At 34.9% G+C, this 57,671-nt stretch carries 50 protein-coding genes, 8 tRNA genes and 1 other RNA gene (1 of these 59 only partly in view); 37 read left to right on the forward strand and 22 right to left on the reverse strand.

Annotation, left to right across the window (positions count from 1 at the left end; translation table 11 throughout):
- Window positions 1-123: 123 nt before the first annotated feature.
- From AC4FQ5_RS13155 to AC4FQ5_RS13170, 4 genes are all read right to left on the reverse strand, one after another.
- Window positions 124-558 (reverse strand): ankyrin repeat domain-containing protein, encoded by a 435-nt coding sequence (locus tag AC4FQ5_RS13155; RefSeq protein ID WP_491143974.1) that lies wholly within the window; start codon window positions 556-558, stop codon window positions 124-126.
- Between the two features lie 138 nt (window positions 559-696).
- Window positions 697-1,122 carry an ankyrin repeat domain-containing protein gene (locus AC4FQ5_RS13160; protein WP_491143975.1) on the reverse strand — a complete coding sequence of 142 codons (426 nt, stop codon included), beginning with the start codon at window positions 1,120-1,122 and terminating at the stop codon, window positions 697-699.
- A gap of 15 nt (window positions 1,123-1,137) precedes the next feature.
- Window positions 1,138-1,341: a helix-turn-helix domain-containing protein gene (locus AC4FQ5_RS13165; RefSeq protein ID WP_491143977.1), complete on the reverse strand. Its 204-nt coding sequence runs from the start codon at window positions 1,339-1,341 to the stop codon at window positions 1,138-1,140.
- A gap of 3 nt (window positions 1,342-1,344) precedes the next feature.
- Window positions 1,345-1,908, reverse strand: coding sequence for a DUF2975 domain-containing protein (locus AC4FQ5_RS13170; RefSeq protein ID WP_491143980.1), 564 nt, complete (start codon window positions 1,906-1,908; stop codon window positions 1,345-1,347).
- Window positions 1,909-2,034: 126 nt separating this feature from the next.
- Here AC4FQ5_RS13170 and AC4FQ5_RS13175 point away from each other — a divergent pair, with 126 nt between their 5' ends.
- Both AC4FQ5_RS13175 and AC4FQ5_RS13180 read left to right on the forward strand, forming a co-directional pair.
- Window positions 2,035-3,429, forward strand: coding sequence for an MATE family efflux transporter (locus AC4FQ5_RS13175; protein WP_491143981.1), 1,395 nt, complete (start codon window positions 2,035-2,037; stop codon window positions 3,427-3,429).
- A gap of 82 nt (window positions 3,430-3,511) precedes the next feature.
- Window positions 3,512-3,628: a 30S ribosomal protein THX gene (locus AC4FQ5_RS13180; RefSeq protein ID WP_491143983.1), complete on the forward strand. Its 117-nt coding sequence runs from the start codon at window positions 3,512-3,514 to the stop codon at window positions 3,626-3,628.
- A gap of 53 nt (window positions 3,629-3,681) precedes the next feature.
- On the opposite strand, the gene AC4FQ5_RS13185 is transcribed toward AC4FQ5_RS13180, so the two are convergent.
- Window positions 3,682-4,338 carry a DUF937 domain-containing protein gene (locus AC4FQ5_RS13185; protein ID WP_491143985.1) on the reverse strand — a complete coding sequence of 219 codons (657 nt, stop codon included), beginning with the start codon at window positions 4,336-4,338 and terminating at the stop codon, window positions 3,682-3,684.
- A 121-nt stretch (window positions 4,339-4,459) separates the two neighbouring features.
- Complete coding sequence (locus AC4FQ5_RS13190; protein ID WP_491143987.1) at window positions 4,460-4,969, reverse strand: DUF2480 family protein; 510 nt, start codon at window positions 4,967-4,969, stop codon at window positions 4,460-4,462.
- Between the two features lie 109 nt (window positions 4,970-5,078).
- Between AC4FQ5_RS13190 and lpxB the strand changes: the two genes are divergently transcribed.
- From lpxB to AC4FQ5_RS13240, 10 genes are all read left to right on the forward strand, one after another.
- Window positions 5,079-6,185 carry a lipid-A-disaccharide synthase gene (gene lpxB / locus AC4FQ5_RS13195; protein ID WP_491143989.1) on the forward strand — a complete coding sequence of 369 codons (1,107 nt, stop codon included), beginning with the start codon at window positions 5,079-5,081 and terminating at the stop codon, window positions 6,183-6,185.
- A gap of 58 nt (window positions 6,186-6,243) precedes the next feature.
- Complete coding sequence (locus tag AC4FQ5_RS13200; protein WP_491143991.1) at window positions 6,244-8,013, forward strand: ComEC/Rec2 family competence protein; 1,770 nt, start codon at window positions 6,244-6,246, stop codon at window positions 8,011-8,013.
- Between the two features lie 144 nt (window positions 8,014-8,157).
- Window positions 8,158-8,820: a succinate dehydrogenase cytochrome b subunit gene (locus AC4FQ5_RS13205; RefSeq protein WP_491143993.1), complete on the forward strand. Its 663-nt coding sequence runs from the start codon at window positions 8,158-8,160 to the stop codon at window positions 8,818-8,820.
- Between the two features lie 15 nt (window positions 8,821-8,835).
- Window positions 8,836-10,848: a fumarate reductase/succinate dehydrogenase flavoprotein subunit gene (locus AC4FQ5_RS13210; RefSeq protein WP_491143994.1), complete on the forward strand. Its 2,013-nt coding sequence runs from the start codon at window positions 8,836-8,838 to the stop codon at window positions 10,846-10,848.
- Between the two features lie 24 nt (window positions 10,849-10,872).
- Window positions 10,873-11,640 carry a succinate dehydrogenase/fumarate reductase iron-sulfur subunit gene (locus AC4FQ5_RS13215; protein ID WP_491143995.1) on the forward strand — a complete coding sequence of 256 codons (768 nt, stop codon included), beginning with the start codon at window positions 10,873-10,875 and terminating at the stop codon, window positions 11,638-11,640.
- Window positions 11,641-11,824: 184 nt separating this feature from the next.
- Entirely contained in the window at window positions 11,825-13,354 is a 1,530-nt protein-coding gene (locus AC4FQ5_RS13220) for a TlpA family protein disulfide reductase (RefSeq protein ID WP_491143997.1), read from the forward strand.
- A gap of 156 nt (window positions 13,355-13,510) precedes the next feature.
- Entirely contained in the window at window positions 13,511-14,917 is a 1,407-nt protein-coding gene (gene rlmD, locus AC4FQ5_RS13225) for a 23S rRNA (uracil(1939)-C(5))-methyltransferase RlmD (RefSeq protein ID WP_491143999.1), read from the forward strand.
- 38 nt (window positions 14,918-14,955) lie between these two features.
- On the forward strand, window positions 14,956-17,430 hold the full coding sequence (locus AC4FQ5_RS13230) for a zinc-dependent metalloprotease (RefSeq protein WP_491144001.1): 2,475 nt from the start codon (window positions 14,956-14,958) through the stop codon (window positions 17,428-17,430).
- Between the two features lie 7 nt (window positions 17,431-17,437).
- The gene (locus AC4FQ5_RS13235) at window positions 17,438-17,902 is read left to right on the forward strand and encodes a DUF6452 family protein (protein WP_491144003.1); all 465 of its coding nucleotides are present in this window, start codon (window positions 17,438-17,440) and stop codon (window positions 17,900-17,902) included.
- Window positions 17,868-18,527, forward strand: a complete 660-nt coding sequence (locus AC4FQ5_RS13240; protein ID WP_491144005.1) for a DUF6048 family protein — start codon at window positions 17,868-17,870, stop codon at window positions 18,525-18,527. The genes AC4FQ5_RS13235 and AC4FQ5_RS13240 overlap by 35 nt, the downstream gene beginning before the upstream one ends.
- Window positions 18,528-18,545: 18 nt before the next feature.
- Here AC4FQ5_RS13240 and AC4FQ5_RS13245 read toward each other — a convergent pair whose 3' ends face one another.
- On the reverse strand, window positions 18,546-18,953 hold the full coding sequence (locus AC4FQ5_RS13245) for a hypothetical protein (RefSeq protein ID WP_491144007.1): 408 nt from the start codon (window positions 18,951-18,953) through the stop codon (window positions 18,546-18,548).
- A gap of 140 nt (window positions 18,954-19,093) precedes the next feature.
- Between AC4FQ5_RS13245 and AC4FQ5_RS13250 the strand changes: the two genes are divergently transcribed.
- Window positions 19,094-21,112: a M43 family zinc metalloprotease gene (locus AC4FQ5_RS13250; RefSeq protein WP_491144009.1), complete on the forward strand. Its 2,019-nt coding sequence runs from the start codon at window positions 19,094-19,096 to the stop codon at window positions 21,110-21,112.
- Between the two features lie 318 nt (window positions 21,113-21,430).
- Window positions 21,431-25,876 (forward strand): GEVED domain-containing protein, encoded by a 4,446-nt coding sequence (locus AC4FQ5_RS13255; protein ID WP_491144011.1) that lies wholly within the window; start codon window positions 21,431-21,433, stop codon window positions 25,874-25,876.
- 119 nt (window positions 25,877-25,995) lie between these two features.
- Here the strand turns inward: AC4FQ5_RS13255 and coaE are convergent, their stop codons facing one another.
- From coaE to ruvB, 4 genes are read right to left on the reverse strand one after another with little or no spacing between them, the layout of a single operon-like run.
- Window positions 25,996-26,625: a dephospho-CoA kinase gene (gene coaE / locus AC4FQ5_RS13260; RefSeq protein ID WP_491144013.1), complete on the reverse strand. Its 630-nt coding sequence runs from the start codon at window positions 26,623-26,625 to the stop codon at window positions 25,996-25,998.
- A gap of 2 nt (window positions 26,626-26,627) precedes the next feature.
- The gene (locus AC4FQ5_RS13265; protein ID WP_491144015.1) at window positions 26,628-27,494 is read right to left on the reverse strand and encodes an MBL fold metallo-hydrolase; all 867 of its coding nucleotides are present in this window, start codon (window positions 27,492-27,494) and stop codon (window positions 26,628-26,630) included.
- A gap of 10 nt (window positions 27,495-27,504) precedes the next feature.
- On the reverse strand, window positions 27,505-28,122 hold the full coding sequence (locus tag AC4FQ5_RS13270) for an FMN-binding negative transcriptional regulator (protein WP_491144017.1): 618 nt from the start codon (window positions 28,120-28,122) through the stop codon (window positions 27,505-27,507).
- A gap of 3 nt (window positions 28,123-28,125) precedes the next feature.
- A complete protein-coding gene (ruvB, locus tag AC4FQ5_RS13275; protein WP_300352178.1) occupies window positions 28,126-29,148 on the reverse strand; it encodes a Holliday junction branch migration DNA helicase RuvB in 1,023 nt (340 codons plus the stop codon).
- Between the two features lie 291 nt (window positions 29,149-29,439).
- Here ruvB and hutI point away from each other — a divergent pair, with 291 nt between their 5' ends.
- From hutI to AC4FQ5_RS13295, 4 genes are all read left to right on the forward strand, one after another.
- Window positions 29,440-30,666, forward strand: coding sequence for an imidazolonepropionase (hutI, locus tag AC4FQ5_RS13280; protein ID WP_491144019.1), 1,227 nt, complete (start codon window positions 29,440-29,442; stop codon window positions 30,664-30,666).
- 1 nt (window position 30,667) lies between these two features.
- Window positions 30,668-31,768: a DUF695 domain-containing protein gene (locus tag AC4FQ5_RS13285; RefSeq protein ID WP_491144021.1), complete on the forward strand. Its 1,101-nt coding sequence runs from the start codon at window positions 30,668-30,670 to the stop codon at window positions 31,766-31,768.
- 14 nt (window positions 31,769-31,782) lie between these two features.
- Window positions 31,783-32,697: a formimidoylglutamase gene (gene hutG, locus AC4FQ5_RS13290; RefSeq protein WP_491144023.1), complete on the forward strand. Its 915-nt coding sequence runs from the start codon at window positions 31,783-31,785 to the stop codon at window positions 32,695-32,697.
- Between the two features lie 126 nt (window positions 32,698-32,823).
- On the forward strand, window positions 32,824-34,116 hold the full coding sequence (locus tag AC4FQ5_RS13295) for an aldehyde dehydrogenase family protein (protein WP_491144025.1): 1,293 nt from the start codon (window positions 32,824-32,826) through the stop codon (window positions 34,114-34,116).
- Window positions 34,117-34,171: 55 nt separating this feature from the next.
- On the opposite strand, the gene pyk is transcribed toward AC4FQ5_RS13295, so the two are convergent.
- From pyk to AC4FQ5_RS13330, 7 genes are all read right to left on the reverse strand, one after another.
- Window positions 34,172-35,617 carry a pyruvate kinase gene (gene pyk / locus AC4FQ5_RS13300; RefSeq protein WP_491144027.1) on the reverse strand — a complete coding sequence of 482 codons (1,446 nt, stop codon included), beginning with the start codon at window positions 35,615-35,617 and terminating at the stop codon, window positions 34,172-34,174.
- Window positions 35,610-36,083, reverse strand: coding sequence for an IPExxxVDY family protein (locus tag AC4FQ5_RS13305; protein ID WP_300352168.1), 474 nt, complete (start codon window positions 36,081-36,083; stop codon window positions 35,610-35,612). Before AC4FQ5_RS13305 ends, pyk begins: the two co-directional genes overlap by 8 nt.
- Window positions 36,061-36,825, reverse strand: a complete 765-nt coding sequence (rnc, locus tag AC4FQ5_RS13310; RefSeq protein WP_491144029.1) for a ribonuclease III — start codon at window positions 36,823-36,825, stop codon at window positions 36,061-36,063. The genes AC4FQ5_RS13305 and rnc overlap by 23 nt, the downstream gene beginning before the upstream one ends.
- 11 nt (window positions 36,826-36,836) lie before the next feature.
- Window positions 36,837-38,081, reverse strand: a complete 1,245-nt coding sequence (gene fabF / locus AC4FQ5_RS13315) for a beta-ketoacyl-ACP synthase II (RefSeq protein ID WP_300352164.1) — start codon at window positions 38,079-38,081, stop codon at window positions 36,837-36,839.
- 32 nt (window positions 38,082-38,113) lie between these two features.
- Window positions 38,114-38,353 (reverse strand): acyl carrier protein, encoded by a 240-nt coding sequence (locus tag AC4FQ5_RS13320; protein ID WP_002976354.1) that lies wholly within the window; start codon window positions 38,351-38,353, stop codon window positions 38,114-38,116.
- A gap of 328 nt (window positions 38,354-38,681) precedes the next feature.
- A complete protein-coding gene (locus AC4FQ5_RS13325) occupies window positions 38,682-40,463 on the reverse strand; it encodes an alkaline phosphatase (protein ID WP_491144042.1) in 1,782 nt (593 codons plus the stop codon).
- A 24-nt stretch (window positions 40,464-40,487) separates the two neighbouring features.
- Complete coding sequence (locus AC4FQ5_RS13330) at window positions 40,488-41,615, reverse strand: alkaline phosphatase (RefSeq protein ID WP_491144044.1); 1,128 nt, start codon at window positions 41,613-41,615, stop codon at window positions 40,488-40,490.
- A gap of 275 nt (window positions 41,616-41,890) precedes the next feature.
- Here AC4FQ5_RS13330 and AC4FQ5_RS13335 point away from each other — a divergent pair, with 275 nt between their 5' ends.
- Both AC4FQ5_RS13335 and AC4FQ5_RS13340 read left to right on the forward strand, forming a co-directional pair.
- The gene (locus AC4FQ5_RS13335) at window positions 41,891-44,656 is read left to right on the forward strand and encodes a SusC/RagA family TonB-linked outer membrane protein (protein ID WP_491144046.1); all 2,766 of its coding nucleotides are present in this window, start codon (window positions 41,891-41,893) and stop codon (window positions 44,654-44,656) included.
- A 23-nt stretch (window positions 44,657-44,679) separates the two neighbouring features.
- Window positions 44,680-46,416, forward strand: a complete 1,737-nt coding sequence (locus AC4FQ5_RS13340; protein WP_491144048.1) for a RagB/SusD family nutrient uptake outer membrane protein — start codon at window positions 44,680-44,682, stop codon at window positions 46,414-46,416.
- A gap of 87 nt (window positions 46,417-46,503) precedes the next feature.
- On the opposite strand, the gene AC4FQ5_RS13345 is transcribed toward AC4FQ5_RS13340, so the two are convergent.
- Both AC4FQ5_RS13345 and ssrA read right to left on the reverse strand, forming a co-directional pair.
- Window positions 46,504-46,674, reverse strand: a complete 171-nt coding sequence (locus AC4FQ5_RS13345; protein WP_117584646.1) for a lmo0937 family membrane protein — start codon at window positions 46,672-46,674, stop codon at window positions 46,504-46,506.
- 129 nt (window positions 46,675-46,803) lie between these two features.
- Window positions 46,804-47,203, reverse strand: a transfer-messenger RNA (tmRNA) gene (ssrA, locus tag AC4FQ5_RS13350).
- Window positions 47,204-47,361: 158 nt separating this feature from the next.
- Here ssrA and rpsU point away from each other — a divergent pair.
- The 11 genes from rpsU (at window position 47,362) to AC4FQ5_RS13405 (ending at window position 50,055) form a co-directional block, all read left to right on the forward strand.
- Complete coding sequence (gene rpsU / locus AC4FQ5_RS13355; RefSeq protein ID WP_034702010.1) at window positions 47,362-47,559, forward strand: 30S ribosomal protein S21; 198 nt, start codon at window positions 47,362-47,364, stop codon at window positions 47,557-47,559.
- Between the two features lie 78 nt (window positions 47,560-47,637).
- Window positions 47,638-48,525, forward strand: coding sequence for a tyrosine-type recombinase/integrase (locus tag AC4FQ5_RS13360; protein ID WP_491144050.1), 888 nt, complete (start codon window positions 47,638-47,640; stop codon window positions 48,523-48,525).
- Entirely contained in the window at window positions 48,522-48,812 is a 291-nt protein-coding gene (locus tag AC4FQ5_RS13365; protein WP_300352116.1) for an HPF/RaiA family ribosome-associated protein, read from the forward strand. Before AC4FQ5_RS13360 ends, AC4FQ5_RS13365 begins: the two co-directional genes overlap by 4 nt.
- Window positions 48,813-48,919: 107 nt before the next feature.
- Window positions 48,920-48,993: transfer RNA gene (locus AC4FQ5_RS13370), tRNA-Thr, on the forward strand.
- Between the two features lie 20 nt (window positions 48,994-49,013).
- A tRNA-Tyr gene (locus AC4FQ5_RS13375) sits at window positions 49,014-49,094 on the forward strand.
- Window positions 49,095-49,176: 82 nt separating this feature from the next.
- A tRNA-Gly gene (locus tag AC4FQ5_RS13380) sits at window positions 49,177-49,249 on the forward strand.
- 87 nt (window positions 49,250-49,336) lie between these two features.
- Window positions 49,337-49,410 (forward strand) — tRNA-Thr (locus AC4FQ5_RS13385).
- A gap of 20 nt (window positions 49,411-49,430) precedes the next feature.
- Window positions 49,431-49,511, forward strand: a tRNA-Tyr gene (locus AC4FQ5_RS13390).
- A gap of 82 nt (window positions 49,512-49,593) precedes the next feature.
- Window positions 49,594-49,666, forward strand: a tRNA-Gly gene (locus AC4FQ5_RS13395).
- 42 nt (window positions 49,667-49,708) lie between these two features.
- Window positions 49,709-49,780 (forward strand) — tRNA-Thr (locus AC4FQ5_RS13400).
- Between the two features lie 187 nt (window positions 49,781-49,967).
- Window positions 49,968-50,055 (forward strand) — tRNA-Ser (locus tag AC4FQ5_RS13405).
- A gap of 149 nt (window positions 50,056-50,204) precedes the next feature.
- Here the strand turns inward: AC4FQ5_RS13405 and bamG are convergent.
- Together bamG and AC4FQ5_RS13415 are read right to left on the reverse strand one after the other, a co-directional pair.
- A complete protein-coding gene (bamG, locus tag AC4FQ5_RS13410) occupies window positions 50,205-51,437 on the reverse strand; it encodes a BamG family beta-barrel-assembly machinery protein (RefSeq protein WP_491144052.1) in 1,233 nt (410 codons plus the stop codon).
- 9 nt (window positions 51,438-51,446) lie between these two features.
- On the reverse strand, window positions 51,447-52,790 hold the full coding sequence (locus AC4FQ5_RS13415; RefSeq protein ID WP_491144054.1) for a DUF4270 family protein: 1,344 nt from the start codon (window positions 52,788-52,790) through the stop codon (window positions 51,447-51,449).
- A 227-nt stretch (window positions 52,791-53,017) separates the two neighbouring features.
- Here AC4FQ5_RS13415 and AC4FQ5_RS13420 point away from each other — a divergent pair, with 227 nt between their 5' ends.
- The 6 genes from AC4FQ5_RS13420 to AC4FQ5_RS13445 form a co-directional block, all read left to right on the forward strand.
- Complete coding sequence (locus AC4FQ5_RS13420) at window positions 53,018-54,001, forward strand: Kelch repeat-containing protein (RefSeq protein WP_491144055.1); 984 nt, start codon at window positions 53,018-53,020, stop codon at window positions 53,999-54,001.
- A complete protein-coding gene (locus AC4FQ5_RS13425; RefSeq protein ID WP_491144056.1) occupies window positions 53,994-54,296 on the forward strand; it encodes a DUF4907 domain-containing protein in 303 nt (100 codons plus the stop codon). Before AC4FQ5_RS13420 ends, AC4FQ5_RS13425 begins: the two co-directional genes overlap by 8 nt.
- Window positions 54,297-54,373: 77 nt before the next feature.
- Window positions 54,374-55,417 carry a sensor histidine kinase gene (locus AC4FQ5_RS13430; protein ID WP_491144058.1) on the forward strand — a complete coding sequence of 348 codons (1,044 nt, stop codon included), beginning with the start codon at window positions 54,374-54,376 and terminating at the stop codon, window positions 55,415-55,417.
- A 2-nt stretch (window positions 55,418-55,419) separates the two neighbouring features.
- Window positions 55,420-56,130, forward strand: coding sequence for a LytR/AlgR family response regulator transcription factor (locus AC4FQ5_RS13435; protein WP_491144060.1), 711 nt, complete (start codon window positions 55,420-55,422; stop codon window positions 56,128-56,130).
- A gap of 206 nt (window positions 56,131-56,336) precedes the next feature.
- Window positions 56,337-57,017, forward strand: coding sequence for a response regulator transcription factor (locus tag AC4FQ5_RS13440; protein ID WP_491144062.1), 681 nt, complete (start codon window positions 56,337-56,339; stop codon window positions 57,015-57,017).
- Window positions 57,018-57,671, forward strand: partial view of an ATP-binding protein gene (locus tag AC4FQ5_RS13445; RefSeq protein ID WP_491144064.1) — the 5' portion only. Its footprint extends 711 nt past the window's final position; 654 of the gene's 1,365 nt are visible here — the first part of the coding sequence; the start codon lies at window positions 57,018-57,020; its stop codon lies beyond the right edge, outside the window.

The following is a 57,671-nucleotide window of genomic DNA, read 5'->3' on the forward strand; positions in this document are numbered from 1 at the left end:
GATACTAGACGTACAAGCGCCTAATTTTCGTTGGCAAAGATAAGATTTTTGCAGGGTTTATAAATAAAAAACTTCCTTAGCAATTGCCAAAGAAGTTTTTATTATTTTAAAACTTTGTAAATTTTATTTTAGAATGTTTGTAAGATCTGCTTTTTCATATTTTACGGCAAAGTCTTTAGCTGTTTCTCCGTTTGCATTTTTCAAATTCTTATCTGCGCCTTTTTTTAGTAAAGATTGAGCCATATCTGCTTTTCCGTATCTTGCCGCTACCATTAACGGTGATTGGTTATTACATATTCTATTAACATCGGTTGTATTATTCAGCAAGAAATTGAAAATATTCTTTTTTTCGTACTTCACACTTAATGCAAGAAGATCATAAGAGTTTTCCTTAATGGCAAAACATTTATTAAAATCATCTTTCTTAAAAACTTTTTTAAAATCCTGAAGATTATCTGTCTGGAATATTTTCATTTGCTCTTTAGAGACCTGTGCGGACAATCCGTTTGCAAAAATAGATACTGCAAGAAATAAAGTAGCCGATATAATATTTTTCATAAAATTTATTTTTTCAAATTAATATACAAATCTAAATATTTTTTTTGATATTTTAACCTAAGTACTAATTCTTTCAAATAATTGCACAAAACAAATATAAAAGGATTATCTCACCTGGTTTTTTTGAAACTCACCACTTTATTCTAAAAGTTTAATGATATCCGGTTTTTCATATTTTTTAGCATAGTCTAAAGCATTATAGCCTTTGTCGGTTTTGGTTTCTTTTTTAGCGCCATTTTCCAGAAGTTTTTTTGCAAATTCTGTGTTTCCATATTTGGCGGCAAACATTAACGGTGTTTTTCCGTCGCACACCTTTTCTAAATTGGCTTTTTCATCAATAAGCTTTTGGAAAATCTTTTTGCTATTCAATTTAATTGATAGTGCTAATAATGAATAAGAATTTTTCTCAATCTGAAAGCACTCATCTATGTTTTCTTTGTTTACCAATGTCGAAAAGCTGTCTGCATCATCATAAGTCAGCATTTGTTTGTGTTGGCTGGTCAATTCTTGAGCAGTGAACAAACTGAATGCAAAAATGGAAGCTGTCAAAAATAATTTTTTCATTTTATATTGTTTTAATTAAGGTTTAAATTCTAAAATATCTCCTGGTTGACAATCTAATGCTTTGCAGATTGCCTCAAGGGTAGAAAGTTTTACGGCTTTCGCTTTTCCGGTTTTTAAAATGGATAGATTTGCCTGTGTAATTCCGATTTTCTCTGCAAGTTCCTGAGACCGCATTTTTCTTTTCGCCAACATGACGTCTACGTTGATTATTATCGGCATAATTTATATTGTTAAATCATTTTCTTCCTGCATTTTTGTCCTCTTTGCAAAAATTTCTTTTAAAAAAATAAATATAAGTCCGGTAATAATAAATAGAAATGGAGGAGTTAAATCGAAGCTGGACGAGGATGTTAATAAATCAATTATTAAATGAATAATTCCGAAAAATAATAATCCAAAACCTAAAATTTTGAAATTTTGAACAGCTTTGTGAGTGAAAAAATTGTCTTGTGAAAGTTCAATAATAATTTTTAAAACAATTATTAATATAAAAGATAATGAGAATAATCCCAAAAAAGCCAACAAAATACCTTCTGTAGAATTCTCTGTTGCCAAGACCATTTTTGAAAATGGGTAATGAAACTGAACTATTTCTGAACTTTTCTGATCATTACTATTTTCACTTTCCCAATGATCAATTGACACAAATTGATTTGTTGTATCGGTTACCATATAAGCCCCCATTAAAATTAATATCCAAATAGAGATCAGAGTAAATCCTACAGCATATATTCCAAAAGGGTATTTTAGCCAATAGAGTAAAGAGTTTTTTCCTACTAGTTTCATTTGTTTTAGTATTTTATTATTGCAAATATATAAATATTTATTGTTTTACGATAATTAAATATTAAAATTATTTTATTTGAAATTAAATTTTGCTAAATCGTATTTTTAACACCGATTAATTTTAAAATGAAAAAATATCTAAATTTTCTAAAAAAGGCATTCAGTGAGGAAGAAACTGATTATACAAAAATCAGTATCCGAAGTGCTGTTCTTCTTTTGGCAATTCCGATGATGTTGGAAATGGCTATGGAATCAGTCTTTGCTTTGGTTGATCTTTATTTTGTCGGTCATCTCAAAGAAAGTGGTTTCGCCATTCAAACTGTTGGTCTTACTGAATCTGTACTCACGATTATTTATTCGATAGCAATAGGGATGAGTATGGCTGCAACCGCAGTCGTGGCAAGAAGGATCGGGGAGAAAAATCCTGAACAGGCTTCCAGAAGTGCAGCACAGGTAATTTCAGTTTCTTTTGTTATTACTTCTATTTTAAGTTTATTAGGAGTAATCTATGCAGAAGATATTTTGATTCTGATGGGTTCAAAACCGGATGCTGCAGCATATGGTAAAGATTTTACAAGAATTATGATGGGAAGCAGTGTGATCATTATGCTCCTGTTTTTAATCAACGGAATTTTCAGAGGTGCAGGAAATGCTGCAATCGCCATGAAGAGTTTATGGATTGCGAATATAGCCAACATTATTCTTTGTCCGGTTTTGATAAGAGGTCTCGGACCGATTCCTGCGATGGGCTTAACGGGAGCTGCAGTTGCAACAACCATCGGAAGAAGTACAGGAGTTCTTTATCAGTTGTATCATATTTTTATTGCTGATTCTTTGGTAAGAATTAAAACAATTTACTTTAAACCTGATTTTAAATTAATCACGTCTATCGTAAAAATTGCCATACCCGGGATATTTCAGTTTGTTATTGCTTCCTGTAGTTGGATTTTCCTTGCGCAATTGGTTGCAACAACTGGTGGTGAAGATGCTTCGGCAGGTTACCAGACAGCACTTCGTCTTATGATGTTTTTTATGCTTCCGGCTTGGGGGCTGAGTAATGCGGCATCTACTTTGGTCGGGCAAAATATGGGCGCCGGTGAAATGTTGCGCGCAGAACAATCTGTGATGAAAACTGTAAAGTACAACGTAATTTTTATGCTTTCTGTAAGTCTTATATTTTTTCTTCTGGGAGATTTCCTTGTTGGATTTTTTACGGAACAAATTGAAATAAAAAATTATGCTAAAAATGCACTGCATATTATGAGTGTCGGTTTTGTTTTTTACGGAATAGGAATGGTGACCATTAATGCTTTCAACGGAGCTGGAGATACATGGACACCCACCTGGCTTAATTTTTTCGGATTCTGGATGTTTCAGATTCCTTTGGCTTATGTTCTTTCAAAATATTTGGAGTTGGGACCGGAAGGTGTTTTTATTTCAATTCCGGTTGCAGAAATGTTTATTACCATAGTAGCATTCATTTTATTCAGAAAAGGAAAATGGAAGCGGATAAAAGTATAATATTATAAAATTTTAACAACTTAAATATTTGATTTTAATATAGTTATTTTTAATTTCGTACATAATCAAAAATGTATTCGCTATGGGAAAAGGAGACAAAAAATCAAAAAGAGGGAAGATCAATTCAGGAAGTTACGGTAAAAGAAGACCGAGAAAATCTTCAAAATCAACCCAGTCTGCTGAAAAAGCCAAGAGCTAAAATAAAAAAGACCGGAGATGAGTTCTCCGGTCTTTTTATGATTTAAATTTAAATTATTTTCCTCCGAAAAGTCCTCCGAGCAGATCTCCTAATCCACCTTGTTGTTGCTTTTGCTGTTGTCCGCCACCAAGTACACTTCCTAAAATGTCATTCAAAGGATTTCCGGAAGACTGTGATTGTCCGCCTCCTAAAACGCTTCCCAAAATATCATTCAAAGGACTTGACTGCTGCTGTTGAGCCTGGTTTTGAGCACCGCCCAAAATTCCGCCTAAAAGATCGCCAAGACCTCCTGCTCCAACGTTGTTTTGCTGCTTTTCTTTACCAATATACCCCATGATTACCGGAGCAAGCATGGCTAAGATAGGACCGATTTTATCAATAGAAATTCCTGTATTTTGTGACAATTGATTTTCTACCGTGTTTTTTTGATTTCCGAAAACATGAGAAAGGATTGAGCCACCTTCGTCTTGTCTGTTGTCAAGCTGAGATGTGTCATCCAAAATACTTCCGTCGTGATCTTTATCCAATGCGTTATTCAAAGCTTCGGCTTCTTTTGCATCCTGAGATTTGTTTCGAAGATAAGAAATGATAAGCGGAGTAGCCACTGCCAAAAGTGCAATAATTTGATTTTTGCTGATTCCGAACTTGTTTTCTGCCTGTTCAGCTACCTGGTTTCCTGTGTTTCCTGTCAAAAGGTCAATTAAACTCATTGTTTGTGTTTATTTTATTTGTTAAGATATCAAAGTTATCAAAAAAAAATATACCACAAATTATTATGATATATTTTTTACTTATTTCTAAAATTATTATACAACTATTTGATTTTTAATGCTAATTTTTAAAAATAGGAACGTTAGAACAGGCTTCACCAAACATCAGTGATTTTACGATTGGCTTCAATTGTTCTACCAATTCTATATAGGCGTTCTCAGGGATTTCTTTATCAGAACAGCCTTTTACCAAGACTCTTTTATCTTTCAATTCATCAAAATCATGTGTCTGAATTGCGTTGTGCATTAAAATGATTTCAAGATCTTCTCTGCTTCCAAAAATAACTTTTTTTGTAACATCGGTTATCCTAGCTGTGATTAAGAAATATGCCCACAGCGGAACGATTGCATCCGCAGAATTGTAGATGTACACATAACTGTCTTTGTAATCCTCAGGATTGATTGCTGCTACTTTTTCACGAAAATCTTTTTCTTTAAGAATCATTTCCATGAAAAGAAAATCTTTCAGATCGATTCCTTTTCTGATGCCTTTCGGGACCAAATCGGTAAGGTCAAAATTGACCAATCCGCTGGATGCAACTTTATTTTTTATTTCAAATTCGTCTGACATTTTTTATCGTTATCTTTGAAGCAAATTTACTTAATTATAATTTGAATTTTGATGTTTGAAACTGTCATTTTAATAGATAAAATCATTCATCGTATATCAATTATCATTTATGAAATATTATATCATTGCAGGTGAAGCTTCCGGAGATTTACACGGTAGTAATTTGATGAAATCTTTGAAGCAGAAAGATCCCAACGCAGAATTCAGATTTTGGGGTGGTGATCTGATGGAAAAACAAGGCGGAACTTTGGTGAAGCATTACCGTGATCTTGCTTTCATGGGTTTTCTTGAGGTCGCAATGAATTTAAAGACGATTTTAAATAACATTAAATTCTGTAAAGCTGATATCAGAAACAACAGACCAGATGTTTTGATTTTGGTAGATTATCCGGGCTTTAACTTAAGAATTGCAAAATTTGCTAAAGAGCTCGGAATTAAAGTTGTGTATTATATTTCGCCGCAACTTTGGGCATGGAAAGAAGGGAGAGTTGAAATTATTAAAAAATATGTGGATGAAATGATGGTGATTCTTCCCTTTGAAGAAGATTTCTATCAAAAACATCATGTAAAATCTCACTTCGTTGGTCATCCATTGCTTGATGCGATTTCTGCTCTTCAAGATGTTGACATTGAGGTTTTTAAGAATGAAAATAACCTAAACGGAAAAGAGATTATAGCACTTCTTCCAGGCTCCAGAAAACAGGAAGTTGAAAAGATGCTGAAAATTATGCTTTCGGTAAGACCTTATTTTAAAGATTATCAATTCGTTATCGCAGGAGCTCCAAGTCTGGATAAAGATTTCTATCAGAAATATGTAGATGATAATGTACATTTTGTTTCTAATAAAACTTACGATTTATTAAGATGTTCGAAAGCTGCTTTGGTGACTTCAGGAACGGCAACTCTTGAAACAGCTCTGTTAAATGTTCCGGAAGTAGTCTGTTACCGTGGAAGCAAAGTTTCTTATGCCATTGCTAAAAGATTGGTGAAGCATATTAAATATATTTCGCTTGTTAATTTGATTATGGATAAGGAAGTAGTTAAAGAGTTGATTCAAAGTGAATTAAATACAAATAATCTTATCGAACAATTGAAATTTATTCTTGAAGGTGAAAAAAGAAATCTGATGCTTGAAGAATATGAAATTTTGAGAAGTAAACTTGGTGGAAAAGGAGCAAGTGATAACGCTGCAGATATTATTTTGAAAATTAAATAAAAAATTTAAGAATTATTTTCATTTTTTTGTTATTTTAGTAGCACAAAATGATGAAAAATTGAGTCGACAGCCACTTCTGATTTTAGTTTGCTGCTTTATCCTTGGAATTTTATTTCAGGATTATTTTTCTTTTAAGCAGAATTTTATTTTTGCTGTTGCAATTGGTTGTATTCTGATTACGATATCGACTTTTTTCAAATCATTTTTCATAACAAAAATCTATTCGATATTACTTGCAGTTCTATTTTTTGGAATTGGGGTTTGTCTGCACTATTTCAATCTTCCACAGGGATCATCAGTCTCTATCAAACCAAATGAAACTGTAATTTTCAAAATTTCAAAGAAACTAAATTCGACCGAGAAAAATAAAAAATATGAGGCAATTGTTGAGGTTGGAAAAGACAATTTTAATTCTATAATATTAGTTCCAAAAGACAGTGAAGAGCTTGATTTTGAGCATTATTACAAAGCTAAAGCTTTCGTAAGCAAACCAGAGTCTCCGAGGTATGACTTTCAATTTGATTATTCTCAATATCTTCATCGGAAAAATATTTTTTATCAATGTTATATTAATGATGAAATAAGTTCTGCAGTAAGGAATGATCTTTCTTTTGGCGAGAAAATCCGTCAGAAAAGATTGGAGATTTTACAGAAAATCAATCAGTCTGAGATGTCACCGAAGAGTCAGGAGTTTTTAAAAGGAATTATATTGGCAGACCGTACAGAAATTGATTCTGAAACTTTACAAGATTTCAACAGGTCAGGATTGGTGCATTTTCTTGCAATTTCGGGAACGCACATTGTTGTTGTTTTCGGAATGCTTTATTTTATTTTAATGAAAGTTTTACCATTAAGGCTTAGGAAATTCGTTATTGTTTTGAGTCTGATTTTTATCTGGTTTTTTGCATTATTTATAGGGTTTGGGAGTTCTGTAGTTCGCTCTTGTTTAATGCTTACCGTATATTTTATCTACGTTTTGCTGCAACGGAAACCTGATCTTCTGCATTCTTTGGCACTTTCTGCGTTTATAATTCTGATTATTGATACGCAACAGTTTTTTGATGTAGGATTTCAGTTGAGCTTTTTGGCGGTTTTGGGAATTTACTGGCTGAATCAACCTATTCTGAAACATTTGCCAAAACAGGATAATTATATTAAAAAGATAATTTACAATACGGTTTCTATTTCAGTTTCAGCTCAGGTAACGACGCTTCCTTTAGTTTTATGTTATTTTCATCAGTTTTCTTTTATTTCAGTTATTGCCAATTTTTTTATTGTTCCTTTTTCGGAGGTGATCATTATTTTTTCATTTTTAATGACAGGCTTGATTGCTTTAGGTTTAGATTTTGGTGTTGTTAATATAATTTATGACTTCATTATTGAAGCTTTATTGAAAGTTATTCATTGGTTTGCTGATTTCGATTCTCTGTTTTTTGAGAATATTCCAATGAATTGGTGGGAAGTATGGATGTTATTTGTTGTGATTTATCTTTTGAGATTTGTTTTTATTAAATATAATTTTAAAAATATCTCTCGATTTTCTTTAGCGGTTTTAATATTTTTCATCTTGAGAGTTTCCTTTTCAATTTTCGAAAGCAGTCGTGAAGAGGTTTTGATTCATCAATATAAAAAAGATACGGTGTTTTCGATAAAAAAAGGAAACGTTGTCTGCTTCTGGATTAAAAATTTTGATGATCGGAATAAAATTCAGCGATATATTATTAACCCTTACAGTTCATCCCGTAGAATAAAGAATGTTATCATTAAAAAACTTCCGGCTTCATCTGAAAAGGTTGTGTTCAATAATAAAATTTACGATCTGAAATAATATTTGAATTTTTAAATTTTCCCCAATTTATCTATGTTTTCATTGTTATTTAGAAAGATTACAAACTGTCTAATAGTGAGATTTCTCACTTTTTAGTTTTCTTAACATTCCTTAATTTTGTGGAAAATCAAATTTAAACTCAATATGGCAGGTTTAACAAGTTCTTCGATAGGTAGAAAATATGCTATGGCACTTTCAGCGATGTTTTTGCTGATCTTTTTGTTGATGCATTTATCTACCAATATGACATCTGTTTTTAGTGAAGATGTTTTCAATTCGGCTTCTCATTTTATGGGCTACAATCCGGCGGTTCAGTTCCTGATGCAACCTATTTTAATGTTTGCTGTGATATTCCATTTTGTGATGGGATTCATTCTTGAAATAAGAAACAACAAGGCGCGTCCTATAAAATACGCTGATAATAAGGGTTCTGCTAATTCTACCTGGATGTCTAGAAATATGATTATTTCCGGTGCTGTTATTTTAGCTTTCCTTGCTTTACATTTCTATGACTTTTGGTTTCCTGAAATGAACTTCAAGTACATCGAAGCAAACACGCCGGACGAAACGAGATATTGGGCTGAGCTTCATCACAAATTTCATGATCTTTGGAGAGTGGTATTGTATGTAGTTGCTTTCGGGTTGCTTGGTTTGCACTTATCTCATGGTTTCCAGTCTTCATTCCAGTCAATTGGAGCAAGACATCCAAAATATACTCCGGTTATCAAGGCTTTCGGAAATTGGTATTCAATCCTTATTCCGCTTGGTTTTATTTTTATTGCAATTTTTCATTACGTAACTCAATAATATCAATATACTAATATGAGTAAATTAGATTCTAGAATTCCAGCAGGTCCTCTTAAGGATAAATGGAAAAATCATAAAGACCATATGAACCTTGTTGCGCCTAACAACCGTGATAAAATTGATATTATTGTTGTAGGTACAGGTTTGGCAGGTGGTTCTGCTGCGGCTACTTTAGCTGAGCAAGGATATAATGTAAAGGCATTCTGCTATCAGGATTCTCCAAGAAGAGCGCACTCTATTGCAGCTCAGGGAGGTATCAACGCTGCTAAAAATTATCAGGGAGACGGTGACTCTACTTACAGATTATTCTATGACACTATTAAAGGTGGTGATTATAGAGCAAGAGAGGCAAACGTTTACAGATTAGCTGAAGTTTCTGCAAATATTATCGATCAGTGTGTTTCTCAAGGTGTTCCTTTCGGAAGAGATTACGGCGGTCAGTTAGATAACCGTTCATTTGGTGGGGTTCAGGTAAAAAGAACTTTCTACGCAAAAGGGCAAACTGGTCAACAGTTGTTATTAGGTGCATATTCTGCAATGAGCCGTCAGATCGGTAAAGGCAGAATCAAAATGTACAACCGTCACGAAATGATGGAATTAGTAATTGTAGACGGAAAAGCAAGAGGAATCATCGCAAGAAACCTTGTAACAGGTGAGATCGAAAGACATTCTGCTCATGCTGTTGTAATTGCTTCAGGAGGTTACGGAAACGTATATTTCCTTTCTACAAACGCAATGGGTTCAAACGTTTCTGCAGCTTGGAAAATCCACAAAAAAGGAGCGTATTTCGCAAATCCTTGTTATGTACAGATTCACCCGACTTGTATTCCGGTTCACGGAACACAGCAGTCTAAACTGACTTTGATGTCTGAATCATTAAGAAACTCAGGAAGAATCTGGGTTCCTAAGAAAATTGAAGATTCTGTAGCCATCAGAGAAGGTAAATTAAGACCTGAAAATATTAAAGAAGAAGATAGAGATTATTATTTAGAAAGAAGATATCCTGCATTCGGAAACTTAGTACCTAGAGACGTTGCGTCAAGAGCAGGTAAAGAAAGATGTGATGCTGGTTACGGAATCGAAAATAATGATACTAAAGAAGGTGTTTACTTAGATTTCTCTACAGAGATCATTAAAAAAGGTAAGGAAGCTGCTATCGAAAAACATATTCACAATCCTACAGATCAGCAGATCTATGATTTAGGGAAAGCTTGGATTGAGGAGAAGTATGGTAACTTATTCGTAATGTACGAAAAGATTACAGCTGATGATCCTTATAAAACTCCAATGAAGATCTATCCTGCAGTACACTATACAATGGGTGGTGTTTGGGTTGATTATAACTTACAGTCTACAATCCCTGGATGTTTCGTAATCGGTGAAGCTAATTTCTCAGATCACGGAGCTAACAGATTGGGAGCTTCTGCTTTGATGCAAGGTTTGGCAGACGGATATTTCGTACTTCCTTACACGATTGCAGATTATCTTTCTGCGGATATCAGAACTGGAGCGATTCCTACAAATTCTGCAGATTTTGATAAAGCTGAAAAAGAAATTAAAGATAAAGTAGATTTCTTCTTAAATAATAAAGGAACACATTCTGTAGATCATTTCCACAAAAAATTAGGACACATTATGTGGAATAAAGTAGGAATGGGAAGAACTCCTGAAGGTTTAAGGGAAGCTATCGCTGAAATTGCACAGGTGAAAAAAGAATTCTGGGCAGACGTAAAAGTTCCTGGAGATGCAGATGGAATGAATACTGAACTTGAAAAAGCTTTCAGAGTTGCAGATTTTATCGAGCTAGGACAATTAATGGCGATTGATGCATTACACAGAAACGAATCTTGTGGAGGTCACTTCAGAGAAGATCATGCTACTCCTGAAGGTGAAGCTGAAAGAGATGACGTTAACTTTAAATATGTAGGCGCTTGGGAATATCAAACAGATGATATCACAACAGAAGTTCTGCATAAAGAAGATCTGATCTACGAAAACATTGAAGTTAAAGCAAGAAGTTACAAATAATCTCCAACCTATAAATAAATAATTATGAGTGCAAAAAGAGGCCTTCATCTTACCCTAAAAATTTGGAGACAAAAAAACAGCAAAACTAAAGGTCAGTTCGAGACCTACAAAATATCAGATGTGTCTACAGATTCTTCATTTTTAGAAATGTTAGACATTCTGAATGAGAACTTAATCAACGAAGGAAAAGAACCAATCGCTTTTGATCACGACTGTCGTGAAGGAATCTGCGGAATGTGTTCTCTTTACATCAATGGTAGAGCTCACGGTCCTGATACAGGAATTACAACGTGTCAGCTTCACATGAGAATGTTCAAAGACGGTGAAACGATCGTTATTGAGCCTTGGAGAAGTGCTGCGTTCCCGGTTATTAAAGATTTAATTGTAGACAGAAGTGCATTTGACAGAGTAATGGCTGCAGGTGGATTTATCTCGGTAAATACTTCTGGAAATACGCTTGACGCCAATGCTATTCCGGTTCCTAAAGAAGATGCAGATAAAGCAATGGATGCTGCAGCTTGTATCGGATGCGGTGCTTGTGTAGCAACTTGTAAAAACGGCTCTGCAATGTTATTCGTTGGTGCTAAAGTTTCTCAGTACGCACTTTTACCTCAGGGTAAAGTAGAAGCAAAAAGAAGGGTTCTGAATATGGTGAAAGCAATGGATGAGGAAGGTTTCGGTAACTGTTCAAACACAGGAGCTTGTGAAGTAGAATGTCCTAAAGGAATTTCTCTTGAGAACATCGCTAGGATGAATAGAGAGTATATGGCTGCAATGGCAGACAGAGGATAATCTGTTTAAAAAATATTTATGAAATTTCGTCTTCTTTAGTGAAGGCGAAATTTTTAGTTAAATCTTTCATAAAATCAATTATTAAATAGCTGTAAGTTTATTGAAAAACTTATTTTTGCCTAATCAGAAAATCAAAAATGAAAATCGAATGATTCAATCATTCAAAAAAAATAATATTATACTAATGATTAAAAAATATCTTTTATTGTTTGTCATTGCAATATTTGTGATGTCTTGTTCAAAGAAAGTTGAAGTAAAAGGAAAAATTGCAGGAAGTGCTCCGTTGGAAAGAGTAGAATTTGTAGAAGCTTCAGGTGTGGCTACTTTACCATTGATTAACATGGGTCTTGATAAAGACGGGAATTTCGCAGGAACTTTTGAAGCTCCTAAAAACGGAATGTATGTCATCAACTATGCAGGAAAGCAAAATTTAATCTTCCTTAAAGGCGGTCAGTCTGTAAACATCTCAGGAAGCGCAGCTACGTTCCCGAACGAATATGTTGTAACAGGGGACGCTAAAAATGATAATGATTTCTTCCAGGCTAGTCAGAAATTTCTCTCTACTTATGGTCAGGGATTGAATATTCAGGAATTGATGGCAGGTGATGAAGCGAAGTATGTAAAAGGAATGCAAAAGATTGAAGCTGATATCAACAAAAATATCGATGAGAATGTAAAAAAATATAATCCGGGTAAAGAAGTAGTAGAGTGGAAAAGAACAGATGCTAAAACGGCAATTCTTAATCTTATGGTTAATTATGAAATGACGAAAAAGCAAATGTCTGGAAACCCTTCTTTCAAACCAGGAAAGGTATTTACAGATTATGAGAACAAATTAAAAGAAAACAATGACGAAATGGTGAAAACAAGCCCTTTCTACAGACAGTATCTTTTAACAAAAATGAGTCCTGATTTCCAAAAATTTGCTGAAGCAAAAAGCAAAGGAAAAACTGATATTACAACTTCAGAATTATTTAATGATTTCTTGAAGTCTCAGAAAGAAGTTTCTCAGGTTACAAAAGATTATCTATTGGCGTTTGTAATGGCTCAGTCTGATATTCATCCACAGACTCCGGCTAAAACAACTGATAAGATTAAAAAGATTATCGAAGAAGATATTAAAGATTCAGGAATTAAAGCTGATATCAAAAAGATGCAGTTTACTATTAATGGATTCAAAATCGGTGATGACGCTCCAGAAGCTTCATTAGTAAAAGCAGACGGTTCGGCTTATAAATTAAGCGATAACAAAGGAAAGCCTTATGTGTTGGTTTTCTATGCATCATGGAATCCTTACATTGCTGAAGGTACAGTTCCTGTACTGAAAGAAGTGGTGAATTTCTATAAGTCTAAAATGAATTTCGTATTCGTAAATTTAGATGATACCAAAGATCAGTTTACTAAAACCAGCAATGCAATGTTGAAAGGAATTCAAGGAACCAATGTTTACGCAGAAGGTGGTCTTAATTCTGATATTGCCAAAAAATACGGAGTTTACGGATTTAAATTGCCAAACTTCATCGTGGTAGACAAAAACGGTAAAGTTGCAAGCAGATCATTTGTTAATTTAGGCGATGCTGATTTGATTACTGTTTTAGACAAACAGACTGGTCTTTCTGCTCCAAAGGTTGCTCCTCAACAGCAGATGATGCCACAAATGAACATGGATCCATCGGCTCAGCCAGCTCCTCAACAATCGGCTCAGACAAAATAATAAAACTTATACAATAGAAAAAAACCTTGTCTTCGGATAAGGTTTTTTTTATTGTATTTTTGCAAAGTGAAACCGAAAGGTGAATCAGTTTATAAAAAAATAGAAAATTTACGGAGCTGGAAATAGAAAGTTATCTCCGTATTGATAGAAATTGATATGAGAAAGAAGAAAGACGTCATTCTTGAGAATATAAAATTGTTTGCCGCAGGTGCAAAAGGTGTTGCCATCGGAAAAACTGAAGAAGGAAAAACCGTTTTGGTTTCCGGGGCAATTCCGGGAGATGTAGTGAATGCAAGAGTGAAAAAGTCAAAATCAAAATATTTTGAGGCTGATGTAAAAGAGATTGTAGAGAAATCTCCGTTCAGAGTAGAGCCAAAATGTATTCATTTCGGGACTTGTGGAGGTTGTAAGTGGCAGAATATGAGCTACGAAAAACAACTTGATTTTAAACAGGAAGAAGTTTACAATAATATTAAGAGAATCGGTGGGATTGATGATTTTGAAACTGTTCCGATTTTGGGTGCAGAAGAGCAGTATTTCTACAGAAATAAAATGGAATTTTCTTTCTCCAATGCAAGATGGCTGACTCAGTACGAGATCAGTTCCGAAGAAAACTACGGAAGCAGAGATGCGCTTGGTTTTCACATTCCGGGAATGTGGAGCAAGATTTTAGATCTTAAAGAATGTTGGTTGCAGGAAGATCCTTCGAATGCGATTCGTTTGGCAGTAAGAAATTTCGGAATTGAAAATGGCTTAGACTTTTTCGATGTCAGAGAGCAGAAAGGTTTTCTAAGAACTTTAATGATGAGACAGAATTCTGCAGGTGAATGGATGGTTTTGTTTCAGCTTTACAGAGAGGAAAAAGCGAACAGAACAAAACTTTTTGATTATTTATTAGAACAATTCCCTCAGATCAAAACTTTGGTTTACGCCATCAATCCAAAACAGAATGATTCTATATACGATCTGAATGTAGAAACTTATTTTGGTGAAGGATTTTTAATGGAAGAAATGGACGGTCTGAAATTTAAAATTGGTCCGAAATCATTCTTTCAGACCAATTACAAACAGGCTTTAGAATTATACAGAAAAACTCTTGAATTTGCTGATTTAAAAGGTGATGAGATAGTTTACGATTTATACACAGGAACCGGAACAATTGCACAATATGTTGCAAGAAATGCAAAACACGTCATCGGAATTGAATCTGTACAGGAAGCCATCGATGCTGCAATTGAACATGCTGAATTAAACGGTTTGACCAATACGACATTCTATTGTGGAGATATGAAAAATGTTTTCAATGATGAATTTATGGAAAATCATCCGAAAGCAGATGTGTTGATCACCGATCCGCCAAGAGACGGAATGCACCAGAAAGTAGTAGAGCAAATCCTGAAACTGGCTCCTGAAAAAGTGGTGTATGTAAGCTGTAATTCTGCAACTCAGGCAAGAGATTTAGCCTTAATGAAAGATCATTATACTTTAGTGAAAATTTTACCTGTTGATATGTTCCCGCAAACGCATCATGTGGAAAATATTGCCTTATTGGTGAAAAAATAATTATCTAAATTTGAACATAAATCAAAATAATATTGAATATGATAAAGAACTGTAAAGCATTCTTCTTATTAGCGGCTTTAGTTTTCTGCCAGCAAAACTTATTTTCGCAAGAAAAATCTAAAGATTCTGCTGCTGCAAAAACTGATACCGCAAAAGTAAAAAAAGACGATAAAAAGAAAAGCCTGATCAAACCTTTTAAAGAAATCATTACTGATAAAGCGGTTTCTGATCAAGGGGTTTTTACAGTTCATAAAGTAGACGACAAATATTACTTTGAAATTCCGGATTCTATGCTGAAAAAGGAATTTCTTCTCGTGACAAGATTAACAAAAGCCGCTGCAGGAATGCGTTCCGGAACTTCAGGTTATGCAGGAGATCAGATTGGTCAGCAAGTGATCGCTTTTGAAAAAGGTCAGAAAGATAAGATCCTTTTAAGAGCAATTTCACACGTTGATTATGCAAAAGATTCTACTTCAGATATGTACAATTCGGTAACGAGAAACAATGTACAGTCTATTATCAAGTCTTTTGATGTAAAAGCATACGGAATCAAGAAAAATTCGTCAGTCATTGAAGTAACCGATGTCTTAAATTCCGATAACGAACTGACTTCTTTTTCTGTCTGGTCTAAAGATTCTTACAGAGTCGGAGTTTTTCAGAAAGATATGTCATTTGTAAATTTTGTGAAATCTTTCCCGACAAATATTGAAATTAATACCACCAAAACTTTCGCAAGAACTTTAGGAGCACCTGCGACTCCGGCTATTCCCGGAAGACCAACTCCGAAAATCAGCGGAAACTATACAGTAGAAATCAATTCTTCATTTGTTCTTCTTCCGGAAAACAAAATGCAGTCGAGATATTTTGATCCGAGAGTTGGATATTTTACCGTTGGATACACAGATTTTGATCTTGATCCTCAAGGTGTAAAAAAGATTTCTTTGGTTAAAAGATGGCGTCTTGAGCCAAAACCTCAGGATTTGGAAAAATATAACAGAGGAGAATTGGTAGAACCTGCAAAACCAATTGTATTTTATATTGATCCTGCAACTCCGAAAAAATGGGTTCCTTATTTGATACAGGGAGTGAATGATTGGCAGAAAGCTTTTGAAAAAGCCGGCTTCAAAAATGCAATCGTAGCAAAAGTTCCGGATCCGAAAGTTGACACAGAATGGAGTCTTGAAGATGCGAGATTTTCGGCGATTGTATATAAACCTTCGGATGTTCCGAATGCTTCAGGTCCTTCAATTGCAGATCCACGAACTGGAGAAATCCTCGAGAGTCATATCAACTGGTATCACAATGTAATGATGTTGTTGAGAAACTGGTATTTTGTACAGGCTTCTCCAAATGATCCTAGAGCCAGAAAAATTGAGTTTGAAGATAAATTAATGGGTGAGTTGATCCGTTTTGTGTCTTCTCATGAAGTAGGGCATACTTTAGGTTTAAGACATAATTATGGTTCAAGTTCGACCGTTCCTGTTGAAAGACTGAGAGATAAAAAATGGCTGGAAAAGAATGGTCATACTCCTTCAATTATGGATTACGCAAGATTCAATTATGTTGCACAACCGGAAGACAATATTGGTGATGCCGGAATTTTCCCAAGAATTGGAGATTACGATGATTGGGCAATCGAGTGGGGCTACAAAAGATTTAATCAATTTAAAACTCCGGATGCAGAAAAAGAATACCTGAATCAATGGGTGATCAAAAATCTTAAGAATGAAAGACTTTGGTTTGGTACAGAATCCAATCCTTTGGATCCAAGATCGCAAAGTGAACAAGTAGGTGATAATGCAATGATTGCAAGTACATATGGTATCAAAAATCTGCAAAGAATTGTTGATAATTTAGAGAAATGGACAAAAACTCCGAACGAAGATTACGCAAATCTTGATATGATGTACGATCAGGTGACGACCCAGTTCAGAAGATATTTGGGACACGTTTCAAAATACATTGGCGGACAAATGGAAACTCCAAAAACAGCAGAACAATCTGGAGCAGTTTACGAAGTTGTAGCTAAAAAAGATCAGAAAGCAGCGATGAAATTTTTAAATGAAAATATTTTCACTACACCTCAGTGGTTGATTAAAAAAGATATTTTTGAGAAAACCGGGAAAACTCCTGTGAAAACAATCGAAGAAATTCAGAATGGCGTTTTGGGAAGAGTTTTAAGTCCGATGGTTTTGCAGAATATGTATCAGATGGAAGCTGTTGAACCGAATACTTATTCTGTAATCGAATTGCTTTCAGATTTAAATATTTCCATTCTTAAAAATGAAAATGCAGATATTTACGGAAGAAATCTTCAGAGAAATTATATCGATTCTTTAATAAAACTCGTTGATAATAGATCCTCAGACACCTCTGATATTTCGGCATTGGTGAGAGGAAATTTAAATACAATCAAAAAACAACTTTCAGCGAAACCGGCTTCAGATTTGGTGAATAAATATCATTATGAAGATTTGGTTTTTCGTATTGAAAAGGCTTTAGATCCAAAATAATTTAAAAATGAAAAGATTACTGTCATTCTTTATATTATCACTTATAATGATTTCCTGCGGTGGAGATGACGACATCTGTGAAAGTGGAGAAGGTACACCGAGAATGAAAATCATGTTTAAAAATGCAGACAAGATCACAACATTAGATTCCTTGAAAGTATACGTTGATTACGGAGTGAGAACTGTTGATCTTGGATGGAGCAGAAATGCAGACTCGATCTTAATTCCTTTGCGTGTTGATGATTCTCCTTACACTGATTTATTCGTTAAAACAACCAAAAAAGGAGATTCTTCAAAAGTTCGTGTGAACTATACTACAAAATCAATTTACGTTTCACCAGGTTGTGGAGCAAAGTTGAATTATGAAAATGTAAGCGGACAATTATTAAAAACAAATCCTGTCGTAAAAATAGAATCTGGACAAAACTTTATTCAAAATGAAGAAAAAACTAATCTTTACCTCGTTTTTTAGTCTTTTGGGACTGCTGGTTTCTGCGCAGGAAAAGAAAGAAGCCGCAAAAGAAAAATGGAAATATGAACCTAACTTTATGGTTGGAGTTGATGTTTTGAATACCGGTGTTTCTTTTTTTTCTGACAGACAGTTGTTTCAGGGTTTTATTTCATCGAAAATTAAAGACAACATCCACGGAATTGTAGAGGCGGGTTTCGAGAAAAATGTATATGAAAAAAATGGTTATGATGCTACAGCTAATGGACCTTTCTTCAAAATTGGTGCATTTTATATGTTGGCAAAAGACCGCGAAAATGAATTTAATGGTTTTTATGGAGGAGCAAAAATAGGCGGGTCTTTTTATAATCAGGAATATTTTGCGATTCCTATTCGTGGTTTTGGCGGAAGTACTTCATCTATTTCATTGCCTGCATCATCTCAATCCTCATTTTGGCTTGAAGGAACAATTGGTGGAAGAGTGCAGCTTTTTGAATCCAATTTTTTCATTGATGTTAATATGCAGCCTAAATATTTGATGGTGACCTCAAAGCAGGATGAAGTTGTTCCAATGATCGTTCCCGGCTTTGGAAGAAGTTCTTCTAAATTTTTAATGGGCTTCTCTTGGAATATTGCGTATAAGTTTTAAAAACAAAAGAAAGCGGATTTATTTGCTCTTTTTTGATTCATTAATTCGCTGAATTTCAGTATAAAGACTACTAAGTTCTTTAGGTGGATTTCCTGAATCAAAAGTTGATGACTGATAGGTTTTACCATTTGATGTAATAATTATAGTAGATGCTAATGCCTGATCTGAATAATATCCTGTAGAAGGGGCTGAAAATGATGAAATTTTAGAAAGTTCAACAAGGTGTACCTGTTCTTCCACATTTTTCCATTCTGGTAAAGTCATTTTTGATTGGGTTAGATTTCCATTCAAAGAGGTTGTTAGAGTTTTTGAATTAAAAGTAATAATTCTATTAGTACCTCTTGTTTGTTCTTTAAGTTCTATTTTTTCAAGTTTCCCAGTTAATTTGTTTTGTTCAGTATTATTGATTTGATTATGATTCTGCATTGTACATGATGTTATTGATAGAATTGAAAGTAAGAATATTATATTTTTCATATGATTGTTTAATAATTGCCGATTAAAATACGAAAAAATTTTTGAATTTACACCGATATTAAATATCTTTGTGACATATTAATAAAAAAATGAAAAATTTTTATACATCTGTTTTATCGTTCTCATTTGTTGCAATGGGAGTAATTTATGCTCATGCGCAACAAAAACAAAAGACGAGTTTAAATGATGATTTTCAGAAGAAATCACCACAGGAATTAGCAAAAAGCCATGGTTTTGATCGCTGTTCTTTTGTAGAATATGAACAATATTTGCAAAGAAATGATCCTGACAGAATGAACACTGCCCAATTCGAAGCTTGGCTTGCTCCACTGGTCGAAAAAGCCAAAGAGGAAAGAATGGCAAATAAATCTACAAGCGGAGGTATTGTTACAATTCCGGTAGTGGTACATGTTATTCACTCTGGTGAAGCTTATGGTACTGGTGCAAACATTACGGATGAGCAGGTTCAGTCTCAAATTACAGTAATGAATCAGGATTTTCGTAGAATGGTCGGAACGCCAGGTTACAATACAAACGCAGTAGGTGCAGATACAATGATACAATTTGCATTGGCAAAAGTTGATGTTAATGGTAATCCTACTAACGGTATAGACAGAGTTAACTTATGTTATCCTGATTGGTCTACAGGTAATATCAATGGTTATGTAAAGCCATTAACTATTTGGGCTCCTACTCAATATATGAATATGTGGAGTGTAAAGTTTTCTGATAATTCATTATTAGGATATGCGCAATTTCCATCTGGTTCTACAATACCAATGCCGGCAGGAGGTGCTGCAAATACAGATGGTGTAGTAGCAAATTACACAACTTTCGGAAGCACAGATTTTGGGAATTTTCCTATGAATGCACCATACGATAAGGGGAGAACAATGACCCATGAAGTCGGACACTTTTTGGGATTAAGACATATTTGGGGTGATGGTAGTTGTGCCACCGATTATTGTGCAGATACGCCTACTGCACATACTGCAAATTATGTATGTAATACTAATATTGCAAGTTGTGATAGTCCGTCGGTTTTTGAAATGGTAGAAAACTATATGGATTATACGAATGATACCTGTATGAATATTTTTACACAGAATCAGAAAGATAGAATTACAACGGTAATGAATAACTCTCCTAGAAGAGTTGAATTGAAAACTTCTACTAAAGATTTACCAATTCCTTTATTCTCGAACGATGCAGAAATAAAATTTGAAAATGCATGTTCATTAGATAATCTTTGTACAGGATATATCATAAAAATTATTCTTACGAATAGAGGAACATCTGCTCTTACTTCTGCAGTTATACCTTATACAATAAACGGAACTTCTTATTCTTATAACTGGTCTGGTAACTTGGCGCAAAACAAGTATGCTATTGTATCACTGCCTGTTCCAACAACAGCAACAAACGGGGCTTTGACAGTTAATCTTACATCTGTGAATGGTGTAGCTGATCAGAGAACGTCTAATAATGCATTGACTGGAACTTTCAGCAATCCTCTTATACCTGCAAACACTGGAACTAATTTTGTATTTAACTTGCAATTGGATTATTGGGGAAGTGAGGTAAACTGGAATTTGAAAAATGGTGCTGGTACAATTGTTTACAGCGGTAGTGCTTATACAGATGTGCCTAACCCTAATTCTTCTACTCCTCTTCCTGCTTTAATTACGGAAAACTGGGTACTTAATACTAATGACTGCTACACATTTACCATTAACGATACATATGGTGATGGGATATATGATAACGGAGGGTTTTATAATATTAAAACAGCAGGAGGAGCTGATGTTATTGTAGGTTCTACCTATTCTAAAAAACAAACTAGATCAATGTATTTAGGAGCATTAGGAACTAATGAAATAATTAAAGAAACTTTTGCAGTTTATCCGAACCCTGCAACAGATGTTTTAAACATCACAAAAGTATCTAACAAAGCTAAATATGAAATTCATAATGCTGTTGGACAAATTGTAAAGGCAGGTGAGATAAATAATAATCAGGTAAGAGTTGCCGAATTGATAAAAGGAACTTATATTATTACAATTAAAGATAAAAATATCTCTGAAAGTATTAAATTTATTAAGAAATAATAAATTACTTTAAAAGGTAATGAATCCTCAGGTTTTTCCCTGAGGATTTTTTATTATGTAATCATATATAGCTTTTTGATGATTTTACAATAAAAAAAACGGGTAAATATATCAGCAAATAATAAAAAATGTTTAGATTTGTAGTTAATCTAAAAAATAATTGACGCCTATGACGAAATCGTTTACTCTTTTAATCCCATTTCTGGTAACAGAACATGAAATTCTTAATGAGATAGGATTATCTCACAAAATAATTAATACACTAATTGATTAACTTATGTATAATTCTTGTATTCTAATCTTAAAACAATTAATAAGATGAAGAAAATTTTACTAATTCTAACCTTTATGTTGGCTTTTATTTCCAACGTATCGGGTCAGACTGGACAGATTGGAACCGGTACGGCTACCATGACGGAACTTCCAATCAATTCCTGCTGGGGTTACAATTATTCTCAGCAAATTTATACTGCAGCAGAAGTTACCGGGGCTATCGGAACCAGCACCCTGATTACAAAAATCAGATTTCATGTTTCCGCAATTCCTACAGGAACGCAGGCAAACTATAACCAATGGGTAGTATACATCGGTAACACTGCTCAAAACGATTTCGCAACTACAACAAGTTGGGTACCGTTGACAAGCTTATCTCAGGTTTATTCAGGTACGCTGCCTGCAATGACTGATGGTACTTGGGTAGAGTTACCTCTTACAACACCATTTACCTGGGACGGAACAAGCAATCTTGTAGTAGCGGTAGATGAAAACTCTGCAAACTGGAGTTGTACACAGAGTTGGGGAAGTTATACTGCAGGAACAAATAGAGGAATGTTATATCGAAATGATTCAACAAATCCGAACCCTGCCACTCCTCCAACAGCAACTTCAAGGCATAATACAATTCCAAGAATACAATTGGTAGCATTTAATCCTGCACCTTGTACGGTGGCTCCTCCTACGGGAATAACTGTAAGCAACCTTACATCTACTACTGCTACAGTATCATGGAATGCTAATGCAAATGCAACATATCAGGTAAGATACAGATCGCTGCCTGGAGGAACATATACTACTGTTAATATTCCAGCTCTTACCAATACATATACCATTCCGGGTTTAACTGAACTTGGCAATTATGAGGTAGAGGTAGCCACAATTTGTGGAGGTACTCAAGGAGCCTGGTCTACCCCGGTATCTTTTACAACTCCCGTTTTATCATATTGTACAGCCACTTCTACAAGTGTTGCTGACGGTTATATAACGAATGTTACTGTAAATGCTACCAATTCTTATACAATGAGCAGTAATTCAGGATCATCTTTCTATACCGATTATAGTACAGACCCTGCTAGACTGATTACTTTTGTTAAAAATTCTACAGGTAATACAGTTTCAGTGACTAAAACCTGGCCGGGAACTCAGTGGAGTTTTGGTACAGGAGTTTGGATTGATTACAATAGAAATGGAGTTTTTGAAACAAGCGAGCAGGTTCTAACTTCTCCAAGTAATACAACTTCACCGGTTGTAAGTCCCGGATTTACAATCCCTCCAGGAGTTTACAATGGTACGCTTACTACCCGTATGCGTGTTGTAATAAGAGAATCTGCTTCACCAACAGCATGTGGTTCATTCACATGGGGTGAAGTAGAAGATTATGCAGTGAGATTTGTTGATTTACAACCTTGTACTACTGCGCCGCCTACCAATATTTCGATCGGAAACATTACACCAACTTCAGCTACCGTTTCATGGTTGGCTTCTGCAGGTGCTACTTATGTTATCAGATACAGAACAGGTACAGGTTTATGGACTACAGTAACACTTAGTACACCACCTGTTAATATTTATAATATACCAGGTTTAGCAGAATCTACGACTTATGAAGTACAGGTAGCTACAATATGTGGAGGAGTAACGGGTGCATTCTCACCGAGTACAAATTTCACAACTCCAGCTATTACGTATTGTTCGGCTGCTGCTACAAGTGCTGATGAATATATTGCTAATGTAACGGTCACTCCTCTTGGATTACCTGCTATGGTAAGCAACTCAGTGATGGCAACGGCTGCTCCATATTATTCAGATTATACAGCAGATCCTACAAGATTGGTAACCCTAATCAGAGGAACAGTGGGGAACAACATATCCCTTACTAAAGTTTGGCCGGGTACTCAGTTTGCAGCAGCAGCAGCAGCTTGGATAGATTTTAACAGAAATGGTATTTTTGAAGTTTCTGAAAGAATTTTAACCGGTGCGAGCAATACCACGTCAGTAGTTACAGCATCATTCGGATTTCCTACAACACCAGGTTCTGTATATGGTGGAAACTTGAATACCAGAATGAGAGTGATAATCAGAGAAAATACTGATCCAAGCCCTTGTGGTAATTTCTCATGGGGTGAGGTAGAAGATTATGGTGTGAAATTTATAGACTTACAGCCATGTACTACTGCTCCGCCGACCAATATTACAGTTACCAACATGACTGCGACGACAGCATATGTATCATGGATGCCAACAGCAAACGCAACATATGTTATCAGATATAGATTAAGTCCTTCAGGTCCTTGGCTTCCAAGTGCTGCAGGTCTGACCTTACCGGCCGGAACACCAACTGGACAAAGTTTTTACACTATAACAGGACTTACTGAGCAGACAACTTATCAGGTTCAGGTTGCTACAATATGTGGAGGTGTTACCGGAGCGTTTAGTGCTTCTGTGAATTTCACAACGCCACCACTGACATATTGCCCTATGGTCGGTACAGGTACTAATGATTATATTTCGAATGTTAAAGTTACGCCTGTGAATTTCCCTGTAATGGATAATACTTCTTTACAGACAAATTACATCAGCTACAATACACCACCAACATTGATTAACTTAGAAGTTGGATCTTTTGGAAATCAATTATCAGTATCTAAGGCTTGGGTTGGTACAACATTTTCTGATGCTGTAGATGCTTATATTGATTATAACAGAGACGGGATTTTTGCAGCTAATGAAAAAATCATGACCTCTGCATCTAGTACAACGACTCCTGTAACGGCGACATTCGATGTTCCGGCAGCAGGACCAGCTATTTATGCAGGACCACTTACTACAACAATGAGAGTTATTCTTAAGAGAAGTAGTGGATCTGTAATGTGTGTGAACCCTGCGAATGGTGAAGTAGAAGATTATGCCGTTAAATTGAGACCTTGTAGTAATGTTGCTCCAACTAACGTGACTGTTAATCTGATTACTCAAAATTCAGCTTCAGTTAACTGGACATCTGCACTAAATAACAATGCGTTTGTATTAGAGTATAGAGCAGTTACAAACCCTGTTTCTCCATGGATTCCTATTAATGCTTCTGTTTTAGCGGGTAACCCTCCTGTACAACTTACAGGGTTAACTCCTGCAACTACGTATGAAGTTAGAATTGCTGCAAAATGTGGAACAGGTGGCTTAGGAGCTTATACTCCTATTAAGCTTTTCACAACAAGATGTGATCCTACTCCTCCGAATGTAACTATAACCAATATTACTCCAACATCAGCGGTTGTTACCTGGAACCCAATTGTTCCTAGCGCAACCTATTTAATAAGATACAGAGTTGTTGGAACAACCACTTGGACTTCTGTGACAGCTCCGGCTCCACCAGCAAACTCAGTAACACTTACAGGATTAAGTTCGTATGTAACTTATGAAGTGCAGGTTGCTAATCAGTGCGTAGGTGAAACGACTCCGAACCCGTGGTCAAATCCTCAGGTATTTACGACTGTTAGAATTTGTGAAATACCTCCTCCAGGATTAACTATAACTACATTGACGCCAACAACTGCTGAAGTAACTTGGACTGCATTTACTGGTGCAGGAGCTATAGGTAGTTATATTTTGAGATACAGAAAAGTAGGTATTCCTAGCTGGACGTCTGTGACTGTCAATACAAATACATACACAATTACAGGATTGTTGGAATTAACGAAATATGAGATGCAGGTAGCAAACGTTTGTTCGGGTACACCGGGTAACTTTACTCCTCCTTACTATTTTACAACCCCTACAGTTGTTTATTGTCCTATGACGTCAGCAAGTTCTGCAGCAGAGTATATCTCGAAAGTAACTGCGAAGCCTACGGGTAAACCGGAAATGATCAATATCTCTCCTGCTTCAAATTATTCAGACTTTACTGGAATCCCTAAAAATTATATTGAAATGATTCAGGGATCAGCAGGTAATCAGATTATAATTGACAAGACGTTAACCAACGGTGCAAATGCAGGAGTAGCAGTTTGGATTGACTTCAACAGAAACGGTTATTTCGATATTAACGAAAGAATCTTAGCTGACGGTCCAAATACAAATCCTACAGCAAGTGCAACATTCAGTGTTCCTGCTGATGCATTTGTAAGTATGACAGATTACAAATATGTTGTCATGAGAGTGGCAATGCAGAAAGATGGAATTCCTGTAAATTGTACCAGCTTTGCCAATGGTGAAGTAGAAGACTATACAGTAAGAATTTCTAAACAAAGCGTTGCAAACGCAGTAAACCAAACGGATATTTTAATCTATCCAAACCCGGTAAGCACTGTTTTAAATGTAAAAAATATCAGCAAAAAAGCTAATTATAAAATTTACAGTGCAGCAGGACAATTGGTTTCAAGCGGATTGATCTTAAACAATAAGATTGACGTTAGCAGACTGATCAACGGACTGTATGTTATCGACATAGAAGACGTGAAAGGTACTGTACAGAAGAAATTTATTAAAGAATAATACCTTCTAAATAATAGAATAAGCTCTCAGAAATGAGAGCTTATTTTTTTGATATAATTTGCATGAATTAATAAAAAACTCACTGATCAATCAGTGAGTTTTTCTATTGAGTATTAGTTTTATTCTATTTCAAATATGATTTTTTCGGTCTGTTCCTGAAGATCATCAAGATTGGTATTATTATAAATAACAAAATCGGCCATTTTTATTTTGTCTTTTTCAGGCATCTGGTTATCCATTACAGATTCTACTTCACGGTAAGTTTTTTTATCTCTGTCCATAACTCTTTTAATTCTGATATTATCTTCAGCAGTTACCAAAAGAGATTTGTAGCATTGAAGATGAAGTTTCAACTCGAATAATAAAGCAGTCTCCTTAAAAACAAGATATTTGGTCTGTTTAGCCAGCCACTTTTCAAAATCTTCACGCACTGCAGGGTGAATGATCCCATTCAGCTGATGCAATAATTCCTCATTATGAAAAACTGTTTCACCCACAAATTTCCGATCATATAAGCCATTCTCATCATAAGAAGCATCGCCCAAAAGATCTTTGATTCTTTGCTTTAAATCAGCACTGTCATTTACTATTGTTTTAGCTCTCACATCCGAATAGTAAACAGGAAAACCGCAATTTTCAATAAACTTTGCAACAGTAGTCTTTCCGGAACCGATTCCGCCTGTTAGACCAATAATTTTCGGAGCAGAATCAGGCTCGGCTTTTTTTGTTTCAGTATTTAATTCTTCCATGGTTAATAACCGAAAACTTCATTAAAGCTAAACGTTTCATCCAATCGTACTCCCTTCTCAGTCATTTTAAGACTTGCCAGTTCATTATGAGCATCATGTTCAAAAAACAGAAGATAATCATTGTCTACGCACTGCTTCAAAAATTTAGCTTTTTCTTCAATAGTTAATAGAGGTCTTGTGTCATAACCCATCACATAAACTTGAGGAATATGTCCTGCTGTCGGAATTAGGTCAGCTGCAAAAACAATGGTTTTTTCCTGATATTGTATTACAGGAAGCATCTGCTTTTCGGTGTGACCATCTACAAAGATGACATCCATTTTAAGTTCTGGCGTGAAACCATAATTTCCATTGGCAGGTAGTGGTAAAAATCCCAACTGACCGCTTTCCTGAATCGGAAGTATGTTTTCTTTTAAGAAGCTTGCTTTCTCCCTTGCGTTTGGTTCAGTTGCCCATTGCCAGTGATTTTCGTTGGTCCAGAACTGAGCGTTTTTAAATGCAGGTCTGTATCCGGTTTTGTCATCATTCCATTCAATTGCTCCGCCACAGTGGTCAAAATGTAAATGCGTTAAGAAAACATCGGTGATATCTTCTTTTACAAAGCCATATTTTTTTAAATTTTTATCTAAGTTATCATCGCCCCAAAGAGAATAATGACCAAAAAATTTATCGTCCTGCTTATTTCCTAAGCCACAGTCTACAAGGATGAGTTTTTTCCCGTCCTCAATTAATAGAGAGCGGGTTCCCAGTTCAATTAAGTTTCTTTCGTCTGCAGGGTTGGTTTTTTCCCACAGACTTTTTGGGACGACTCCGAACATTGCGCCGCCGTCGAGCTTGAATTTTCCGCATTGGATAGGATAGAGCTTCATATAATATATGTTATTTAATTTTTATTGATTTCATTTGGTTTGCAATTTTTCTGCTGTTTTCATCCTCAGAATTTTCCAGATTAGAAATAATATTCTGAAAATCTGCTTCTTTTCTGCTTTGAGAAAGTTTTTGCTGAATAAAAATTTCAGTAGGGAAAATCTTAATACCGAAAGCACCTTTCATTTCTTTTTCGACAAAATATTTATCCATGTTTTCTACTAAAACCGGACATTTTTGAGCTTTCTCGTATTTAGCTGTCAGCTTTTCAAGATGATTATAAAGCTCATTGTGATTCATAAGTTTCACTTTTCCATAGACCTGAACCGCTTCGTAATTCCAGGTAGAAACATTAAGATGATCATACCAACTGCTCGAAATGTAAGTGTGTGCTCCTAAAAAATCGCACAGAACTTCATCCCCATCATTCAATATTTTTGCTTGGGGATTGGCTTTGGAAATATGAGTTTCTATATGAATCTGCTCCGGATCATTTTCGTTAAGCATCATCATAGAATGAGTGGCTCTTATTTTGTCATTTGAAGAAATGAGCAATGCAAATGCATTTTCTCTGATGATTTTTTTCATCAGATTATGATCTTCACTTCTGTATAATTTAGGAACAAACATAGTTTAAAATAATTCTCCCGGACTTCTGGGAATGGCAATATTCAAGTGGCGGTATGCTTTTTCGGTAACTTCACGCCCTCTTGGAGTCCGGATGATAAAGCCCTCCTGAATAAGAAAAGGTTCATAAACTTCCTCTAAAGTCTCCGGATTTTCAGCAATTGAAGTTGCCAGTGCTGAAATTCCTACAGGTTTACCTTTGAAATTTTCAATCATGACGCGCATAATTTTATTGTCCATTTCGTCTAAACCAAATTCGTCAACATTTAAAGAATTTAAGGCATATGTGGTAATATTAATTTCAATTTCACCATTTCCTTTAATTTCCGCAAAGTCACGAACTCTTCTCAATAAAGCATTTGCTATTCTCGGTGTTCCGCGGCTTCTTCTTGCAATTTCAATGGCGGCATCTTCATAAATGGTTACGCCCAACACTCTTGCACTTCTGATGATGATCATCGAAAGAAGCTCGATCGTATAATATTCTAACCTGCTTTGAATTCCGAATCTTGCCAACATTGGTTTTGTCAGCATTCCGCTTCTGGTGGTTGCGCCAACTAATGTAAAAGGATTCAAACCGATCTGAACACTTCTTGCATTAGGACCTGTTTCAAGCATGATATCAATTTTGTAATCTTCCATTGCAGAATATAAATACTCTTCCACAATGGGAGAAAGTCTGTGAATTTCGTCAATAAAAAGCACATCATTCTCTTCCAGATTGGTGAGCAAGCCTGCCAAACTTCCGGGTTTATCCAAAACAGGTCCCGAAGTGATTTTACAGTTTACGCCCAGTTCATTGGCGATAATATTGGCTAAAGTAGTTTTGCCTAAACCTGGCGGACCATGCAAAAGTACATGATCAAGTGCACCACCACGATTCTTTGCGGCGGCTACAAAAACTTCTAGATTTTCAAGTGTTTTTCTTTGTCCGGCAAAATCTTTAAAACTCTGCGGACGAATTTTCTCCTCCTGTATCAGTTCGTCTTGGGAAAAATTTTCCTTATCAGGATGTAAAAAATCTGGCATTAATTCATTTCATTTACCTCAAAGATAGGAAAAAATGAGGTTAAGATTGAGGATGAGATTAAGATTATTTGAAGATAAGTTTTTGATATAAAGACTGGTTGCCACAACAAAGCATATGACGAAAAGAAATTGATATATTTTGAGTATTTTTGAGAGAGAAAATTTTAAGATAAAAAATTTGGTATTTATCATTATGTAAGATTCCTGCGGAATGACAAACTATGCGTTCCATCTGTGAATCTGGGATGAATGAAAAATAATACTTTTTATCTAAAACTTAACCCCTATTTAATGAAATTATTTGGACCTTTCAAGCAGGTTGTAACACTTGCTGATCTTCCTTTAAGAGGGAAAATTTCTGACGATCAACTTGAGATTATTATCGATGGAGGAGTTTTAATTAATGACGGTAAGATTCAAAAAGTCGGAAACTTTGAAATTTTGAGATCAGAAAATCAAAATATCGAGATCGAACACATTAAAGACGAGCAAATCGTTTTACCAGCATTTGTAGATTCTCACACGCATATTTGTTTTGGTGGAAACCGTGCCAATGATTTTGCCATGCGAAATGCAGGAAAAACATATCTGGAAATTGCAGAAAACGGAGGTGGAATCTGGAGCTCGGTTCAGCATACAAGAAATGCTTCCGAAGAAGAATTATTAAAAACTTTACTGGAAAGGATCAATATTTTGACTGCTTTAGGAATTACAACTATTGAAGTGAAAAGCGGATACGGATTAGATGTTGAGAATGAACTAAAGATGCTCCGGATCATCAAAAAAGCACAGTCTCAAACTCAGGCAACTTTGGTTCCGACCTGTCTTTCTGCACATCTGAAACCGAGAGATTTTGAAGGCGATAACAAAGCGTATTTAGATTATATTTTAAATGAAATTTTACCCAAAGTAAAAGAAGAAAAATTATCTGATCGTGTTGATATTTTTATTGAAAAATCAGCGTTTCAGCCGGAAGAAAGTAAAGAATTTTTGTTAAAAACTAAAGATTTAGGTTTCCAAATTACTGTTCATGCAGATCAGTTTACCCCCGGAAGTTCGAGAATTGCCGTTGAAGTGGGAGCAAAATCTGCAGACCATTTGGAAGCGACAATTGATGAAGATATTCAATTTTTAGCACAGTCAGATACGGTGGCAACTGCACTCCCTGGCGCAAGTTTAGGCTTGGGTGAAAAATTTACCCCTGCAAGAAAACTGTTGGATGCAGGTGCAATTTTGGCTATAGCAAGCGACTGGAATCCCGGTTCAGCACCGATGGGAAATTTAATTACACAGGCTTCGATTTTAGCAACATATGAAAAGCTTACTACGGCAGAAGTTTTGGCAGGAATGACTTTCCGTTCTGCTTATGCGCTTGGTTTAGAAGACAGAGGGAAATTAGAAAACGGCTTAAAAGCAGATTTTGTGACTTTCAAAACAGATAATTTTCAGAATGTATTGTACAATCAGGGAAGTTTGAAAGCGGAGAATGTTTTTATAGATGGGATAAAAGTAAAATAAAATGGGATTGTCTGATAAAGCTTTCGGTAAAAAAGAGGAAAATACCAATCATGAAATTTCAATTTACCAGGATTTTTGGGATTGGTTTTTAACTAAAGAGAAGGAGTTTTATGAAGTAGTAAAAGACCGTGTACATATCGAGAAAGATTTTTTCGAGGTTATTGCTCCTAAACTTCGCCATATCAATGAAGGCTATTATTTTCTTTCCGGAATGAGTGATGATTCTACAGTAGAGTTTATCCTGACTGCGGAAGGAGAGATTAAAAATATTGTTTTTGTTGAAGAACTTATTGATGCTGCTCCAAAATTAGAAAACTGGAAATTTACGGCGTTAAAACCTGAAATGAATCTGGATAGCGGAATCAGCATGGACGGTCATGAATTCACAACCGAAAACATTTTTTTCTACGCAAATGAAATGGAAGGTTATCCCGATGAGATCGATATTACTTTTGTGTATGAAAATATGACCGAGGAAAATAAAAATGCTGTTGTAAACGGAGTTTGTATCTTTTTAGATAACTTTTTAGGTGAATTAAATTTTGCAACGCAAATTGATACATTTAATGTGATCGGAAAAAATGAAGCGTCAGAAGAACTCATTCCAGTAACTAAGTTGAAAGATTTCCTTCAATGGAGAGAAAGAGAATTTACAGAAAAATATAAAAATGTAAAAAATTTTGATGAGGAAGATAAGTTTTCCATTTTTGAGGCGAGTTTGCAAAACGGACTTCCGCTTATTGCCGCAATTAATACTTCACTGTTAGAATATGATTCAAAAGCTTCATATCCTTGGATTTCGGTATTGAAAACATATTACAACGGTGAAAATAATAACGGATTTCCAGAGAAAGATGACTATGAAAAACTGACTGATATCGAAGAAAAATTGATTGAAGAACTTAAAAATGAAAACGGACATTTATACATTGGCAGGGAAAGTGCAGATAATATAAAAGAAACTTATTTTGCAAGTAAAGATTTCAGAGAGCCTTCCAAAGTTTTTCATAAAATAATGAAAGATAATCCTGAATATAAAATGTCACTCGAAATTTATAAAGACAAGTATTGGCAAAGTTTCGAACGCTATAATATCAATTAAATAGATAAAAAAATATGATCTGGCAAGGAAGATTAGACGGAGAAGAACCATTGTTTCACAGACTTTTTCAGCGTGTACAGGAAGCAGAAAATCATGATCTTATTATAACTAATGATTTCGTTTTGCACGGTTTTGCTGTGGATGAAGGGGTAAGAAGAAATAAAGGAAGAGCAGGAGCGAAAGATGCACCAGATATAATCAGAAAAAACATGGCAAATTTTCCTGTCATCATGCCTGATTTTTCTATGCTTGATTTCGGTAATATCACCTGTGAAGATGGGGATTTAGAAAAAGCTCAAAATGCTCTTGCTGAGAATGTTGCTCAGGTTTTGGCAAAAGGGGCAAAATCTCTTGTTTTGGGTGGAGGTCATGAAGTTACTTTTGCCCATTATTCAGGAATCAGAAAGGCATATCCGGATAAGAAAATCGGAATTATCAATATCGATGCTCATTTTGATAACAGAAAACCCGAAGATGGGGTAGGAGCAAGTTCAGGTACAGGATTCTGGCAAATCGCTCAGGAAGAAAATAATTATACCCTGCATATCGGTATTCAGAGAAATTCAAACACGTTAAAATTGTTTGATACCGCTCATCAACTCGGTATGAAATATATTCTTGCTGATGAACTTTTTTTTGAAAATCTTCCTTCTGTTTACGAACGTATCAACGAACTTGTAGAATCAGTCGATGTTTTGTATCTCACGGTTTGTATGGATGTATTCAATGCTTCAATTGCACCCGGAGTTTCTGCCGCAGCTTACAACGGATTGTTTACAGATGCAGCATTCATGCATTTTTATAAACATATTTTGAAGAGTGATAAACTTGTTGCATTAGATGTAGCTGAAGTGAATCCCCAGTTTGATATTCAGGACAGAACGGCAAGACTGGCTGCAAGTCTGGTGAATGAGTGGCTGATGATTTGAAAGACATATTTACAATAGACAATATCATTTTTTTAAACAATAACAAGGTACATATTTTGTTGCCTTCCTTATGCCTATTCCAAAGGCTTAAAAATTCATTTTTTTGAATTTAAATGTAATTACAACATGGAACAATCAATAGAGAAGAAACTGATCAAAGCTGATGAAGCTTTTAAACAATGGAAAAGCATATCATTTGCAGACAAACAAAAGTTAATTGCAAAAGCTGCAGAATTATTTAAAAATAAATCGCAGGAATTTGGCGAAATCATTACCAAAGAAATGAATAAACCCATTTCACAATCTATCTCAGAAGTGGAGAAATGTGCTTTGATGATGAATTATTATGGTGAAGCTGAAAATGTTTTAAGGCCTGAAAAAATTGATTCCGAATATTCGATCTCAGAAATCCATTATGTTCCAAAAGGTGTTATTCTTGGCGTAATGCCCTGGAATTTTCCTTTCTGGCAAGTTTTGAGATTTGCTACTCCAGCAATTTTAGCTGGAAATACTGTTGTTTTGAAGCATGCTTCCATTTGTTTCGGAAGTGGTAATGCGATTGAAAAAGTATTCATTGAAGCTGGTTTTCCTGAAGGTGTTTTTCAGAATTTAGAAGTTGGGCATAAAGAGGTAAAAGAGATTCTTGAACATCCCGTTATTAAAGGCGTAAGTCTTACAGGAAGCGAAAAAGCAGGTGCAGAAGTTGCATCGATTGCCGGACAGAAGATTAAAAAATCTTTACTTGAGCTTGGCGGAAGTGATGCTTTTATCGTTTTGGATGATGCAGATTTAGATGAAGCCGCAAAAGTTGGCGCATTGGCAAGACTTCAAAACTGCGGGCAGACTTGTGTGGCTGCAAAAAGATTTATTATTCAAAAAGATATCGAATTTGATTTTTTACCAAAATTTATTGAAGAATATAAAAAATATGCTCCCGCAGATCCGATGAAGAAGGAAACTAAATTAGGCGGAATGGCAAGAGCTGATTTGGCAGATGATCTAGAGAAACAATACCAAAAAGCTTTGGATAATGGTGCAGAAGCTATTATTCCTTTGGAAAGAATTTCTGACACCGAATTTAATCCGGGGTTAATTAATGTAAAAGAAGGTAATCCTATTTTGCAGGAAGAGTTATTCGGACCTTTAGCTATGGTAATGATTGCTAAGAATGATGATGAAGCTTTAGAAATGGCAAACAATATTCCTTTCGGGCTTTCAAACTCAGTCTGGACGAAGAACGCAGACCGTCAACAGTTTTTCATCCATGGTTTAGAATCCGGAACGGTGAATATTAACAGGATGACGAGCTCTGATCCGCGTTTTCCATTCGGAGGGACAAAATCTTCAGGTTACGGAACAGAGCTTTCTTTATTGGCTTTAAAAGAATTTGTCACGGCAAAAACAGTTTTAGGAAAATAAAAAACATAAAAAAACTCTCGATATTTTCGAGAGTTTTTCTTTTATATCAGGAAGATTAAATAGTCGTTAATCTCAATGTATTCGTTTTTCCACCTTCGTATGATGGAGTTGCGTTGATATTGATTACGAAATCTCCGCTTTCAATATAACCGTGGTTATGAGTCAGCATATTCACCTGAATAATGGTTTCATCTGTAGATTTATTCATGTCATAATAATAAGCACGAACTCCCCAAAGCAGATTCAACATTGTAATTACACGTCTGTTGGCGCTGTAAACGATGATGTGAGAATTGGGTCTGTGCGCAGAAATCTGAAACGCAGTATATCCTGAATTCGTCAAAGTAACAATCGCAGAAACGTTTGTACTTTTTGCAATTCTTACCGCTGCAAGACAAACTCTGTTGGTGATAAATCTCTCGTCGATACAGTTGAAGTCTTTTTCGATCGGTTCATTTTTATGTTGGTAAAAATTAGTCTGCTCAATATTCTGAACGATTTTTGCCATGTTTTCAACCACCTGAATAGGATATCTTCCCACGGAAGTTTCACCTGAAAGCATCACCGCATCTGCACCATCCAATACAGAATTCGCAACGTCGTTTACTTCGGCTCTTGTTGGTGTCAGACTGTTGATCATCGTTTCCATCATCTGTGTAGCGATAATTACAGGCTTAGAATAGAATCTTGCTTTCTCCACCAATGTTTTCTGAATCGCAGGAACTTCTTCCATCGGAACTTCTACACCAAGATCTCCACGTGCAACCATCAATCCATCGCATTCCAGTAAGATCTGATCAATATTTTTTACTCCTTCAGGTTTTTCAATTTTTGCAATGATCGGTGTTTTTAATTTACCGTTCGGATGCTTAGAGATCAATTCTTTCAAATCAATAATATCCTGTGCGTGACGTACAAAAGATAGAGCAATCCAGTCAACTTCCATGTCAAGCATGAAATTGGCATCAAGAATATCTTTTTCCGTCAGTGCGGGAAGCGAAACATTGGTATTAGGAAGGTTAACACCTTTTTTGGAGCTCAACGGCCCTCCTTGAATAGTTTTCGCCTTTACGGTATCTATTTTGTTGGTTTCAAGAACTTCTAAAACAAGTTTACCATCATCAATCAAAATTCTTTCCCCAACGTTTACATCCTGAGGAAACTGCTGATAGGTCATGTAAACTTTTGTAGAGTCTCCTTCTATCTTTTCATTGGTAAATGTCAAGACATCTCCCGGATTCAGGTATGAACCTTCTTTTACTACCCCAACTCTTAATTTTGGACCCTGTAAATCTGCCAGAATTCCTACAGAATATCCATATTCTTTATTAAGGTCTCTGATGGTTTGAATATTGGTACGAACCAGGTCGTAATCAGCGTGTGAAAAATTTATTCTAAATACGTCAACACCAGCTTTCATTAATCCTAACATTACTTCCTTTGAAGAGGAAGCGGGGCCAAGCGTTGCGATAATTTTTGTCTTCTTTAAATACTTATTCATAATACTGTATTATTTGATAAAGTTCTTCTTCAGAACTCAGATTGTAATCCTGAATTGGAAACACAAGATTTTCAGGCAGCAAAATTACGGAAAAATCAGTAAATTGTTCCGGACTATGCAGAATATATTCTACTTCTGTCTGATTATTTAATAAAAATTTAATGTTTTCTTCTTCTGAGAAGAGTTCAGTTTGTAATTTTTTTTGATTACTTTCTGAAGATTTGTTTGAAATAAATGTGAAGCAAGTCTTTGTGAACTTGTGGTATGCCTCATATCTCGGAAAAAAATAATCATAATAAACACCGTGAAAAACGAGATCCTTAATTCTTGAAAATTTAAGATCGTTACTTTGATTTATTTTAAAAAAAAACTCGTGATCGGGTATATTTTTGGCTAATCTTACCAAACCTATGGTAATATCTTCAAATTCTATATCGTCAAGATCATACAGTTTTTGGATTTCCAAGTATATTTTCTTTTTTATTCAAAATATAAAATGCTCTCTGCGCGGCTTTTTCTTCTGCCTTTTTTTTGGAGGTTTCGGTTGCGTTGGCAATTTTTTCTTCACCCAGCCACACATGGCAGCGGAAAACAATGCTTTTGTTTACCTGAATTTCTTCACAGGTTTCATACTTGATGTTGAGCTTTTTCTTTTGACTCCATTCCAGAAGAAGACCTTTATAGCTCACAATTTTGTTTTCGAGCTTATTGATTTCTGATGGCGTAAGAAGTCTCTCCAATACGATTTTTTTGCATGTATCATATTGAAAATCAAGATAAACAGCTCCCACTAATGCTTCAAAGAGATTGCCTGCAATATTTTCTCCTAAAGCAACAGAAGCGTTGTTTTTTTGTAAAAGACCGGTAAGTTTTAAATCTTCTCCTAATTTATTGAGATTTTTCCTATTTACAATCTTAGATTTCATCTGCGTCATATATCCTTCGTTGCCTTTAGGATAAGTGCTGAACAAATGACATGAAACAATTGTACCCAAAACAGAATCTCCCAAAAATTCAAGTCTTTCGTAGTTGCTGTCTTGATTTTTAGAAGAACTTTTAATAGAAAAAGCTTCGCGGTAAAAGTTAATATTCTGAACGGGTGTGCCTAAAATTTTATTAAGCTCCATGCTCAGAAAATAGTCTCTTTCCGATAATACTTTTTTTCTTTGTTTGAGAAGGAATTTAGAAAAATATTTCTGTAACTCCATTCAGTTGATAATTAGATTTTCTTGAAAAGAACGCAAGCGTTGTGACCACCAAACCCAAAAGTGTTACTCATAGCTACTTTCACATCTTTTTTTACAGCTTTATTGAATGTAAAATTCAATCTGCTGTCGATTTTTTCATCATCAGTAAAATGATTGATAGTAGGAGGAACAATACCGTGGATAATAGATCCCAAAGCAGCAATAGCTTCAATAACTCCGGCTGCACCCAGAAGGTGACCTGTCATTGATTTTGTAGAATTAATCTGAATGTCATAAGCATGCTCACCAAATAATTTTGAAATTGCGCTGGATTCTGCAAGATCTCCTAATGGAGTAGAGGTACCATGCATATTGATATGGTCTACTTCATCAGCAGTTAATTCTGCATCTTCCAAGCAATTTTTCATTACCAGATAAGCTCCCAAACCTTCAGGATGTGGTGCTGTCATATGATGTGCGTCTGCACTCATACCACCACCCAATAATTCTGCATATATTGTTGCACCGCGCTTTACAGCGTGTTCATATTCTTCAAGAATGATTGCTCCTGCACCTTCACCCAAAACAAAACCATCTCTGTCTTTGTCAAAAGGTCTTGAAGCTGTTTTCGGATCTTCATTTCTTGTAGAAAGTGCCATCATTGCATTGAAACCACCAACACCACTTGCTGTAACGGCAGCTTCAGAGCCCCCGCAAACAATAACGTCTGCTTTTCCTAGCTGGATCAGCATTTTAGAATCAATCAATGCATTTGCAGATGAAGCACAAGCAGAAACAGTGGTATAATTGGGACCATGGAAACCGTATTCAATTGAAATATGTCCTGGTGTAATGTCCGCAATCATTTTAGGAATAAAAAATGGGTTGAATCTTGGAATATCTGTATTTGCCCACCCTAAAACCTCAGTTTCAAAAGTTTCTAAACCACCAATTCCTGACCCCCAGATTACTCCGACTCTGTTTTTATCTACATTGTCTTCCATAATCCTTGAATGTGCAACTGCCTCTCTTGCAGCTACCATACCAAGTTGGGTGTTACGATCCATTTTTTTAGCATCTTTCTTATCAAAATGATCTAACGGATCGAAGTTTTTCACCTCACAAGCAAACCTTGTTTTAAAGTTTGTGGCATCAAAAAGAGTAATCGGAGCGGCTCCGCTCTCGCCTTTTACAAGACTTTCCCAGTATTCATTCGCATTATTACCGATGGGTGTTAAGGCGCCAAAACCGGTTACAACTACTCTTTTTAATTCCATAAACTTTGTAAATTTCTTTTTGTTGAAGAATATTATTTATTTACTACTTCTTCAATGTAAGCGATAGCGTGTCCTACAGTAGTAATTTTTTCTGCTTGGTCATCAGGGATCTGAATGTTAAATTCTTTTTCAAATTCCATGATTAACTCAACGGTATCAAGTGAGTCAGCTCCTAAATCATTTGTGAAGCTAGCCTCTGGAGTTACCTCTGTTTCTTCAACGTCAAGCTTATCAGCGATGATAGCTTTTACTCTTGATGCAATGTCTGACATAGTAAATTATTTTTTTAATTGTTAGATTGTGCAAATATATAAAATTCTTTAGGATAAAACATTTTTTTAGTCTTTTTTGTCGAGCAATACCGCTTATTTTATTGTGCGTGACTTTAGTATTTTAGTTTTCAGGTATTTATCATTTAATTTAAATTCACTCCTGGGATATGATATTTTTAGTTTTTTAAATATCAAAACATTTTAGTTTAAATTTTTATTAAAATTCAATTCAAAACTAAATTTTTCTGACGTTAATAGCTGTATGAATTAATATTTTGCAATGGAATGTCTGTAAGTTTTACTTATAGATTTCTACAAAGAAGTTGTTCTATTTAATTTGTAAAGCTTTTAATATTTTATGAAAAATCTCGTTGTTTTCATAAACTCCCTTAAATGCTTCAGATTCTGGTCCGTAAGAAAAGACGGGAATCAATGTCGCTGAATGGTCATCTGTTGTGAAGTCTCCTTCAATGGTATTGGTTTGTAAGTTTCCGTGCGGAATGCTGAATCCTCCGGTTTCATGATCTGCGGTAATTATGATCAATGTGCCCGGGTTTTGATCTGCAAACTGTACTGCTTTTGTGATGGCTTTATCAAAATCAATTCCTTCTGTGACGATGGTTCCGGTATTATTGCTGTGACCTCCGCTGTCGATCTGTGCGGCCTCAATCATGATAAAGAAAGGTTTGTTTTTAGAATTTAAATATTGTAAACCGTTTTCAACCAATTCTGAAAGTAGATTTCCACGTCCCTTTAAAACGGAGGGAACTCCATTTTCTGACATATAATATGCTAAACGTTCTGCTTTGTTTTTTCCTATACTTTCAGGTGTTTTTGCTATTGTGAACTGTGGAAGATCTGAAATCTTTGATTTTCCGCCGGCTGCAAAAAAGGTGAGTTTGCTTTTCGTAAGATCTTCAGCAATCTCTTTTTCCATACCCCGGTCTTTTTGATGAGCGTAAAATGCGGAAGGTGTTGCGCCAACGATTTCATCTGTGGTGATAACGCCAGTGTTGAATCCTTTCTCAGATAAAATTTCAGTAATATTTTCAATGGTTTTTCCATCACGATCTATACCTATGAATCTGTTTTTGGTTTTCTTTCCTGTTGCAAAAGCAGATGCTCCTGCTGCAGAATCAGTTGAAAAATTGTCTGCTGAAGAAGTTTTAATTAAACCGATGTTTTTAAGCTGCGTCAGAGTCAGCTGACCCTTATTGGCTAAAACAGATGATGAGATCTGGGAAAGTCCGTTTCCGTCTCCGATGAGCAGGATGACATTTTTTACAGGTACGTTTTTATTTTTGTAGAGGAATTTTGGGGTGTAAACTTCTGAAAAAATATTGTTTTTAAAAGTCCTTGTATTTAAAGTTGAAATGTATTCAACGCAATCTTTCGGTTTGTCGGTATTGATATAGTCAACACCTGCATTGACGAAAAAATCCCACGAAGTTTTTGAGTCCGGGATCGCCCAGAAACGGATTGGCCTTTTGAAAGATTTTGCTTCTTTAATGATGGCTGTGATTATTGGAAGATCTTCTTCAGTTAATCCGCCTTTGCCGTTCCAGTTTGAATATTTTTTAAAGTTTAAACTGATCAATGCTACCTTTTCCCATTGCTGAGGAGTAAGGTTTTTAAGATTTTGATAATCAAACTTTATAAATTCAGGATAGGAAATAAATTCTTCCGGTTTCGGCTGATTTCCTGAAATGACAAAAGTAAAGATCTTCTGATTGGAAATTTTTGGATGCTTCTGAATTTCAGAAATGATTTTTTGCAACGTTGTTGTGGCATCAGTTTTAATATCAATCAAAATCTGAACAGGCTGTTGTGGATTTAAATTGAGTTCAATAGCTTGTTCGATTGGTTTTAAATACAGATTCTCAAAACTTCTTTCTTTCAGAACTGATTTTTCATCATGCGCTACAAATAATTCGTTGTTTTTTAGAATAACATCTGCTTCTATTGATTTTGCACCGGCTCCCAAAGCACACCAGAAGGGAATTTTTTGTTCGTAATCATTGTGAGAATGAGCTTTTGGGCTTTGTGCTGAAATTTTCATTCCTATTAATAAGAATAGAAGAAAAACTACTTTGTAATTTTTAAATAACATACTTGCTTAATTTAAAATTGAAAACTATTTAATTTTAACTCCCGATTTTTTCAGTGCTTCAGTCAGCTTTTGATAAATCGTATTGTTGGGATAGACTCCTGAGAATAATTCTTCACCTTTTCCCATTGCAAAAACAGGAACTAAAGCTGCGGTGTGCTGGTTGTCGATAAAATTGATCTGTACTTTGTCTTTTGTGTTTTTCTCTTTTCCGGTTGCAGGATCTTTTTCTATGAATTTTCCGATGCTTGCACCACCTGTTTCGTGATCTGCGGTGACGACTAGAAGTGTATTTGGATTTTCTTTAATGAATTTGATTACAACGCCAATAGTTTTATCAAAATCTAAAACTTCTTTTACCATCATTTCTCCGTCTTTTGCATGACCGCCCCAATCGATGAATGAGCCTTCCACCATCAAAAAGAAAGGCTTATTTTTCTGTGAAAAATAATCTAAGGCTGTTTGGGTAGCTTCAGGAAGGAAATCTCCTCTTCCCTGAACTTTATTCGGAAGTTCATCCTGTGCTAACAGATAAAAATTGTTTTTATCCTGGATAGGTTTTGAAAGTTTCAGTGTATCTATATTATAGTTGAGTTTTTTAAAATCAGCTAAAAGATTTTTCCCGTCTTTTCTTTTGTTGAAAAATTTTAAACCACCGCCTGCTAAGAAATTGACGTTGGCTTTTACAAGATCAAGAGCGATATCTTCATGTAAATCCCGGTCTTTTACATGAGCGTAATAGGAAGCGGGTGTTGCATGGGTAATGCTTGTAAGGCTAACCAATCCTGTCTGATAATTTTTTTTCTGAAGCTGTTCTAAAATTGTAGGTAATGCTATTGAATCTTTATTAACGCCAATTGCACGTTTGTAAGTTTTTTCGCCTGTTGACAATGCGGTCGCTCCCGCAGCAGAATCGGTAACCCAATCACTTGTGGAAGATGTCTCAGAAAGTCCTACAATTTTAAATTTTTGAAAGTTGGGTTCTGAAGTTCCAAAATAGAATGCCGAAGTAACTTGTGAAACACCCATTCCGTCACCTATCATAAAAATGATATTGATGGGTTTTTGCGTTTGACTTTTAAAAAATGCTGTAATAAGAAGCAAAGAAAATATAGATGTTTTTTTTAAATTAAAAATTTGATACTTAAAATTCATAATGTTTATGTTTTTAATAATTTTATAAAAGTGAAATAAGTTGGCGAAATTACTCATTAATCAAGATTTAAAAAAGAATCAAAATTCCATTAATTTAATGTTAACGGCTATTTTGCTGATTAAAAGTTTGTTGGAAAATCGGACTTTATAAAACTTTATATAAATTTAATTTTCGGTAACAAAATTCATATTATATTAACTTTTTGATATTCATTTATTAAAGCTTAATTAACATATTTTGACCTTCGGCGATCCTAATTTTGCACAAAAAAAGAATGAAACGTATTTATCTCGTGCCAACTGTTTTGATGAGTTGTGTCAGCTTAACATTTGCGCAAAAAAAAGAATCCGATACTATCAAGGATGAGAGCCAATTGAAAGATATTGAAGAAGTAGTAATGGTAGGATACGGAAGTCAGAAAAGATCTGATGTCACCGGATCTGTAGGATCTGTAAAAAGCGAAGATTTTAATAAAGGAATGGTTGCAAATGTGGGGCAGTTACTTCAGGGAAAAATTGCAGGAGTAAATGTTACCAATATAAGTGGTGAACCGGGAGCCAATCAAAATATTATCATCAGAGGAGTTGGGAGTTTACGTTCAGGAACTACACCGCTTTACGTAATCGACGGTTTTGTAATTGATAACAGCAACACCGGTACCGCTAATAACCCGATGAACTTCATTAATCCTGATGATATTGAATCTATGGATATTTTAAAAGATGCTTCTGCAGCTGCAATCTATGGTGCAAGAGGAGCCAATGGAGTTATTATCATCACTACTAAAAAAGGCAAAAAAGGAAGAACTCAGATGAATCTTTCTTCCAATCTCACTATTTCCAATCTTGCTAATAAAATGAATGTTTTCGGTGCAGATGAATTCAGAAGACAGGTAATTGCTGCCGGAGGAAAATTGGATGATATGGGAGGAAACACCGATTGGCAGGATGAATTAACAAGAACAGGTGTTTCTAAAAATGTAAATTTTTCAGCATCAGGAGCAACAGACACTTCAAATTATTATGCAACTTTAGGATATGAAGATCAGGAAGGAATTCTGTATAACAGTAATCTGAAAAGATATTCAGGACGTGTAAATGTTTCGCAAAAAGCATTTGACGGAAGAGTTAATATTGATTTCAACTTAAACGGAACAAGAACCGAAAACAACAGACCGAATGCAACGGATGTAGTTTCCACCATGCTTACTTGGAATCCTACTTATCCGGCTTATACCAATGGTGCGCCAACGACGGTGTTCAACAATGGTGCTTTCAATCCGCTGATTCGTCGTGAAATTTATAAAGATTTTACTACAAATAACAGAATTTTAGCCAACATCTCTCCTTCGGTGGAAATCATTAAAGGATTGACTTATAAGGTGAATTTAGGAATTGATTATTCTACAGCAGAAAGAGTAATTCAGAATATTCCGAATGCTATCCCTTTGGAAATCGGAACTTTAAACGTAAGCAATTATTCAAACAACAACACGCTTTTAGAAAATACTTTGACCTATAGATTTAAGATCAACAACCATGATTTTAATGTAATGGCAGGGCATTCTTATCAGAAATTGATGTTGACATCGAGAGGTTGGTATTATCAGAATTTCCCACTCAACGGAATCGAGCCACAATATCAAATTCCTGCAGCAGGAGCAGCCAATCAGACCACAACGATTATTGCCAACAAAAATGAATTGCAGTCTTGGTTTGGAAGGTTAAATTATGGTTTTCAGGATAAGTATCTCTTAACAGCTACCTTAAGAGCAGACGGATCTTCTAAATTCGGAGCCAATAACAAATATGGTTTTTTTCCTTCAGTTGCCGCAGGATGGAATATTTCTAAAGAAAGTTTCATGGAAAACATAAGTGCAATCAGTAATTTAAAATTGAGAGCAAGCTGGGGTAAAACAGGAAATCAGGAAATTCCGGGTAAAGTAACAAAAAGAAGTTATCAGGCTGATTCCAATGGAACTGCACAAGCAACTTACCCTCTGAATGACAGTGGAAATTATCCTGTAGGAGTTTATCTGGTAAGAGCCGACAACCCGGATCTTCAGTGGGAAGTAACCACCCAAACCAATATTGGATTAGACTTTGGAATTTTAAATAACAGATTAACGGGTACTGTTGATTTCTTCAACAAAATTTCTGATAATATTATTTCAGTAATAAATACTGTAGATCCTGTAGAGCCGGCTCCGACAATGTGGAAGAATATCTCAAATATGAAGATCAAAAATACAGGTTTAGAACTTACGCTGAATTATAATAGTGATACAAGCAAAGCTTTCACTTACAGCGTTGGTGGAAACATGGCTTTCATTAAAAACAAAGTAACAGATTCTCCATACAAAGTAATTTCTACGGGTGAGGCTCAAGGTCCGGGAACTACTAATGCCGTAATCAACGGATATGTCAATAACGAACCAATCGGAACGTTCTACGTAAGAGAATTTTTAGGTATAAATGCCAATGGTACAAACATTTTCAGAGATGTAAACGGAGACGGTATCATTACAGATAATGACAGAGTAGCGGCTGGAAGTGCATTGCCGGATTTCACTTACAATATCAATCTGAAAGCAGCTTATAAAAATTTTGATTTAGGGCTAAATTTCAATGGAGTAGCAGGGAATATGATTTATAACAACACAGCATCTACTTTATTTTCAAGAGGGAGACTGGGAATTTCTCAAAATACTACAGATGCAGCAACGCAGTTTCCTAATGAAAGCTTAAACAACACCAATGCAATTTCTACAAGATATCTGGAAAAAGGAGATTTCTTAAGATTAAACAATGCAACATTAGGGTATAATCTGAATCCTCGATTTCTGGGAATTGGTGAGCATATCAGAAACATCAGATTTTCGGTAACGGCTCAGAATCTATTTATCATCACCAAATATTCAGGTTTTGATCCGGAAATCAATACAGGTCTTTCTCAGGGAGGAATTCAGTCATTCGGGATTGATTACGCAACGTATCCTAAGGCAAGAAGCTTTGTTTTTGGCGTAAACGTAGCATTTTAATTAATTATTTAAAAAAAGAAAAAATGAAAAATAAATTTTTAATCTCAATACTTAGTTTAAGTACTCTTGTTGTAGTAGGATGTACAAACCTTGATGAACAGGTAATCGATGAATCATTGGAGGCAATAACTGCTACGCCTGTAGAATCTTTTATTGCTGCTGCTTACGGTCCACTTCCTGATGCATTTACCCATACCAAAAATTATGGTCTTCAGTTGATCAGTTCAGATCAGGCGATTCTTCCGCCAAGAGGAAGTGGAAACGACTGGTACGACGGAGGAAAATATATTGAGCTTCACCAACATACAACCACAACTACAAATGTTGTGGTGTCGCAAACTTGGGATGCCATGAGATTGATGATTTCGAGAACAGTTACAGCTATTGAAAAACTTCAGCCTTTAGCTGCAACAGATGCAAACGCGGCAAGAGGAGTTTCTGAAATGCGTGCTTTGAGAGCTTACTATAATATGTTGATGCTTGATTATTGGGGAATTGCATTTAAAAAAGATAACAGCGGTCAAAATTCGGAAATCTTAAGAAGGCAGGAAGCAATTTCTTATATCGAAAGTGAATTTCTTGCTGTAGTAAATAATCTTGACAATACAAAAGGTCCGGGAAGAATGTCTCAGGCTTCAGTGAATGGTTTCTTGGCACAGCTTTACCTGAATGCAGGAGTGTATAGAAATCCTTACGGAACGCCGGTTTTCTCTGCAACGGATATGGATAAAGTGATAGAATACACGAATAAGGTGATTAATTCAGGTTCATTTACATTATCTCCGGAATACTTTGCAATCTTTGATGATAATAACCATTCAAATAAAGAATTAATTTTTGCAATTGATCAGCGTCAGGATCTTAATACTTCACATAATAGATTGGGGTATTGGTCTTTATCAGGAAGTCAATATCCATTGGCGGCTTTCCCGAAAGCAAACGGAACAGACGGACCTGCAATTACATCTGATTTTTACAATACCTGGGTTCAGGCTTACGGAAGCACAGATCCGGCTCAGGCAGATGCTAGATTTTACAAAGAGAACTTTACAGTGCCATTGAATTTGCAAAATTTAACGGGAGTTACTCCTGCGAATGATGCGAATCATTATTTCCTTGTCAATGGTGCGACTTACGAAATCAACAGGGGAATTCAGAGAGGAGTTCAATGGGGATTGAGAAACGCTTCAAACGGGCAGCCTTTCCAAACTGTTAATGGACAATATAAAATATATCCGATCATTGAACAGAGAAATGGATTTGTAAATTATGTGAATCATACTCTGGATATTGATCTCGAAAATCCGAATAACAAAGATTATACAGACGGTTACAGGGTTTCGAAATACCAGTTCAGCAGAACGTCGGATACCGGTAGAAACAGAGGGAATGCTGATATTGTTCTTTTACGTTTGGCAGATATTTATCTGATGAGAGCTGAAGCTCAGTTGAGAAAAGGAAATGCAGGAGCAGCTTTAGCGGATGTTAATTTTGTAAGAGCTTCGAGAACAGCACGCCCGAATGTAACTCCGCCTGCTTTAACTTCAATTAATCTTGATTTGCTTTACAGAGAAAGAGGTTTTGAATTTTATTGGGAATACTCAAGAAGAACGGATATGATCAGATTTGGACATTATGAAGATCCTTACACATCAAAAACCAATGCCGATGTGAGAAAAAGATTGTTCCCGATTCCTCAGTCTGCGATGGATGGTGCATCAAGTGTTCCCGGTTATCTTGTACAAAATGAGGGTTATTAAGCAATTTTCATTACTTTCTATATTCAAAAAATACCAACAAATTATGTTGGTATTTTTTTTCTTTCTAATAGTAGTTTAGTGTAAATTTTAATCAAGCGGTTTTCTGCCACTGATAATATTGTAAAGAACTACAATAATAGCAATTACAAGTAATACATGCACTAAAGAACTTGTACCGATTCCCGGAACGACATTAAGCATTCCTAAAAGCCAAACGATGATACAAATAACTGCGACTAACCATAGTAAACTTCTCATAATAATAATTTTTTTGGGTGTTATAATTTTATATTAGCATATACCGTGCCTTTTTTATGATGAGGTGCAATTTGTGGTATGTACAAATAAAAAAGAGAATTCAAAAAAATGAATTCTCTTTAGTTTTAAATGTGGAGTTGGAGGGATTCGAACCCTCGTCCAAACAAGCAATACATAAGATTTCTACATGCTTATTTTACTATTGATTTTCGAGCTTAAGCAGAGAGCAAACACCCAACTTAAACCTTAGCTTCTGAAATTTTCGAGTCTTGGTCAAAGCTCCCAAAACCTTATTTCTGCATTACTATATCTCAGAATCAAACGCCGCAGAACAGAGCATTTGTGAGACATCTTGCTTCCTTACTATCTTCGGGAAAGCGCTTGAAATCTTACTTTATTCGGATTAAGCTGCAAGAGCGAACTCTTCGTTGCCAGTTAAAAGTTTGTAGCAAGGGATTAAAGAGATCGCGCTACGGTTCTCTGCATGCTTACTTACCCATTGGTCTTGCTGTCGAAACCAGTCAACCCCATGTTTAGTGAAGGCAAAGATACGATATTTTGTTTAAATTTAATTCATATTAAAAAGTACTTTTAAAAGAGTGTGAAATTAATGTCAATTTTATTTTAAAATATTTTGCCAATCAAGAAAAAAATTATATTTTTGCAATCCAAAATGAGATGTAAATTATGTTAATAATACCTGTAAAGGATGGTGAATCCATCGATAGAGCACTTAAAAAATACAAGAGAAAATTTGATAAAACTGGTACAGTTCGTCAATTAAGATCTAGACAAGCTTTTATTAAGCCTTCTGTAACTCTTAGACAAGCTAGATTAAAAGCGGCTTATAAGCAAAGAGGATTAAGCAAGGAAGAACAAGCTTAAGAAATTTTCTTAAACACATACTAAATCACTTCTTAAATAGTTATATTTGAGAAGTGATTTTTGTTTTATATATACATTATGCGGGAAAAGTTTTTAGACTATCTACAACTAGAAAAGAGGTATTCGCCTCATACCATTACAAGTTACCGTAGAGACCTTGATGATTTTTATTCTTTTTATCTCAAAACAGAATCATCAGAAAATATTTCAAAAGCTGACAAAAAAGTGATCAGAAACTTTATTGTTGAGCTGAGTGAAAATAATATTTCAAAAAGAAGTATCAACCGAAAGCTTTCATCACTTCGAAGTTTTTATCTTTTCCTTTTAAGATTGGGCGAAATTGAAGTTTCTCCTTTAGAAACAATTACTTCCCTTAAATTTTATGCAGAGAAGCAAATTCCTATGTCTCAGGAAGAAATGGAGGTTCTTCAGAATGATATAATGGATAAAACTGATAACATATTAGATCGATGCATTGTTGAGGTTTTGTACCAAACCGGGATTCGTAAGGCGGAGCTTTGTGGCTTAATATTTGAAAGTGTTAATTTAGAAGTTCAACAACTAAAGATCTTGGGTAAAGGAAATAAAGAAAGGTATGTTCCGATATCGGAAGATCTGGCAAATTTGCTTTTAAATTATCTGCAGATCAGAAAACCTCAGGAAGAATTTAAATCATATTTCTTTGTCAATAAGAAAGGTAAAAAACTGACTGAAAAATTTGTTTATGTGGTAGTTAATAAGTACCTTAGTCTTGTAACTTCGAAGAAAAAAACAAGTCCTCACATTTTAAGACATAGCTTTGCTACGCATGTTTTAGACAATGGTGCAGAGATTTCCAAAGTTAAAAAAATATTAGGGCATTCCAGTCTTGCAAGCACACAAGTGTACACGAATGCTAATATAGAACAGTTGAAAAAAGTGTTTAATCAGGCTCATCCAAGAGCTGTCAAAAAAGAAGAATTATGAAGATTTCAGTACAGGCAATCGGCTTAACTCCGCACGAACCGCTAGAGTCACACGTTGACAAAAAAGTAAGTAAGCTTAATACATTTTATGACAAACTTCAGGAATGTAAAGTATTTTTGAAAGTTGAGAACAATTCTGATAAGGCAAATAAAACAACAGAGCTTATTTTGGTAGTTCCCGGAGACGATATCGTAGTAAAAAAGACAAGTACAAGTTTTGAAGAAAGTTTGGATCTATGCGTGGATGCTGCTAAGAAACTGTTAATCAAGAAAAAAGAATTGGCATAAAAAATAAAGTAAAAAAAGTTTACTAAAAAGTTTGAGATTTCAAAAAATCTGTTCTATATTTGCACTCGCAAAAAGGAACATCGATCTTTTGAAATCTTTTTAATTTTGCCTCCATAGCTCAGTTGGCTAGAGCAGCTGATTTGTAATCAGCAGGTCGTGGGTTCGAGTCCCTCTGGAGGCTCAATTTAATATAAAATATCTGGGGAGATTCCAGAGTGGCTAAATGGGACTGACTGTAACTCAGTTGCTTCGGCTTCGTAGGTTCGAATCCTGCTCTCCCCACATTTTATATTAAAAAGTTGCAGATTTAAAGGCTTTTTATTAAATTTGTACAGCGTTTACCAATAGTTTTGGAAACAAAATTGCGGAAGTAGCTCAGTTGGTAGAGCGTCAGCCTTCCAAGCTGAATGTCGCGAGTTCGACCCTCGTCTTCCGCTCAATTTCACCGCTTTAGGTGTAATTTTTTTAACTGCTGATGCAGCACAGAGTAGATTTCTCTGATAGCTTTCAGTTTTTATTAAATTGCCTCCATAGCTCAGTTGGCTAGAGCAGCTGATTTGTAATCAGCAGGTCGTGGGTTCGAGTCCCTCTGGAGGCTCAATTTAATATAAAATATCTGGGGAGATTCCAGAGTGGCTAAATGGGACTGACTGTAACTCAGTTGCTTCGGCTTCGTAGGTTCGAATCCTGCTCTCCCCACATTTTATATTAAAAAGTTGCAGATTTAAAGGCTTTTTATTAAATTTGTACAGCGTTTACCAATAGTTTTGGAAACAAAATTGCGGAAGTAGCTCAGTTGGTAGAGCGTCAGCCTTCCAAGCTGAATGTCGCGAGTTCGACCCTCGTCTTCCGCTCAAAAAAATCACTCTTCTATAGCGTGATTTTTTTCTTTTAATGCCGACTTAGCTCAGCGGTAGAGTGCTTCCTTGGTAAGGAAGAGGTCACGGGTTCAAGTCCCGTAGTTGGCTCACTTTTCATCCCGATTTCTTCGGGATATTTTTTTTCTCAAATTTCAATCTTAAATGAGATTGTTTTCAGAATCTGAAGACCCCGACAATAAATTTCTCTTTTAAAAAATTAAAAATATATTTTGAAGATTAAGAAAAACATATTATATTTGCACCACCAAAAAATAACGATATATTCGTAGTTTATGGAGAGATGGCAGAGTGGTCGATTGCGATAGTCTTGAAAACTATTGACTGTAACAGGTCCGGGGGTTCGAATCCCTCTCTCTCCGCCAGTTGTGAGACAAAAAATTAAAAGCCTTTAAATAGTGATATTTAAAGGCTTTTTTGTTATTACCATACATCAAAATATGATAATAATATATAAAGGATCATAACATTTATTTCTTTCTGATTCATTTGTTAGATACCAGCTAATAATTCCTTAATCAATGTAACGTTTTTTAAACCACGTATCAAGAATACTCATGCTGACATTAAGCATATGATAATTTTCTTTTATTGAAACGTTTTTTTGAACTCCGTGAATTCCGTATCCGTAACCTACATTCAGCATTACCTTATTTAAAGGGATACCTAATCCTACTGTTGCCTCTAATTTATCAATTTTCGCTTTGTTGATTTTATAATATCCGGTATCATAATTAACCCCAAAACGGTATATAAATGCTTCAGAAATTTTCTCAATCTGCTTTCTTCCGGGAAGAATTTCAAAACCTAGTCCATATGTGTTTTGCCTGTAGTATTGCTCTGAAGTTTCGGTATTTTTTACTTTCTCCCAATTACTTTGCGTAAAGTCAAAAGTCATTCGGTATTTTTCGTTTTTCAAAAGACCAATTCCTAATCCCATTTCTAAAGGTAGCGAAGAATCCTTTGAAGAAAGTTTTGAAATAACACTATTTGTATAGTCTTTATTTTCTGTATATGAAACTTCCCCTTTTGAAACAAGCTTACTCCCGAAATTAACGATACCACCTAAAGTCAGCTGAAAATTATCTGTAAAGTCTTTTTTGTATTGTGTTCCTAAATTATAACTGAAGCCGGTATATCTTGTACTTCTACTAATTTCCACCTCAGAGGTCGTTGTAATAATTTCGTTACGGACAATTGTTCCGAAATTGTTTTTCACTTTCCCTCCAACACTCCAGTTATTATTAATTTTATATCCCAAACTTATCCCCCAATTTGAAATACCACCGCTGCCTTCGTAGGTGACAGGATATTCGCTGGTGGTTCCTTCGATTGGAATTGTAGATGAAATCTTATAGTCGGAAGAAGTTGCAGGTTGCATACCTACACCAACAAAAATATTTTTTGAAATCCTTAAAGCAGCACTGAAATTAGTAAAATTAGAATTCAGTCTTTTATCTGATCCTAAATTACTGGAAATTGTATTGTGCTTTAATATTCCGCTTATATCAAAAACTACGTTCCTTGTAGAAATACTGGTCATGGCAGCAGGATTTTTAGAATTGATATAATCTGGTGCATCCAAAGCAATACCGGTGTTTCCTAAAGCTATATTTCTGGCATTATCTACATTATTAAACATTCCTATTCCAAAATATGAATATGGTGAAGAGTTCTGAGCGTAAGTTTCTGATGCAAAAGCACATGAGAATAATATGCCGATTATTATTTTACTTTTTTTATTCATAATTCTGAATTAATATCCTAAAATATATACTTTAAGCTTCGCGGGATTTGTTTTGTTTTTCTGATCTCCAAACACGGTTTTTCCTGAAAGTACATCGCTATATGAAGAAGGATAAATAAGTGTATTGTAGTTGGAGTTTGCAGATTCTGATAGTATATTGTTAACAAAGCTTGTTAAAGAAAAACTATAGGCATGCTCATTTTGAAACTCGCTGTTGGCTGATAAACTTGCGGTAATTTCAGTACTTCCGTCAGAAGAAGTATATGCACTTACAATATGGTTTAATTTGTCACCAACATAATAATAAAGAGGACTAGGATTATAAAAGCTATTAGAATAATATCCGGCAACAGGACTTACCGAAAAAGTAGCATCAATGATCTTATAATTTTCATATAAATTTTTCAGTGACTTCAGGTATGGAATTTCTACCTTAGTGTAAACTCCGATTCCTGCCATAAGATATGTTTTGTTTCCTAAATTTGTGGATAATATAGGATTTGTAGGAGTAAGACTTGCCAGCTCAGAGCCAGCAAAATTACTTTGCACTTTGTTATACTGATAAGAGGTACTCGGATTCAGATCTAATGTGTATTTTACCAATTCGGTTCCGTTTTGTGATGTGGTATGATAATACATTCTAACGGTGTTTGAAACCTTTTCTTTAGTACTCTTATTAATCTGTACCTGATAAGAAGAGTTAATCCCGAAACGCAGCATGGCATTATTATCAGAAGAAGGAACTAAAGCAAGACCTTTATAGAAATTCAGAAAATATTCCTGATTATTGACATCATTATTTTTTAAAGTATTAAAAAGTGTCTGTCCGTAAGATTGATCCAGTTTAATTTTCACATAGCTGCTGTCAGTTTTTGGTCTCGGATAAAATTCGGCACTTCCTATGGAACTGGCTGAATAATTAAAATTACTTTTATTATAAAGATACCCATTATTAAGCTTTATTCTGTCGGACATAGGATGAACGTTGAGCCTGAATGTTTTAAGGGTGTCTCCGTAATAAAAATCTGTATTGGTAAGATACATTACAATAGAATCAAAAACCGCAGTGGTGGGTGATGTTAAGGTGTAGCTTGAAGGTGTGAGTTCAAAAAGAGAAGAAGAAGACACCTGTCCAAAGGTTTGATCTTTTATATTCCCTGTCATCATTACACTTTTCCCGGAAGTAACCACAGAGTCCATCATTATCGTAGACATCTTTACTGTAAGAGTATCAATCATCACTATTTTAGACTGAGCATCTATCCAGGAGCTTCCTACTTCATAAGTATTAGTTTCATCTTCGCAGGAAAATAAAAATAATAACGAAATACATAATAAAAGTTGTTTATACATTTTTTTTTGCAAACATATAGTAAAGATGTAGTGGTGATAAAATTTATTCTCCCTTTCGTTATTAGTTTTAGACAAAACCAATTTATCTTTAGATAAATGATTAATTTTAAAGAGATTTGTCAACCATCAGAGAAAGCACGGCAATTGACTATAAAAAGTAACGATTCGTCTAAAAAATTTTTACTGTATGCAAGAATAGAATTGTTTTGCACAAAAAAGAAGGAATAATGAACAGTAAACTTTCAATCTTGGCTCTTACTCTTGTAGGAACTTTTTTAGTACTGAGTTGTCGAAATGATGATGATGAAGATGAACTAATAGGAAACTGGATAAGAGTTTCGGATATGGATGGTAAACCCCGCTCCAATGCGTCTGCATTTGTTGTAAACGGAAAAGGATATGTCACAGGAGGATATGATGGAGAATTCTATTATAATGATTTGTGGAGCTATGATCCTAATCTGAACGCTTGGACTCAAAAAGCAGACTTTTTAGGATCAAAAAGGAGTTCTGCCGTAGGTTTTGCTACCAATTCATATGGTTATGTAGGAACAGGATATGATGGATTGAATAAATTGAAAGATTTTTATAAATATGATCCTTCATCCAATTCATGGAGCCAAATCGATGATTTTCCCGGAACAGGAAGATATTCAGCTTTAGCTTTCGGGATAGAGAATAACGGATATGTAGGAACAGGATATGATGGGAGTGAGCTAAAGGATTTTTATAAATACAGTGAGTCTGATGCATCATGGAGTACGATGACAAGTTTGGGAGGCTCCAAGAGAAGAGATGGTGCTGTATTTGTGATCAATAATATAGCCTATGTAGGATTTGGAAGCAATAACGGAAGTCTGGTTTCAGATTTCTGGGCATTTGATCCGTCCTCGGAGACATGGTCAAGAAAAGTAGATACCAGTAATGATGATGATTCTCAAAACCGTGTTTCAACGGCCGCTTTTGCAGCAGGAGGATTAGGATATGTTTCTACAGGATCTTCAGGTGGAGTAGGAAATACGACATGGGAATACAATCCTTCTACAAATGACTGGACGGAAAGAACATCATTTGAAGGATCTTCCAGAGAAAGCGCATGCGCATTTTCATTAGGAAATTACGGCTATGTACTTACAGGAAATAGTGGCTCATCTTATTTTGATGACATCTGGGTATTTCATCCAAACGAAAGTGAAAATGATGATGATTAAAACCTTTTGGAAATTATTCTTTTTGTCGGGAATATTTTTAGTGAGCTGTGAAAAGAAGCACAGTAATCTGCAAATTAAAATTACTAAGCAAGATTTAGGATACGGGTACCAAATTTTAAAAAATCAAAAAATATTGATCAACCAGCCTTACATTCCTGCAATACAGGGAGAAAAAAAATTTAAATATGAAAAAGATGCACAAAAGACCGCAGATCTCGTTGTAGTTAAAATAAAAAAAAAATCATTCCCGAAAATTTCTATACATGAACTGGATTCTATGAAGATAGCATATTAGATACTTTAATTACAATGAAAAATTCCTTCAATATTTTATTGAAGGAATTTGTGCAGAAAACAAATAGATACAATTTTATGACAACATTTTTCCGACAAATACAAACCACCTACATTTATCACTGGATTATCTGGAGCATTCTTATTTTCTTTAAACTGATTATGGATTATTCTATTTTCGGAAATTTTCTTCTCCTCATGAATCTGAAAATATTCTTGGTCTCCATTATATTGTTTTATATAAACTACTATATATTTTTACCTTTCATTATCCGGCAGACTCCTAAAAAAATTCTTGTCATCACGATTTCATTTATTGTGGTATATATTGCTCTTATGATAGTTTTTATGCCGCCGTTGCCACAACATCCTCCATTTCTTCCAAAAGATTTTCCGAAAAATGGAAAAATGAAACCATTTAATGATGGCATCAACTTTTCCGACATTTTTTTTAGAATAGGAATCTTCTCAATTATTTTCAGTACCCTGATTTTCTTCGTAGATAAGTGGATAGAAAACAAAAAAAAAATCAGCGCTCTCGAATTCGAAAGACAGTCCAGTCAATTAAAGATTCTGCGTGAGCAAATCAACCCTCATTTCTTTTTTAATGCTCTCAACAGTATTTATTCATTATCCATTACACAATCAAAAGATACCCCCAGAGTTATCCTGATTTTATCTGATATTATGCGCTATGTGCTTAATAATAAAAATATGCAGAGAAATAATTTGAATGATGAAATTACTAACATCAAGAAATACATTGAGATACAATCCATCAGGTTTAGTAAATTCAATAATATTAATTGTAAATTTTATGGTAATTTTGATTCTTACGAAATTGAGCCGCTTCTGCTTTTAACCTTTGTAGAAAATGCATTTAAGTATGCCGATTTGAGAAAAGGACCATTAGATATTAAAATAGTTTTGGAGAACGGACTGCTGGATTTTGACATCAGAAATTTTTATGAGAGAAAAAACAATGAAAAATCTGATGACAGTAAATTGGGCGTAGAAAATACTAAAATGAAGCTTCATCTTCTTTATCCGGAGAAATACAAGCTGGATATTGATGATAACGGATCAGAATATAAAATTAATTTAAAACTTCAATTGAATTAAAGATGAATTGCATCATTGTTGACGATGAAGAATTGGCGCATCACGTTATTGAAGAATATATCTCAAGAATCCCTTTTCTGAATCTTGTGAAAAACTGTTATGACATTCAGGAGACTATACAGGTTCTGCAAAATGAAAATATTGATCTTATTTTTCTGGATATCAATTTACCCAATATTTCAGGAATAGAATTTTTAAAAAGTTTCAACAAAATCCCTGATGTTATCATCACCACAGCTTATGATGATTCTGCAGTACAGGGTTTCGAAATGGGAGTGATTGACTATCTTCTGAAGCCATTTTCTTTTGAGAGATTTCTTAAAGCGATATATAAAAGCTATAAAAATCACAACAATTCGAAAATTCTACAGGAGAAAAATACTCAGAATTTTCTCAAAGAATCATTTATTTTTGTGCGTTTCAATAATGAAGATGTAAAACTGAATTTGAGTGAGATCAAACGTATCAATGCTCTTAAAGACTATATTATCATTTACACAGAAACTCGAAAATTGATTGTACATCAAACAATGAAATCTATTATGGAAAAAATAGATTCCGAAAACTTTATCAGAGTGCATAACTCGCATATCATTTCGCTTCAATACCTTCAAAGTATCGGGAAAAATAATCTTATGGTCGGAGATGAAAGAATTCCTATAAGTGAAAAATATAAGGCACATCTGAATCAAGTAATAGAAAAATATAAATAAATCAAATAATCGGAAGCATCAGATAGAAACATAATCTAAAGGTTTAATATTATTTTAATAAATCATAATTGAAAATTAAAACATTCGAATCAACAGCTTTGAAGGGAGCAACGATTTAGCATCTTATTTCTTTTGACACATTCTAAACGATTTCAACGCTAAAACGTCATCATTTTTTCATTAAATTCGTATCAAATATTTTTTTAATGAACATTCTTCTTTTGGAAGACGATCTCATTCTCTCGGCAGAACTGAGTAAGTTTTTAGAGTCAAACCGATTTACTACCGACAGAATTTATGACGGAGAAACTCTTCTAAGTCAAATAAAAAGCAATTCTTATGACTTGTATCTCTTAGATATCAATGTTCCAAAGATCAACGGGTTAGATGTCTGCCAAACCATAAGATCGTTTGATAAAAACATACCCATCATTATCATTTCAGCGTATGGAGATATTTCTGATAAAAAAGATGCCTTCACAAGATTAGCAGATGATTATTTGGTAAAGCCATTTCAGTTTGAGGAATTGCTTTTAAGAATCAATTCACTTCTAAGACGCAAAACATCTTCCGAAAATTCTGATCAGGAAATTATCAGAATTGATGATCTCATTATCAATAAAACCGAGCAAAAAGTTTTCAGGGCAGGGAACGAAATAGCATTGACACTTAAAGAGTTTCAATTATTAACATATCTTGCAGAAGCGCAGGGAAGAACGGTTTCAAAACAGCAGATTACGGAAAATGTCTGGGAACATAATTTTAATACCAATACCAATACTGTTGAGGTCTACATTAATTTTTTAAGAAAGAAAATTGATAAAGATTTTAAGATCAAACTTATTCATACACGATCTGGTTTCGGATATTATTTAAATCCATTGTAAATGTCTTTAAAAAGGAAAATTGCACTTACCCTCAGTATTTCATTTTCATTACTTTTTGGTATTGTTCTGATCATTGTATATACTTCTTTTAATGATTTCCGAAAAGAGGAATTTAAAGAAAGATTTGAACGCAGACTAGATTTTACCACCAATTTTATCTCCAAATCTAAAAATTTTGAAGAAGAAGCACCGATCTTTTTTAATGAAAATTCTGACAATTTTCTTTTAAATGAGACCATTCTGATTTTTAATTCCAAAAAAGAGCTTATCTACAGCACGATAAAAGACAGAGAAGTAACCTGGAATAAGAATTTGCTAAAAGAAGCTGATCGTAAAAAATCTATTCATATAGAAAAAGCATCTCCTGAAATTTATGTAGCTTTAAGGAACATCAATGGAGAAAACTATTACATTCTCACCAGTGCTTTTGACAATAATGGTCAATCCAAATTGAATTATTTAAAGTATCTCTTGATCACGGCATACATTACAAGTACACTTTTTATTGGTTTTTTCAGCTATTATTTTATGGGAAGATTTCTGCGTCCGCTGGAAGATCTTAATAATGAAATTTCTGAAGTTACGGCACAAAAGCTCACCACACAGATTCCCGTAGAACATTCCAATGATGAAATAAGTATTCTTGCAAGGTCA

Source organism: Chryseobacterium sp. DT-167 (genome assembly GCF_058310155.1).

Coding starts and splice junctions, on each gene's coding strand:
- AC4FQ5_RS13155 (WP_491143974.1), bottom strand. CDS start 558: ATGAAAAATATTATATCGGCTACTTTATTTCTTGCAGTATCTATTTTT.
- AC4FQ5_RS13160 (WP_491143975.1), bottom strand. CDS start 1,122: ATGAAAAAATTATTTTTGACAGCTTCCATTTTTGCATTCAGTTTGTTC.
- AC4FQ5_RS13165 (WP_491143977.1), bottom strand. CDS start 1,341: ATGCCGATAATAATCAACGTAGACGTCATGTTGGCGAAAAGAAAAATG.
- AC4FQ5_RS13170 (WP_491143980.1), bottom strand. CDS start 1,908: ATGAAACTAGTAGGAAAAAACTCTTTACTCTATTGGCTAAAATACCCT.
- AC4FQ5_RS13175 (WP_491143981.1), top strand. CDS start 2,035: ATGAAAAAATATCTAAATTTTCTAAAAAAGGCATTCAGTGAGGAAGAA.
- AC4FQ5_RS13180 (WP_491143983.1), top strand. CDS start 3,512: ATGGGAAAAGGAGACAAAAAATCAAAAAGAGGGAAGATCAATTCAGGA.
- AC4FQ5_RS13185 (WP_491143985.1), bottom strand. CDS start 4,338: ATGAGTTTAATTGACCTTTTGACAGGAAACACAGGAAACCAGGTAGCT.
- AC4FQ5_RS13190 (WP_491143987.1), bottom strand. CDS start 4,969: ATGTCAGACGAATTTGAAATAAAAAATAAAGTTGCATCCAGCGGATTG.
- lpxB (WP_491143989.1), top strand. CDS start 5,079: ATGAAATATTATATCATTGCAGGTGAAGCTTCCGGAGATTTACACGGT.
- AC4FQ5_RS13205 (WP_491143993.1), top strand. CDS start 8,158: ATGGCAGGTTTAACAAGTTCTTCGATAGGTAGAAAATATGCTATGGCA.
- AC4FQ5_RS13210 (WP_491143994.1), top strand. CDS start 8,836: ATGAGTAAATTAGATTCTAGAATTCCAGCAGGTCCTCTTAAGGATAAA.
- AC4FQ5_RS13215 (WP_491143995.1), top strand. CDS start 10,873: ATGAGTGCAAAAAGAGGCCTTCATCTTACCCTAAAAATTTGGAGACAA.
- AC4FQ5_RS13220 (WP_491143997.1), top strand. CDS start 11,825: ATGATTAAAAAATATCTTTTATTGTTTGTCATTGCAATATTTGTGATG.
- rlmD (WP_491143999.1), top strand. CDS start 13,511: ATGAGAAAGAAGAAAGACGTCATTCTTGAGAATATAAAATTGTTTGCC.
- AC4FQ5_RS13230 (WP_491144001.1), top strand. CDS start 14,956: ATGATAAAGAACTGTAAAGCATTCTTCTTATTAGCGGCTTTAGTTTTC.
- AC4FQ5_RS13235 (WP_491144003.1), top strand. CDS start 17,438: ATGAAAAGATTACTGTCATTCTTTATATTATCACTTATAATGATTTCC.
- AC4FQ5_RS13240 (WP_491144005.1), top strand. CDS start 17,868: ATGAAGAAAAAACTAATCTTTACCTCGTTTTTTAGTCTTTTGGGACTG.
- AC4FQ5_RS13245 (WP_491144007.1), bottom strand. CDS start 18,953: ATGCAGAATCATAATCAAATCAATAATACTGAACAAAACAAATTAACT.
- AC4FQ5_RS13250 (WP_491144009.1), top strand. CDS start 19,094: ATGAAAAATTTTTATACATCTGTTTTATCGTTCTCATTTGTTGCAATG.
- AC4FQ5_RS13255 (WP_491144011.1), top strand. CDS start 21,431: ATGAAGAAAATTTTACTAATTCTAACCTTTATGTTGGCTTTTATTTCC.
- coaE (WP_491144013.1), bottom strand. CDS start 26,625: ATGGAAGAATTAAATACTGAAACAAAAAAAGCCGAGCCTGATTCTGCT.
- AC4FQ5_RS13265 (WP_491144015.1), bottom strand. CDS start 27,494: ATGAAGCTCTATCCTATCCAATGCGGAAAATTCAAGCTCGACGGCGGC.
- AC4FQ5_RS13270 (WP_491144017.1), bottom strand. CDS start 28,122: ATGTTTGTTCCTAAATTATACAGAAGTGAAGATCATAATCTGATGAAA.
- ruvB (WP_300352178.1), bottom strand. CDS start 29,148: ATGCCAGATTTTTTACATCCTGATAAGGAAAATTTTTCCCAAGACGAA.
- hutI (WP_491144019.1), top strand. CDS start 29,440: ATGAAATTATTTGGACCTTTCAAGCAGGTTGTAACACTTGCTGATCTT.
- AC4FQ5_RS13285 (WP_491144021.1), top strand. CDS start 30,668: ATGGGATTGTCTGATAAAGCTTTCGGTAAAAAAGAGGAAAATACCAAT.
- hutG (WP_491144023.1), top strand. CDS start 31,783: ATGATCTGGCAAGGAAGATTAGACGGAGAAGAACCATTGTTTCACAGA.
- AC4FQ5_RS13295 (WP_491144025.1), top strand. CDS start 32,824: ATGGAACAATCAATAGAGAAGAAACTGATCAAAGCTGATGAAGCTTTT.
- pyk (WP_491144027.1), bottom strand. CDS start 35,617: ATGAATAAGTATTTAAAGAAGACAAAAATTATCGCAACGCTTGGCCCC.
- rnc (WP_491144029.1), bottom strand. CDS start 36,825: ATGGAGTTACAGAAATATTTTTCTAAATTCCTTCTCAAACAAAGAAAA.
- fabF (WP_300352164.1), bottom strand. CDS start 38,081: ATGGAATTAAAAAGAGTAGTTGTAACCGGTTTTGGCGCCTTAACACCC.
- AC4FQ5_RS13320 (WP_002976354.1), bottom strand. CDS start 38,353: ATGTCAGACATTGCATCAAGAGTAAAAGCTATCATCGCTGATAAGCTT.
- AC4FQ5_RS13325 (WP_491144042.1), bottom strand. CDS start 40,463: ATGTTATTTAAAAATTACAAAGTAGTTTTTCTTCTATTCTTATTAATA.
- AC4FQ5_RS13330 (WP_491144044.1), bottom strand. CDS start 41,615: ATGAATTTTAAGTATCAAATTTTTAATTTAAAAAAAACATCTATATTT.
- AC4FQ5_RS13335 (WP_491144046.1), top strand. CDS start 41,891: ATGAAACGTATTTATCTCGTGCCAACTGTTTTGATGAGTTGTGTCAGC.
- AC4FQ5_RS13340 (WP_491144048.1), top strand. CDS start 44,680: ATGAAAAATAAATTTTTAATCTCAATACTTAGTTTAAGTACTCTTGTT.
- AC4FQ5_RS13345 (WP_117584646.1), bottom strand. CDS start 46,674: ATGAGAAGTTTACTATGGTTAGTCGCAGTTATTTGTATCATCGTTTGG.
- rpsU (WP_034702010.1), top strand. CDS start 47,362: ATGTTAATAATACCTGTAAAGGATGGTGAATCCATCGATAGAGCACTT.
- AC4FQ5_RS13360 (WP_491144050.1), top strand. CDS start 47,638: ATGCGGGAAAAGTTTTTAGACTATCTACAACTAGAAAAGAGGTATTCG.
- AC4FQ5_RS13365 (WP_300352116.1), top strand. CDS start 48,522: ATGAAGATTTCAGTACAGGCAATCGGCTTAACTCCGCACGAACCGCTA.
- bamG (WP_491144052.1), bottom strand. CDS start 51,437: ATGAATAAAAAAAGTAAAATAATAATCGGCATATTATTCTCATGTGCT.
- AC4FQ5_RS13415 (WP_491144054.1), bottom strand. CDS start 52,790: ATGTATAAACAACTTTTATTATGTATTTCGTTATTATTTTTATTTTCC.
- AC4FQ5_RS13420 (WP_491144055.1), top strand. CDS start 53,018: ATGAACAGTAAACTTTCAATCTTGGCTCTTACTCTTGTAGGAACTTTT.
- AC4FQ5_RS13425 (WP_491144056.1), top strand. CDS start 53,994: ATGATTAAAACCTTTTGGAAATTATTCTTTTTGTCGGGAATATTTTTA.
- AC4FQ5_RS13430 (WP_491144058.1), top strand. CDS start 54,374: ATGACAACATTTTTCCGACAAATACAAACCACCTACATTTATCACTGG.
- AC4FQ5_RS13435 (WP_491144060.1), top strand. CDS start 55,420: ATGAATTGCATCATTGTTGACGATGAAGAATTGGCGCATCACGTTATT.
- AC4FQ5_RS13440 (WP_491144062.1), top strand. CDS start 56,337: ATGAACATTCTTCTTTTGGAAGACGATCTCATTCTCTCGGCAGAACTG.